Genomic DNA, 57,671 nt, shown 5'->3' with positions numbered 1-57,671 from the left:
CCGCGGTTGGCCCAGGTCCGCATCAGATCGCGGTAGATCGGCGGGTCCGGCGGCCCCGGCGGGGTGGGCGGAACCGATTCTGCCGTGGCAGGGACGAGCAGGCGGCGCTGACGCCCGGTCGCGGTGTACGTGGGGGTCATACCCGGGCAACGCCAGGCAGGGCGGACAGGTCACCGGCCGACGGAATCGGGCGTGCGTTCGCGGGCGTCCGGCTCCCGCACGGGAGTGGGGAGCACCTGAGGTCCCTCTTCGCTTCGCCGGGACGCGCTGAACCCGCACCACGGCGGCCTGCGGCCGTGGTGCGGGGCAGCTGCGGGAATCGAGCGACGGCGCCGGACGGGCCCGCGCTCAGGCGGCCTGGCGCCGAAGGACGGGGACCCTGATGGGGCGCGAGCCCGGGCCGCCGACGTGCGAGAAGGGCTGGGTCCGCCAGTCGAGCCCCTGAGGGAGCGTCAACAGCAGCGCGGTGTCCTGCTCGTGCGGCCGGAACGACTCGTCCGCGGGCCGCGCCTCGGAAGCGAGGCGGCCTGTGCCGGGGCAGACGGTGAGTCCGAACGGATTCCACGGCGAGGCGCACAGCGCGTGCTCCGGCAGGACCTCCTCGTCCGCCAGCAGGGCGATGGGCTGCGCGCAGTCCGGGCAGATCACCCGGTACATCTCGAAGGTGTCGTAGGCGTCGAGTTCGTCCTCGTCGAACGCGTCGGGTTCGACGCCCTCCGGCTCGGGCTCGACGACGGGCTGCTGCCGCTTGGGTGCGGTACGACCAGGGCGCTTAAGACTCTGCATTGGGTTCTCCCCCTCGGGCTGGGCCGTGAAGGCACTGCGGCCTCGACCACAGCAAGCACTTCCCGTCCCCCTTCGGCGGTAATCACGAGAGCATCACGGAGACTGTTCGAGGGCTGTGGCGTTCGTCACATGCCGCTCGCAGGTGCCGGGTGCGCGCGGTTTCCCCGCCCCGATCACCGACGGCCGGTTCCCTCCTCCCTCCCGACACATCACGAACCGGGCATGACCTGGGCTCTCAGGTATCCGAGGAGATCAAGCGCCCTGTAGGTTCTTGCGCCATGGAGGAGCTGGACCGACAGATCGTGCAGCTGCTCGTCAAGGACGGGCGGATGAGCTACACAGACCTGGGCAAGGCCACGGGCCTGTCCACGTCGGCCGTGCATCAGCGCGTGCGCCGGCTGGAGCAGCGTGGCGTTATCCGCGGCTATGCCGCGGTCGTCGACCCGGAGGCCGTCGGACTGCCCATGACCGCCTTCATCTCGGTCAAGCCGTTCGACCCCAGCGCTCCCGACGACATCGCGGACCGGCTGGCCGACGTCCCGGAGATCGAGGCCTGCCACAGCGTCGCGGGCGACGAGAACTACATCCTCAAGGTACGGGTGGCCACACCCCACGAACTGGAGGAACTCCTCGCCCGGGTCCGCTCCCTGGCGGGCGTCTCGACGCGCACCACGGTGGTGCTGTCGACACCGTACGAGGCCAGGCCGCCGAAGATCTGAGCGGGTGGTCGGGCCGCTGCCGGGGCCCTGGAGGGGCGTTCGGCGCGGGCCGGAGTGATCGCCGACGGGCGTCCTCACGGCGCGTTCGGGCGTGTACGGGTGGTGATGTCGGCGCCCTGGCGGGGGCTCGGCCGCTGAAGGCCGGAGCGCGTTCTCGGCACCACCGTTGTCAGCGCTGCAACGCCACGACGACCGGGGAGAGGTCCCCGGGGCACCGCGCAGGACGACCACTCCGGGATCCGGCCAGGACGGTGCGCAGGATGCCGGGGACGCGGGCGGGGCCACTCCCAAGACCGCCACAGCAGCCCCGCACTGGCCCCTCACCGACCTCGACGCCGCGAGCTGACCCGCGGACGCCCGCCGGCGATCACACCCAGGACCGAGACGCCGGACACCCGCCCCCGGCCCGCCAGCGGCGGGCGAGGTGCTGATGGCGCATCGACGTGGGCGCTCCGCGCGGTGCCCCGGGTGCGGTCCGGGCGGGTCGGCGCGCGAAACTGTTGCCCATGAGCGCACGCACCGTCCCGCCGAGAACCGTCCTGCTCCGCCGCGGCGAGGTCCACAGCCCGGCCGACCCGTTCGCGACCGCGATGGTGGTCGAGCACGGCCAGGTCGCCTGGGTGGGCTCCGAGGGCGCCGCCGACGCCTTCGCGGACGGGGTCGACGAGGTGATCGACCTGGATAGCGCGCTGGTCACCCCGGCGTTCACGGACGCGCACGTGCACACGACGGCCACCGGCCTCGCACTGACCGGCCTCGACCTGTCCGCCGCCCCCACCCTGGAGGCGGCCCTCGCCCTCGTAGGGGACTTCGCCGCCGCCCGCCCGCACGACCGCGTCCTGCTCGGCCACGGCTGGGACGCCGCCCGCTGGCCCGGCGGACGGCCCCCCACACGTGCCGAGCTCGACGAGGCCACCGGCGGCCGGCCCCTGTACCTGAGCCGGATCGACGTCCACTCGGCGGTCGTCACCACGGCCCTGCTCGACCTGGTCCCCGGCGACCTCGGCCGCGTGGACGGCCCGCTGACCGGCGACGCCCATCACGCCGTACGCGCCGCCGCCCTGGGCGCGATCACCCCGGCCCAGCGCACCGAGGCGCAGCGCGCCGCCCTCGCGCACGCCGTCTCGCTCGGCATCGGCACGGTCCACGAGTGCGCCGGCCCGGAGATCTCCTCGGAGGACGACCTCACCGGCCTGCTCCGGCTCGCAGCCGAGGAACCCGGCCCCCGGGTGATCGGCTACTGGGCCGAGCAGGCCGAGGAGGGGGTCGCCAAGGCACGCGAGCTGGGCGCGATCGGCGCCGCGGGCGACCTCTTCGCCGACGGCGCCCTCGGCTCGCACACCGCCTGCCTGCACCAGCCGTACGCCGACGCAGGCCACACCGGCACCGCCTACCTGGACGCCGCCGCCGTCGCGGCCCATGTCGTCGCCTGCACCGAGGCGGGCCTGCAGGCGGGCTTCCACGCGATCGGCGACGCCGCCGTGACCGCCGTCGTCGACGGTGTGCGTGCCGCCGCGGAGAAGCTCGGCCTCGCACGGATCCGCGCCGCCCGCCACCGCGTCGAGCACGCCGAGATGCTCACCCCCGACACGATCGAGGCGTTCGCCGACCTCGGCCTGACCGCCTCCGTCCAGCCCGCCTTCGACGCCCTGTGGGGCGGCGACGACGGCATGTACGCCCAGCGCCTGGGCATCGAGCGGGCCCGGACGCTGAACCCCTTCGCGGCCCTCCTGCGCGCCGGCGTGCCGCTCGCCTTCGGCTCGGACAGCCCGGTCACGCCCCTCGACCCGTGGGGCACGGTCCGGGCGGCGGCCTTCCACCGCACGCCGGAGCACCGCGTCTCCGTGCGGGCCGCGTTCACGGCCCACACACGCGGCGGCTGGCGGGCGATCGGCCGCGACGACGCGGGTGTCCTCGTGCCCGGCGCCCCCGCCGACTACGCGGTGTGGCGCACCGGCGAACTCGTCGTCCAGGCCCCGGACGACCGCGTCGCCCGCTGGTCGACCGACCCCCGCTCGGGCACCCCCGGACTGCCCGACCTCACCCCCGGCCATGACCTGCCCGTCTGCCTGCGCACGGTGGTGGGCGGACGGACGGTCTTCGTACGGCCGGGCGAGTGATCTACGGGGGTGGCGCGGCGACGGTCGTGCGCCGTGCGCCCGTCTCGCTACCTGCGCATCCTCCGCCCTGACCTGGCCTTCGAGGGAAGAAGCGCAGGTCAAACGGCTGTTGACAGGCGACAGCACGAGCCCGGTAGGTTCGGCCGCGTCCACCACCGGACGCCCGACCGGGGACCGTCCGAACACTCGTCGCAGCGCCGCTGGGTCAGGGACGGTGTGCCGCACCGGGCACCGCCACTGGGAGCCAGGCTCAGGCCGGCGCAGCGCCGGGGGAAGGTTCCGGCCGGTCGGGAAGGTGTGACCCGGGTGGGGCCCGGACGCTCAGTAGACAACGGCTTTCGGTCGATCCGCAGCCAGCGGGTCCCAGGTCGGCCCGAAGGGCGCCGGGCCCCCATCCGCCGCACCACCTGCCGTCGCGACCGCACCACGCCCCGGCGGTGGAAAGCGCACGCTCTTACCCGCGTCTTGCGGAATCGACACCACCGTACGAACGTCCTGTCGCGTCATCGCAGGCCGGGGACACTATGGTGGACGCCTGCGTACGGACATGAAGGGGCAGCAGTGAACGACGGCGGCGGGACCCTCGCGGCAGGATCCCAGGGGAGGACGTTCGGTCCGCTCGGCACGGCCTTGGTGATCATCCCGACCTACAACGAGGCGCAGAACGTCAAGAGCATCGTCGGCCGGGTGCGCAAGGCCGTCCCCGAGGCCCACGTCCTCGTGGCCGACGACAACAGCCCCGACGGCACCGGCAAGCTCGCCGACGAACTGGCCGTCGAGGACGACCACGTGCACGTGCTGCACCGCACGGGCAAGGAGGGCCTCGGCGCCGCCTACCTCGCCGGTTTCCGCTGGGGCCTGGAGCGCGACTACGGCGTGCTGATCGAGATGGACGCCGACGGCTCCCACCAGCCCGAGGAACTGCCCCGCCTGCTCACCGCCCTCAAGAGCGCCGACCTGGTGCTCGGCTCCCGCTGGGTGCCGGGCGGCCGGGTGGTCAACTGGCCGAAGTCCCGCGAGTTTCTCTCCCGCGGCGGCAGCACCTACTCGCGTCTGCTGCTCGACGTGCCGATCCGCGACGTGACGGGCGGCTACCGAGCCTTCCGCCGCGAAACCCTCGAAGGGCTCGGTCTCGAGGAGGTGGCCTCGCAGGGCTACTGCTTCCAGGTCGACCTGGCCCGGCGCGCCGTGAAGGCCGGCTACCACGTGGTCGAGGTGCCCATCACCTTCGTCGAACGTGAACTCGGCGACTCCAAGATGAGCCGGGACATCGTCGTGGAGGCACTGTGGCGGGTCACCGCGTGGGGCGTGGGGGAGAGGGTCGGCAAGGTCCTCGGCCGCGGCGACAAGCCGTCGAAGCCCCGACCGTAGCCGTACAAGCCCCGACCGTAGCCGTACGCCCGTACCCTGTACGCCCCTGCGTCCGTGCCGAAGTCGGTTGCGCGGGAACGGCCGCGCGGACCGCCGCCCGGAATCGGTTGACCGCGGCCTTATCCCGTGCTGAGCCGGGTCCGGGCACACTGGGAGCATGACGACTGGCGCTCAGACCCCCAGGTATCCGGCCCGGCCCCGGCGCTCCCGGCTGCGCACGTTCCTGCCGCTCGGAGTCGCCGCGTGGCTGGTGCTGGAGATCTGGTTGCTGACGGTCGTCGCCGGGGCGTCGAACGGGCTGGTGGTCTTCCTGCTCCTGGTCGCGGGCTTCGTGCTCGGCTCGGTCGTGATCAAGCGGGCCGGGCGGCGGGCCTTCCGGAACCTCACCGAGACCCTGCAACAGCAGCAGAGCGGCGCGATGCCCGCGCAGGGCCGGTCGAACAGCGAGGGCAACGGCCTGATGATGCTGGGCGGCCTGCTGCTGATGCTCCCGGGTCTCGTCTCGGACGCGGTGGGTCTGCTCCTGCTGCTGCCCCCGGTGCAGAGGGGCGTGAGCCGCCGGGCGGAACGCACTTTCGACCGCAAACTCCGCGAAGCCGGCACGGGAACCCTGGGCGACGCCTTCCGGCAGGCCCGCATGCAGCGCCCCGACGGCAAGGTGGTGCAGGGCGAGGTCATCAGGGACGAGCCGGGCGACGCCCCGCAGGAGCCGCGCCCGCCGCTGACGCGCTGAAGCCCGCCGCTGACGCGCTGGACCCGCACACAAGACCGCGGGCGCCGCACCATCGGTGCGACGCCCGCGATCATCAACGTGCGCTGAGAATCCGCCCAGGCCCCGTCGGACTCACGCCGACTTGCGGCTGTCCCGGGGATGAACCGCGATGTTCATCGCCCCGGAGCGCAGAACCGCCAGACGCTCCTCGAGGACCTCTTCGAGTTCCTCACGGGTGCGCCGCTCCATCAGCATGTCCCAATGCGTACGCGCGGGCTTGGCCTTCTTCTCCTCCGGGCCGTCGCCGTCCACGAGGAGTGCCTGGGCCCCGCAGACCTTGCACTCCCACTCCGGCGGGATCTCCGCCTCGACCGAGAAGGGCATCTCGAAACGGTGCCCCTTCTCGCATGCGTACTCCACGGCCTGGCGCGGGGCCAGGTCGATGCCGCGGTCCGTCTCGTAGCTGGTCACCACGAGGCGCGTGCCGCGAAGAGCTCGCTCACTCATGAATCGTGCCTCCCGGGCTTGTCGCCCACAGGACAGGTGTCGCTGTCGTCGTCATCCGGTCAACGTCCGGTCGGCGGTAAAGATTCCCGTTCCGAGTCACGTTCCGGGTCATGCGTCGCCGTCGTAGCCGCAGCCTTGCTGACCAATGTCGTACCCACCGGCGCCCGGTTTGTCACATCTGCTACCAGATGTGACACAGCGTTTCGGCATCTTTGACGCGCAGTAACGGTACGCCTGGCAGGCCAAACGCGTACACTACCGCCCTTTCGCTCCGAGTGCTAAATCCTTTCGGGTACCGGGTTGCCCGCATCGGCGATCGCCCGCCGGACCGGAACCCGTGCGAGCAGGGCGAACCCGAGGACGAAGAAGCCCACCAGGGAGATGATCGCGTCCCGGTAACTGCCGGTCAGCTGGTAGGTGATCCCGAACAGCAGCGGGCCGAGCCAGCTCATGCCGCGGTCGCTCACCTCGTACGCCGAGAAGTACTCGGCCTCCTTGCCGGGCGGGACGAGATGGGAGAACAGCGACCGGGACAGCGCCTGGCTGCCGCCGAGGACCAGCCCGATCCCGGCGGCGAGGACGAAGAACCACACGGGCGCCCCGGCGGGCAGGAAGTACCCGGCCGCCAGAGTCACCGTCCAGGCGACCAGCGAACCGAGGATCGCGCGCTTCGCGCCGTACCTCCGCGCCAGCCGCCCCAGCGCCAGTGCGCCCGCCACCGCCAGCACCTGCACCAGCAGCACGGCGCCGATGAGCGTCGACTGCCCGAGCCCCAGCTCCTGGGAGCCGTACACCGACGCCTGGGAGATCACCGTCTGGATGCCGTCGTTGTAGACGAGGTACGCGAGCAGGAAGGCGAGCGTCAGCGGGTGGCGGCGCATGTCGCGGACGGTCGCGGCCAGCTGCCGGAAACCCGGCAGGGCCGCCTTCCCGGCGGGGGACCGGCGGTCGTGCAGCCTGCGCAGCGGCACGAGCGCGAAGGCGCCCCACCACAGGCCGGCCGACGCCAGGCAGATGCGGACCGCCGTGCTCTCGGAGACCCCGAAGGCGTCGTGGCCGGTGTAGAGGACCAGGTTCAGCACGAGGACCAGCGAGCCGGCGGCGTAGCCGAACGCCCAGCCGCGGGAGGAGACCGCGTCGCGTTCCTCGGGCCGCGCGATCTGCGGGAGGTAGGAGTTGTAGAGCATCATCGCGACGGACTGCGCGGCGTTCGCGACGACGAGCAGCGCCCCGCCGAGCAGATAGCGGTCGCCGTCGAGGAGGAACATGCCCGTCGTGGCCGCGGCCCCCGTGTAGGCGGCGGCCGCCAGGAGGGGCTTCTTCCGGCCGGTCCGGTCGGCGGCCGCGCCCACCAGCGGCATCACCAGGACGGCGAGGATCACGGACAGGGACACCGAGTAGGCGAAGAAGGAGCCGGCGCGCACCGGGATCCCCAGGGGATGGACGTAGCCGTCCGCGTCCGCCGCCGACTCGGCGACCGAGGTGAGGTAGGGGCCCAGGAAGACGGTGAGCACGCTCGTCGAGTAGACGGAGCAGGCCCAGTCGTAGACGTACCAGCCGCGCTGCTCGCGCCTGCGTCCGGCGGCCTCGTCGGCCGGCGGTGTCCGCACGGTGTCGGTGCCCACCGGTGCCCTCGCTTCCCCGTGAACGCGCGGAGGCGTCCGGCCCGGGGTCTCAGACCCAGACGCCGCGGTCCTCCATGACCTTGCGCAATGTGTCGATGTGATCGGTCATGATGCCATCCACGCCCAGGTCCAGGAGCCGGTGCATGCGGTCGGCCTCGTTGACCGTCCACACGTGGACCTGCAGCCCGCGCGCGTGGGCGGTCCGCACGAAGCGGTGGTCCACCACCTGGATGCCGGACTGCACCTCCGGAACCTGGGCGGCGACGGCCGAGCGGCGCACCGCGGCCGGCAAGCCCCACGAGCGCAGGCGCAGGTTCAGCACACCCCGTGTGCCGTACGACGTCGCCAGGCGCGGCCCGGCCAGTCGCTGAGCGCGCACCACGCGGGCCTCGGAGAACGAGCCGAGGCAGACGCGGTCCCAGGCGTTCGTCCGTTCCAGCAGGTCGAGGAAGGGGAGGAGGGCGGGTTCGGCCTTGACGTCCACGTTCCAGCGGACCTCGGGGAAGGTCTCCAGCAGTTCCTCGAAGAGGGGCACCGGTTCCTCGCCCGCCACGCGCGCGTGCCGTACCTCCTGCCAGGGCAGGTCGGCGATCCGGCCGGCGCCGTCCGTCACCCGGTCCAGGGTCGCGTCGTGGAAGGCGACGAGCCTGCCGTCCCGGGTGGCGTGGATGTCCGTCTCGATGTACCGGTAGCCCGTCTCGACCGCGCGGCGGAACTGTCGCACGGTGTTCTCCAGTCCGTCCGCGGCCCCGCCCCGGTGGGCGAAGGCGATCGGCCCGGGATGGTCGAGGTACGGGTGGCGTGTCGGCGAGGTCACGGACGCAGTATCGCTCCTCGGGGTTGAGCGGTGGCAACGACCGTGCTGCCGCCGGGTGCCGAGGGGAGGGCGAACACCCGCAGGAACAGCTGGGCGAGCGGGCCGATCGACAGCGCGTACAGGAGGGTGCCGACGCCGATGGTGCCACCCAGGGTGAAGCCGGTCGCCACGACCGTCAGCTCGATGCCCGTGCGCACCAGCCGGATCGAGACGCCCGTGAGCTGGTGCAGTCCGGTCATCAGGCCGTCGCGCGGGCCGGGGCCGAAGCGGGCCGCGATGTAGAGGCCGGTCGCCGCACCGTTCAGGACGATCCCCGCCAACATCAGGCTCACGCGGGGCACCCAGCCGTGGACCTCGGGCACCAGGGCCAGCGTCGCGTCCATCGCCATGCCGATGACCAGCACGTTGGAGATCGTGCCGAGGCCCGGCCGCTGGCGCAGCGGGATCCAGGCGAGCAGCACCGCCGCGCCGACGATGGTCAGCACCACGCCGATGGACAGACCCATCCGCTCGGCGAGGCCCTGGTGCAGGACGTTCCACGGCTCCAGACCGAGCCCCGACTGGACGAGCAGCGCCGAACTCGCGCCGTACAGCGCGAGACCGACGTAGAGCTGGGTGAGTCGCCGGGCGAGACGCCCTCGCGTGGACATGATGTGCCCCCCCTGTGGTGGTAGTGGCCTGACGCATGACACCCTGTGGCTTGGAGGAACAAGCCATCTATGGCCAATTGCGGGAAGGTGGACTGATTTCCATGGCGCAGTGGACCTCGGCCGTGGGTGCGGCGCAGCTCGCGCGGCTGCTGAAGTCGCAGCAGGACCGGCCGGCCGGGCCGGGCAGCCGCCGCCCGCCGGCCTATCGCGCGCTCGCCGACGGCATCCGCCTGCTGGTGCTCGAAGGGCGTGTCCCGGTGGCCGCCCGGCTGCCCGCCGAGCGCGAACTGGCCCTGTCGCTGTCCGTCAGCCGCACCACCGTCGCCGCCGCCTACGAGGCGCTGCGCTCCGAGGGGTTCCTGGAGTCACGGCGCGGCGCGGGCAGTTGGACCGCCGTACCGGCCGGCAATCCGCTGCCGGCGCGCGGCCTGGAGCCGCTGCCTCCGGAGGCTCTCGGGTCGATGATCGACCTCGGCTGCGCCGCGCTGCCGGCCCCGGAGCCGTGGCTGACCCGGGCCGTCCAGGGCGCCCTTGAGGAGCTGCCGCCCTACGCGCACACCCACGGCGACTATCCGGCCGGGCTGCCCGCGCTGCGCTCGATGATCGCCGAGCGCTATGCCGCGCGCGGCATCCCGACGATGCCCGAGCAGATCATGGTGACGACCGGTGCGATGGGCGCGATCGACGCGATCTGCCATCTGTTCGCGGGGCGCGGCGAGCGGGTCGCCGTCGAGTCGCCCTCGTACGCCAACATCCTGCAGCTGATGCGGGAGGCCGGGGCGCGGCTCGTGCCCGTGGCCATGGCCGAGGGGCTCTCCGGGTGGGACATGGACCGCTGGCGGCAGGTGCTGCGGGACGCCGCGCCGCGGATCGCGTACGTCGTCGCCGACTTCCACAACCCGACCGGCGCGCTCGCCGACGACGACCAGCGGCGTCGGCTGGTGGACGCGGCGCGCTCGGCGGGCACGGTGCTCGTCGCCGACGAGACGATGAGCGAGCTGTGGCTGGACGAGGACGTGCGGATGCCGCGGCCGGTGTGCTCCTTCGATCCGGCCGGGTCCACGGTGATCACGGTCGGGTCGGCCAGCAAGGCGTTCTGGGCCGGGATGCGCATCGGATGGGTGCGCGCGGCGCCCGATGTGATCCGCAGCCTGGTCGCCGCGCGGGCGTACGCCGACCTGGGGACGCCCGTACTGGAGCAGCTGGCCGTGAACTGGCTCTTCAGTACGGGGGGTTGGGAGCAGGCCGTGGAGGTGCGGCGCGGACAGGCCCGGGAGAACCGGGACGCGCTCGTGACGGCGGTGCGCAGGGAACTGCCCGGGTGGGAGTTCGAGGTGCCTCGGGGCGGACTCACGCTGTGGGTGCGGACCGGGGGTCTGTCGGGGTCGCGGCTCGCGGAGGCGGGGGAGCGGGTCGGGGTGCGGGTGCCGTCCGGGCCGCGGTTCGGGGTCGACGGGGCGTTCGAGGGGTATGTGCGGTTGCCGTTCACCGTGGGGGGCGCGGTGGCCGAGGAGGCGGCGGTGCGGCTCGCCGCGGCGGCGCGGCTGGTGGAGACGGGCGGAGCGGGGGGTACGGAGGCGCCGCGTACGTTCGTCGCGTAGGTGCTCCGGGCTGGGACTGGGGGCGTGGCCCTGCCGGATGAGGTGAGGTGGTCGCGCGGCCTGGGGCCGTGATGCGGCGGGCGCTGCGCTACTGCGGTTCCGCCGCCACCGCCGCCTCGGCCGTCACCGGCTCCGCCCCGGCTGCCGCTGCTGCCTCCGCCGTCACCGGCTCGGCCTGGGCCGCCGCCTCCGCCGGATCCGGGCCCTGCCGTTCCGTGGCCGCGTCCGCCGGAGTCGTGCGGGGCGGGAGCAGTTCCAGCACGGCCTGCCGGTGGATCTCGCCGGTCGCCTCGTCGTAGGGGTTGGGCGTGGCCGGGACCTGGATGCGGTGGACCGGGCCGGTGCCGAGGCGGGCGTAGCCGCGGCCGGGCGGGACGGCGTCGAGGGGCGTGGTGTTCGGGGGCGCGCCCAGGACGGCCTCCAGTTGCTGTGCCGTCACCGGGCCGAGCGCGACACGCGCGCGCGTGTGCTGCCGTACCGGGTCGCTGAGGACATCGAGGCTGTCCAGCTGGTCGGCGATGACCACCGTCACGTTCGCTGGGCGGCCGTGCCGCAGCGGGACCTGGAGCAGGGACTGGGGGTCCTTGTGACCGTCGGCGGCGGCCAGGTGCGTGAACGCGCTCGGGCGGTCCAGGAGGATCCACAGAGGGCGCCTGGTGTCGTCGGGCGGCGGGTGGCCGGCCTGGTGGGCACGGTTGGCGGCGATCAGTCGGCGCTCCGTCTCGTGCGCCGCCCACTCCAGGCTCGTCAGGGCCCCGGCGAGCCCGCACTCGACGGCCAGGACGCCGTCCCGGCCGGTCAGGCAGGCGTACTCGCCGGTGCCCCCGCCGTCGACGACGACGACGTCGCCGTGCTGGAGGGCCTGGAGGGCGATACTGCGCAGCAGCGTGGAGGTGCCGCTGCCCGGCTGGCCGAGGGCGAGCAGGTGGGGCTCGGTGGAGCGGATGCCGGTCCGCCAGACGACCGGCGGCACGTCGCGCTGTTCCTCCCCGTGGGTGAGGGGGAGCGTGCGCTGGACCTGGGTGGGGTCCGTGAAGCCGAGGACGGTCTCGCCGGGAGCGGTGACGTAACGCTGGGCGCAGATGTCGGAGGGCAGGGGCGCCAGCACGGTGACGGTCAGCTGGTTGCTCTCCTCGTCCCAGGCGAAGTGGTACTCGCGGCCGCGCCCGCTCTTCGCCGTGAGGAGGTGCTGGATCCGGGCGCGTGACTCGGCCTCGCCGTCCGGGAAGTACGCCGGGTAGCTGATCACCAGGTGGGCGATCCGGCCGGTGGCGTCGAACTCGTATGCGGGGAAGGCCTTCTCCCACTCGCCGCCGTGCGCGTACAGGGGCGCCGGGTCCTCGGCGGCCGAGAAGTACGGCACCAGGGCCTCGTACAGCGACTTCAGCCGCTGGGTCTGAGAGTCGTCGGGGCCGTCGGGTTCCGACGGGGCGCGGTCGCGGCCCTGCCAGGCTGCCACCGCCATCAGCGTGATGACGGCGAGCAGCGGGCCGTACGGCACGATTGCCACGACGAGCACCACCGAGGCCACCAGGAACAGCAGCGCGCCGCGCTTGTCCTTGGGGGTGTCGGTCCACCTGCGCAGCCCGGCCGAGGCCAGCCGGCGCAGACCTCGGGTGATCATGATCAGCGGGTAGAGGATGTCGGTGGCGCTGTCGGCCGCCGTCCGGGCCAGCTCCCGGCTCCGGGCGAGCTGTGCGCCGCCGTGGCTCAGAATGCGGGGGAGAGGGCGCCGGGCCACTGCTGCCTCCTGAGGGTGCGTACGGACGGGAGGGGGGTCAGGAGGGTCAGAACTTGATGCCGCCGAGGAGGCTCGCCAGGCTCTCGCCGCCCGCCTTGATGCTCGGGGCGATGGCCGTGCTCGCGAGGTAGAAGCCGAACAGGACCGCGATGATGGCGTGGACCGGCTTGAGCCCGTCCTTGCGCAGGAAGATGCAAACGACGATGCCGAGCAGGACCACGCCTGAGATGGAGAGAATCATTTGGGATCTCCTGGTTCGCGGGGACAGTCACCATGAGTACTTCCAGGCTCACAGGATGTATCCATACTATAAAAGGTGCAAATGGGTGGAATTCCGACCTTTTCCCTCGCGTGGCGGAGTGGGACGTTGACCCGGTGGAGCCGACCGCTTGCGCCCGGCCGGGTCTGCGGTGATCTTTACCTCGGGCACATCGGGTCATGTGCCGCGCGAGCCAGTACCCTGGCGATTCACCCGTACGGCTGCACCGCTCGCAGGCGTACCAGCAGTACCCGAGTGTGTAGTGAGAGGCGGTCCGGCCGATGACTGAAGCCCCCGACCCCGAGGTCGTGGAGCTGGCGACCAAGATCTTCGATCTGGCCCGGCGGGGCCGGACCGAGGAACTCGTGGCGTACGTCGACGCGGGCGTTCCGGCCAACCTCACCAACGACCGGGGTGACTCGCTCGTCATGCTCGCCGCCTACCACGGTCACGCCGACACGGTCCGCGCGCTGCTCGCCCGCGGCGCCGAGGCCGACCGCGTCAACGACCGGGGCCAGACCCCCCTCGCGGGAGCGGTGTTCAAGGGGGAGACGGAAGTGGTCAGGGTGTTGCTGGAGGGTGGCGCCGATCCGTCCGCGGGCACGCCCTCGGCCGTCGACACCGCCCGGATGTTCGGCCGGAAGGAACTGCTCGAACTCTTCGGCGAGCACTGAACCGAACGCTCTGACCAGCGACGACACGGAGAACGGGGGAGGCGGTACGGGGCCGCCGAAATTTCGGTCGCGGCAGGTCGAACTGCCGAGTCATCATGACGTCGTGGTTCACGGACGTGATGGCTGGGCAGGTGTTGCCGCACCGCGCGGACCGTGACGCGGTCCGCATGGGCCACCGACGAGAGGCAGAGGAAGATGGTCTACAGCAAGCAGGAAACGGCGGGCGCCCCGACGTGTTGTCACGCGGCCAGGTAATGCACGTCCCCGGTTGCGTCGACGCTTGATGTGAGGCTGTTTCCCATGTTCGATCCGGTCATAGCGCCCAGCGGTACGCTGCTCGGCCTGCTTCAGCGGGGTCGTGGCGACGGCACGCTGCACGCGCTCACCGCACCGCGCGCCGAGGCGCTCGCGGCGCTGAACCACTGTGTGCTGCGCGACCCCCGCCACGACTGGCAGGTGGAGAACCGCTCCCTCTACTACGCCCGCCTGTACCTCGACCTGAACGGCGAACTGGACGCGATCGAGGCCCACCTCTTCGACCCCGAGGACGTCCTCGACACCGACGAGTCACGCACCGGCCTCGCCCTCGCCGTCCTCGGCCACCTGGCCTCGTACGGCAGGCGGGACGCGCTCGAACTGTTGCGCAGGTACGCCGCGCACGGCTCCAACTGGGCCTGGGCCCTGGACGAACTCGCGCTGCGCGACGACGACGCCGGCCTGCGTGCCCTCGCCGCACCCGTCCTGGCGCGTTTCCCGGCCGACCCGGAGGGCGAGGCCGACCTGGCCGCCGCCGTCCGGGACGCCTTCGAGCCCCGGCCGTGGCGGTTGTGGGCCGAGGATCCGCGGGAATCCATCGCCACGCGTGTGCGTGCCGCCCAGGAGACCGGCTGTTTCGACCGCTGGCAGCGGCAGATGCGGTCATCCGGGCCCCGGCCCGGGTGGAGCGTGCGGGCGGTGTTCGAGTGGGCACAGCAGGGCCTCGAACGCGGCGCCGCCCTGCACGTACCGGCCGCCCGCTGCCTCACCGCGGTGGCCGGCCCCGAGGACCGGCCCGAGATCGTCCAGGCGGCCAAGGACGGCGGTGACGGAGCCCGGTGCACCGCCCTGCGCTACCTCGCCGACAGCAACGATCCCGAGGCCCTCGACCTGATCGAGGGCGCCGTGGCCACCGGCTCGACGGTCGTCGCGGACGCCGCCGTCGACGCCTTCGAACGCATGCGTAGTATCGCCGCCGTCGACCGGGCGCGCGGCTGGGCCCGGCGCCCCGACGCGCTCGGCGCCGCCGCCGGACGCGTCCTCGCCTGCCGGGGCGGCGCACAGGACCGCGACCTGGTCCTCGCCGCCCTGCGGGAAGCCGTACGGGGCGAAGGCCCCGACGCACCGACCCTGTGGACCCTCGTCGACGGCACCGGACGGCTCGGGATCGGCTGCGCCGCACCCGTCCTGCGCCATGTCTACCGAGAGACCGCCTCCTCCCACCTGCGCGGCCGGGCCGCCCGCGCCCTCGCCGCCACCGACCCCTCCTTCCCCGCCGGCTTCGCCGTCGAGTGCCTCTGGGACTGTGAGGAGTCCACCCGTGAACTCGCTGCCCGGCACGCCGAGACCGGCGACACCCGCGTCGTGGAGCGCCTGCGCCGGCTCGCCGCCGACCCGGCCGAGGAAGCCGAGGTCCAGACGGCCGTACGCAGCCGGATCGGGCCCGAGGAACCCGCTGTGTGACCCCTGCCCGGAAGGAGACCCGGGCGGCGCCGCGCCCTGCGGGTGAACGGGGAACGACCCGCAGGTCAGGTGCGCATGGCCGAAACCTGACCTGCTCGGGTGCGCCGCGCAACGCTCATGGGACGTTCCTCGTCCGGACAGATCCTCGTTGACGCGGCCACGTCCGGTGCGGCGACAACACCGGTATGCGTGTCGTCATCGTGACCGAATCCTTTCCCCCCGATGTGAACGGCGTGGCCCACTGCGCGCTCCAGACCGCCCGGCACCTCGTAGATCGCGGTCACCTCCCGCTCGTCGTCGCACCCGCCCCGGCTCCCGGCACCAGGCCCGACGGCCTCGCGCCGTGTCCCGTCGTCCACGTCCCCTCCCTCCCTCTCCCCGGCTACCCCCAGGTCCGCGTCGCCCTGCCCAGCCGCCGTCTGACCGCGGCTCTCGTCGGGCACCGCGCCGACGTCGTCCACCTGGCCAGCCCCTTCGTCCTCGGCGTCCGCGGCATGGCGGCCGCCGCCCGGCTCGGCACCCCCGCCGTGGCCGTCTACCAGACCGACCTGGCCGGCTACGCCCGCACCTACATGGGCGCCGGGGAGGCCGCCGCCTGGCGGCGCATCCGCTCCGTGCACGCCGCCGCGGACCTCACCCTTGCCCCCTCCAGCGCCGCCCTGCGGGACCTGGCGGCGCACGGGGTGCCCCGGGTCAAGTTGTGGCCGCGCGGCGTGGACACCGTCCGCTTCCGGCCGGACCACCGCGACGAGGCCCTGCGCCGCCGACTCGCCCCGAACGGCGAGCTGATCGTCGGCTACGTCGGACGCCTCGCCCCCGAGAAGCAGGTCGAGCTGCTGGCCGGAGCGTGCGGTCTGCGGGGCGTGCGGGTCGTGGTCGTCGGCGACGGGCCCAGCAGGCCGGGGCTGGAGCAGACGCTGCCCGGCGCGGTGTTCCTGGGCCGCCGCACCGGCGACGAACTGGCGCGGGTGTTCGCCTCGCTGGACGTCTTCGTGCACACGGGTCCCTTCGAGACGTTCTGCCAGACCGTACAGGAGGCCATGGCCAGCGGCGTGCCCGTCGTCGCACCCGCGGCCGGCGGCCCGCTGGACCTGGTCGCCCACGGGCGGACCGGGCTGCTCGTCCCGCCGCGCGACGCGGACGCCGTACGGGACGCCGTGTGGTCTCTGGCGGCCGACCCTGGGCTCCGGACCGCGTACGGGGCCGCCGCGCGCGCCATGGTCGAGGGGCGCACCTGGGCGGCGGTCGGCGACCAGTTGATCGGGCACTACGCGCAAGTGCTGGCCGCGCGGCAGCGGACGGTGGTGGCGGCATGACCGGCACAACACCGCGCGACGGGACCGGGGAGTCGCTGCGGATCGTGCGGCTCGCGAACTTCGTGGCGCCCGCGTCGGGAGGGCTGCGCACCGCGCTGCGTGAGCTCGGCAAGGGCTTCCGGGCGGCGGGCCACCAGCCCGTCCTCGTCGTCCCCGGTGAGCGCGCCGACGACCGGGAGACCGAGCAGGGACGGGTGATCACCCTGCCCGGGCCGCTGCTGCCCGGCACCGGCGGCTACCGCGTGCTCACCGACCGGCGGCGGGTGGCCCGGCTGCTGGAGAGGCTCGCCCCGGACCGCCTGGAGGTCTCTGACCGGACGACCCTGAGGTGGACCGGCAAGTGGGCGCGGCGGGCCCGCGTCCCGGCGGTGATGGTCTCCCACGAGACCGCCGACGGCGTGCTCAGGACCTGGGGCCTGCCGGAAGGCGCGGCCCGCCGTGCTGCCGACGCCCTCAACGTCCGTACGGCGCACACCTTCTCGCGTGTCGTGTGCACCACGGAGTTCGCCGAGCGGGAGTTCGTGCGGATCGGCGCCCGCAACGTCGTACGGGCCCCGCTGGGCGTCGACCTGGCCGAGCGGCATCCAGCGCTGCGCGATCCCGGGCTGCGGGCCCGGCACGCGCGCGTGGACGAGACGCTGCTCGTGATGTGCTCCCGGCTGTCCGTCGAGAAGCGGCCCGGCACGGCGCTGGACGCCCTGGAGGCGCTGCTGCGGCGCGGGCGGCGTGCGGTGCTCGTGGTGGCCGGGGACGGGCCGCTGCGGGCGCGGCTCGAACAGCGCGCGCGGGACCGCGGCCTGCCGGTCACCTTCCTGGGTCATGTCTGCGACCGGGGGCTGCTCGGCGCGTTGCAGGCGTCCGCCGACGTGTGCCTGGCGCCCGGGCCCGCCGAGACGTTCGGGCTCGCGGCGCTGGAGGCGATGGCCTGCGGCACGCCCGTGGTGGCGAGCGCGTCGTCCGCGCTGCCCGAGGTGATCGGTTCGGCGGGCGCCGTCGCGGCGAACCACGGGGAGTCCTTCGCGGACGCCGTGGACCTGCTGACCGAACGCCCCGAACCGGACCGCAGGGAGGCGGCACGCGCGCGTGCGGAGTGCTTCGGGTGGGGCACGGCCGTCGCGGCGTTCCTCGCGGCGCACGACGCGACCGTCCTGCGGCGTTCGTCCGCGCCCCGGGGCGCGGCATGAGACCCGCCGGCTTCGTCGCCCTCGGCGACTCGCTGACCGAAGGCGTGGGCGACCCGGTCGGCGCCGGGTGGCGCGGCTGGGCCGCTCTGCTCGCCGCCGGGCTCGCCGAGCACCCGGTCCCCTTCACCAACCTCGCCGTGAGCGGGGCGCAGACCCACGAGGTCCTCGAGAGCCAGCTGCCGGCCGCGCTGGCGCTGCGGCCCGGCCTCGTCTCCGTCGTCATCGGCGTCAACGACACCCTGCGCTGCACCTTCGACATCCACGCCGTGGCCGCCCGGCTCGACACGGTGTACTCGGCCTGCTCCGAGCAGGGGGCGGTCCTGCTCACGGCGTGCCTGCCGGACCCGGGCGCGATGCTCGGGCTGCCGGGGGCGCTGGCGCGTCCGCTGGCCCGGCGGCAGTGGGCGGTGAACACGGTGGTCCACGCGCTGTCCGAGCGGTACGGAGCCGTGCACCTGCATGCGTGCGAGGGCGACTGGATCACCGACCGGGCCCTGTGGAGCGCGGACCGGCTGCACCCCGGCGAGCGGGGGCACCGGCAGTTGGCGTCGCGTTTCCACGCCCTGCTGGTGCGGCACGGTCTGGCGACGGGGCCCGCTCCCTCGCCCGAACCGGAGCTCCCCGCGCCCACCAGGGCGGCGAGCCTGTGGTGGCTGGCCACCGCCGGCACCGGCTGGGTGGCCCGCCGGTGCACCGACCTGCTGCCGCAGCTGCTGACCCTCGCCGCCGACGAAATGCGGCACCGCGCGCGGGGCACGAGCGCCCGGCTCGACCTGCGGGCCTCCGCGGCGGTGTCGGCGGCACTGGCCGCGCTGTCGGTGGGGGAGCGGCAGCCGGACCCCGCCTAGCGTCGCCGGCGTGCTTCAGAAGACCTTCCCCGGGGCATCCTCGCCGGTGTCTGCGAGGCCCATGTCAGCGGCGGCGCACCGCCACGAAGCGGACGGGTGTGCCGGGGACGGCCTGGGCGGCGGCCGGGAGGTCGGTGGCGCGGACCACGGCGATCACCGGGTAGCCGCCGGTGGTCGGGTGGTCGGCCAGGAACACCACCGGTCTGCCGTCGGGCGGGACCTGCACCGCGCCGAGCACCATGCCCTCGCTGGGCAGTTCGTCCGTCCGGGCCCGCGGAAGGGCGGGTCCGGACGTACGCAGCCCGATGCGGTTGCCGGCGGGGGAGACGTGGAACGTGCGTGAGGTGAAGGTCCGTAGGGCCTCTGGTGTGAACCAGCCGTCGCGCGGGCCGAGGGTCACGTGCAGGACGAGTTCGGCCGGGGGTGCGGGCTGTGGGGCGACGTCCACGCGCGCGTGCGGCTCCCGGGGGCTGCCCAGCGGCAGGACGGTGCCGTCGGTGAGGGGCGCCGGGCCGAGGCCCGACAGCAGGTCGGTCGAGCGACTGCCGAGCACCGGCTCGACGGTGATGCCTCCGGAGACCGCCATGTAGCTGCGCACACCGGTCACGGCCGGTCCGACGTCCAGCAGCGCCCCGGCCGGAACGCTCACCGGCGCACTCCAGGCGACCGGGCGTCCGTCCACCGTGACCCGGCAGGACGCTCCCGTGACCGCCACGATGACCGCCGAACGGGGCCGTACGGCACAGCCGTCGAGGGTCGTCTCCAGCACCGCCGCCTCCGGCGGGTTGCCGGCCAGCCGGTTGGCGAGTGCCGCCGCGGGCCCGTCCAGGGCGCCGGAGCGCGGCACACCGAGGTGGGCGTGCCCGGGGCGGCCCCGGTCCTGCACGGTGGTCAGGGCCCCGGCCCGGACGACGGCGAGCGCGCGGTCCGTCATGCCGTCTCCGCCTCGACCGGGACGAAGCGCACGCGCGTGCCCGGCGAAAGCAGCGCCGCGGGTACGCGTGCGTGGTCCCACAGCACTGCCTCCGTGGTGCCGATCAGCTGCCAACCGCCCGGCGACGAGCGCGGATACACGCCCGTGTACGGGCCGGCCAGCGCCACCGAGCCGGCCGGGACCGCCGTGCGCGGGGTGGCCCGGCGCGGCACGTCGTAACGCGGCGGCAGGCCCGTGAGATAGCCGAAGCCGGGTGCGAACCCGCAGAAGGCGACGCGGAACTCGGTGCCCGCGTGGATGCGTCCGACCTCGCGGGCGGGCACACCCCAGTGGGCGGCGACGTCGGCCAGGTCCGGGCCGTCGTAGCGGACCGGGATCTCCACCACCTCGCGCGTGCGTGGCGGAGCGGGGGGCACCTCGGTGGCGGTCAGTTCACAGGCCAGGCGGGCCGGGTCGGGGAGGCCGTCGAGCAGGACCGTGCGCGCCGCGGGCACGATCTCGCGGACCGACAGCGTGCCCTCCGCCCGGCGGCGCAGCAGCTCGGCGTGCAGCGCCTGGGCCTCGTCGCCCGAGGAGACCTCGACCAGCAGCGCGTCCTCGCCCACGGGCAGCACCTTCATGCGAAGGCCTCCACCCGGACACCCGAGGCTTCCAGCCGCTCCCGGACGCGGCGGGCCAGGTCCACCGCGCCGGGCGTGTCGCCGTGCAGGCACAGGGACCGCGCGCGTACCTGGATGCGGCGACCCGCGTGGGAGGTGACCTCCCCGGAGCGGGCCAGGTCCAGCGAGCGAGCCACGACGGCCTCCGGATCGGTGATCACGGCTCCCTCCCGGGAGCGCGGCACGAGCGTGCCCTTGTCGGTGTACGCCCGGTCCGCGAACGCCTCCGTGACGACCGGCAGTCCGGCCTTTGCGGCCAGCTCCAGCAGCCGAGAGCCGGGCAGTCCGAGCACGGGCAGGGCGGCGTCCGCGAGGAGCACGCCGTCGACGACCGCGGCGGCCTGCTCCTCGTCGCGCACGACCCGGTTGTAGAGCGCGCCGTGCGGTTTGACGTACGCCACGCGGGCGCCGGCCGCGCGGGCGAAGACCCCCAACGCGCCGATCTGGTAGGCGACTTCGGCCGCCAGCTCGGCGGGCGGCACGTCCATCGCGCGCCGCCCGAACCCGGCCAGGTCCCGGTAGGCGACCTGGGCGCCGATCCGTACCCCCCGCTCGGCCGCCAGCTCGCACACCCGCCGCATGGTGGCCGCGTCCCCGGCGTGGAAGCCGCAGGCCACGTTGGCGCTTGTGACGACGGACAGCAGGCCCTCGTCGTCGGTGAGCCGCCAGCGGCCGAAGCCCTCGCCGAGGTCGGCGTTCAGATCGATCGGGGTCATGGCTCCTGTCAGTCTCCTTCTCAGGCCACGCGGTACTGCTCGTCGCGGGCGTCGGTGAGGAACATCTGCCCGGGTGCGTGGGTGATGGCGAACGGCGGGCGTGAGGCCATCACCGCCGCCTGCGGGGTCACCCCGCAGGCCCAGAACACCGGGATGTCGTCCGGTTCGGCGTCCACGGGGTCGCCGAAGTCGGGGCGGCCGAGGTCGTCGATGCCCAGCCCCGCGGGATCGCCGCAGTGGACGGGCCCGCCGTGCACCGCGGGCAGCAGGCTGCTCTCCCGGATCGCCGCCGACAGGTGCCGCGGCGGCACCGGCCGCATGGACACCACCACGGGCCCGTGCAGCCGCCCCGCCGGGCGGCACTGCCAACTGGTCACGTACATGGGAACGTTCCGGCCCTGCTCGACGTGCCGGATGGGCACGCCCGCCTCGGTCAGCGCCCACTCGAAGGTGAAGCTGCAGCCGATCAGGAACGACACCAGGTCGTCCCGCCAGTGGGCGCGCACGTCCGTCGGCGCGTCGGCCAACTCGCCGTCCCGCCATACCCGGTAGCGCGGCAGGTCGGTGCGCAGGTCCGCGCCGTCCGCGAGCACCGTCGTGAAGGCCCCGGCGTCCGTGACGTCCAGGACGGGGCACGGCTTGGGGTTGCGCTGGCAGAACAGCAGCATGTCGTACGCCCAGTCGGCGGGCACCGAGATCAGGTTGGCCTGGGTGTGGCCGGCCGCGACCCCGGCGGTGGGGCCCGTCAAGCCCGCCCGGAAGCGCGCCCGGGCCGTTTTCGGGCTCCACGCGTGCGCGTGCTCGTCGACGAGGACCACGGGGCGGTCCTCCGTGGCGGTAGGAGGCCTGGGCTGCGTACGGTTCACGTGAGCTCCTTCCCGCGCGTCTCCGGCAGCCCCAGCAGGGCCAGCGCCGCCAGTCCGTAGCCGATCGCGCCGAAGACCAGGGCGCCGCCCACACCCCAGCTGTCGGCCAGGAAGCCGACCGTCGTGGGGAAGACCGCGCCCACCGCGCGCCCGGTGTTGTACGTGAAGCCCTGTCCCGTGCCGCGCACCGCCGTCGGGTACAGCTCGCTCAGGTACGACCCGAAGCCGCTGAAGATCGCCGACATGCAGAACCCGAGCGGGAAACCGAGCACCAGCAGCAGGCTGTTGGCGCCGCTCGGGATGTTCGCGTACGCCAGGATGCACAGCGCCGACAGCAGGGCGAACAGCCAGATGTTGCGCCGACGGCCCAGCCGGTCGGTGAGGTACCCGCCGGTCAGATAGCCGATGAAGGCACCCGAGATCAGGAACGTCAGATAGCCGCCGGTGCCGACCACCGACAGGTCGCGCTCGGTCTTCAGATACGTCGGCACCCAGGTGGCCAGCGTGTAGTAGCCGCCCTGGACGCCGGTGGAGAGCAGCACGGCGAAGACCGTGGTGCGCAGCAGCCCGGGCTTGAAGATCGCCGCGAACGAGCCCTTGTGGGGGCTCCTCTCCCGTGCGGCGACCGCCTCCGGCGCGTCGTGCACACTGCGCCGCACCCACACCACCAGCAGGGCGGGCAGCGCACCGGTCCAGAACATGATGCGCCAGGCCAGGTCGTCGTCCACGAGCGAGAAGACCAGCGTGTACACGATCGCGGCCAGCGCCCATCCCACGGCCCACGAGCTCTGGATCGCGCCGAGGGTGCGGCCCCGGTGCTTGGCGCTCGCGTACTCGGCGACCAGGATCGCGCCGACCGCCCATTCACCGCCGAAGCCGAGGCCCTGCAGGGCGCGGAAGACCAGCAGCGTCTCGTAGTTCGGCGCGAAACCGCAGGCCACCGTGAACACGGCGTATGTGATCACCGTGAGCAGCAGGGCCTTGACACGGCCGATCCGGTCCGCCAGCACGCCCGCCAGGGCGCCGCCGATCGCGGAGACCACCAGCGTGACGGTCGTGAGCAGACCCGTCTGGCCGCTGTCCAGGCCGAAGTACGCGGCCAGCGCGACCATGCTCAGCGGCAGCGTGAAGTAGTCGTACGAGTCCAGGGCATAGCCGCCGAACGCGCCGGCGAAGGCGCGCCGTCCGCGCGGGCCGAGCGCGCGCAGCCAGCCCAACGCCCCGTCGTCGTCGGCGGGTTCGGCCGCGGCGGGGCGTGTGTCGTCGGGGAGGGCCTGGGGTGGAGGGGTCGTGCTCATGTGCACCTCGCAGAGGGAGGACGAAGGGTGCCTGGGGACGAGCAGCGCCGTGCGGAGCCGGCCGGTGCCGCGGTGAGGGCGGCGGCGCCGTGCGTAGCACCGTAGAGGATTGTTCAACGATCCCTCAATACTCATGTTGGTTCGTTCTTGGTATCTGCGATTGAATTCCGGCATGGCAGAGCAGCTGAAGGATCTCGCCGACGACCGTGCGCTCCTCGGGCGCACCAGCACCGCCGAACGGGTCTCGGACATCCTCAGGAGCCGGATCGCCGAGGGGTACTTCCCGCCCGGCACGCGGCTTTCGGAGGACAGCATCGGCGGTGCGCTGGGCGTGTCCCGCAACACGCTGCGGGAGGCCTTTCGGCTGCTCACCCACGAACGCCTGCTCGTCCACGAGCTCAACCGGGGCGTCTTCGTCCGGGTCCTGACCGTCGAGGACGTCGAGGACATCTACCGCACCCGTCGCCTCGTCGAGTGCGCCGTCGTCCGCGGACTCGGCGAGCCGCCGTACGCCCTGGACGCACTCGCCGGTGCCGTGGCGGAGGGACGCCGGGCGGCGCGCGAAGGTGACTGGAAAGCGGTGGGTACGGCCAACATCCACTTCCACCGGGAACTGGTGGCCCTCGCCGCCAGTGAGCGCACCGACGAGCTGATGCGCAGCGTCTTCGCCGAACTGCGTCTCGCCTTCCACGTGGTGGACGAGCCGCGTGCGCTGCACGAGCCGTACATCGCACGAAATGTCGCTATTCTTGAAGCCCTGCAGGCCGGGGAGCGCGACGAGGCCGAGCGGCTGCTCGCGGGCTACCTCGACGACTCGCTGAAGCGGGTCGTGGAGGTGTACCGGCGGCGGGTCGGGGACGACGCGGGCGTCTGAGCCCATCGGTGTGACGACGGTGACGCCGGGCGGCATCTGCGTCGTTTGGGTCGTTGTCAGACCGAGGACCTAGTCTGTGCACCGTGACTTCGCCTGCATCGACGGACAGCGTTCCGCCCCAGCTCAGCGCGGGGCCGCGCCCCGCACCGGGGCCGGCCGCCGACGAGGGACTGGCGCGGCGGCTGCGCGCGCTGGCCTGCACCGCGCCGCTGCACGACCTCGACGCGCGCAAGGCCAACCTCGCGGGCGAGTACTCGGTGTACGGCATGGCGGAGGTCGCCCTCGCGGCCATCGACCTCGTCACCCTGAACATGGACTTCGACACCGGCGCCGACCACGACCAGATCGTCGCCCGCCTCATCCCGCGCATCGCCGCCCAGGCCCCGCAGCGGCCCGCCGCCGAGCACGAGCGGGTGGCGCGCTGGGTCCTGGAGAACCTGATCAACGTCGGCAGCGTCGACCGCGGCTTCCGCGCGGTGTACGGCACGTTCGGGCCGGACGGCACCTATGTGCGCCGCGACTACGACTTCAAACTGATCGAGGAGGTGCCGGGCCCGGGCGGCACCGTCTACCTCCGGACGACGGACGAGGCGGTCAACGTCCTCGTCGGCGCCCTCGACACCGACGTCACCAGCGCGCAGATCGCCGCCGAGGTCAAGCTGGAGGTGCTGATCAGCCGCGGCCGTCTCGCCGACGCGCAGCTCGCGGCCGAACAGGCCCGGTACCGGACCGTTCAGTACTCGGAGACCCTGCGCAGGGCGCTGGAGGCGACCCGGCGCAACGTGCGCGCGGTGGACTGGCTCAACGCCGTGCCCGACATGATCGCCGAGGCCCTCGACCACGTCGCCGACCGGTACCGCCACGAGAACGCGATCCTCACCAACATCCGCAAGGCCCGCGACGAGTCCGAGGAGCCCGAGCACAAGCGGCGCGCGGCCGAGTTGGTGGACATCGTCAAGGACTGCATCCGCCGGCACACCCAATTGCAGTCGCGGCTGCTGGAGGCGGGACCCCTGTTCCGCGCCGAGCAGGACCGGCAGGCCTTCGCCACGCCCGCCCACACGTCGGGGATCGACCTGTACGGCCAGCTCGTCGCGCCTGTCCTGCCGCTGCCCGTGGAGCAGGCGGTCCGGGTCACCGACGCCTTCTTCGCGCGCGGCACCGGGCTGCGCACACCGGTGTCCGTCCGGGTCGGCGACCTCGTCGACCTGCTGCTGACCCCGCCCGTGGAGCGGGAGCACCTGGGCGCCGAGATGCCGGAGCCCGACCTGATCGCCACCCCGGACGACAGCCGGTTCAGCGAGGAGCAGCTGGCGGCCGCGACCGAGCTGCTCGACCTGCCGGCCGACGCCCCGCGCCGCCTGTCGGGGCTGCTGGCCGAGGCCCGCAGACGGGACCCGGAACTGCCGTACCTGGTGGCCTTGTTGGCGATCCACGCGGCCAGTCCGCCGGTCGGCACGGCCTACCGCCAGGGCGAGCAGAAGCTGCTGTTCGCCGTGGACGACGGCACGGAGCTCGACGATCCCGAGTTCGGCGGGGCCGACCTGATCGTGGGGACGGCCCTGCTGGACGCGGCCGGGATGGCGGCCGACAGGACCGAGGCAGCATGAGTCAGCACCAGCGCACCAAGGAGCTTCTACCGTGAGCGAGCACGTCGAGTGGAGTGAGCCGGAGGCCCCCGCCGCGTCGGCGAGCGCCGCCGTCACCCCCGCCGACGCCGCCGACGCCGCGAGGCTCGTCGCCTTCGGGCTGCAGCCCAAGCTCCAGCCGGCCCGTGACCAGGAGTACGCGGACCTGCTGCGCCGGTACCGCGAGGACCCGCAGTTCGCGCGGCTCGCCGACGCCGTGGCGACCGGTCTCGGGCTGATCGTCCTGGAGGTGTCCCCGCGCGCGGGCATGGCGGTGACCGCCGCCGAGGACTCCGTCTTCGCCGTCCGCATGGGGGACTACGCGCGTCGTACGTCCGCCGACTCCGGGGACCGGTTCCTGCACGGACTGGCCCATCTCGCCGTCGCCGCCCTGGCGTTCCCGCGCCCCGAGGACCTGGCCGACGACGGCTACATCGGACGTGTGACCGTCAACGGCGTCGACGCCTTCGTGCGGCAGGCCTGCCACCGGCTGGAGGAACGGGCCGCAGAACAGGGCGAGAACACCGACCCGGCCACCGACGCGCCCGGACTGGAGGCCGCCTGGCGGATCTGGGCCAGACGCAGCGCGACCGGCGCCACCAAGGACGCGCGCCGGCTCGCGGGCTCCACCACCGGCATCGTCGCCAAGGCCGTCGCCTTCCTCACCGACTCCGGCTTCCTGCAACGCACCGGCGACGACAACGGCGGCACGTACCGCACGACGGCCCGCTACCAGTTGCAGGTGCGCGACATGGCCGGCAGCGCCGCCATGGCCGAGCTGCTGGATCTCGGCGTCGTCCCGGTGTCCGACGGCACACCGACCCTGCTGCCCGCCGAGGAGAGCGACGACCTGGAGCTGGTGGCCGACGCCGGGCTGCCGTTCCACTCGCCCTGACCACGCCCGCAACCCTCCGGTCGCGCGAACTTCCCTTTTCTGCCGAAGACTTACGAGAGTCCGCCATGTACGAGCTGTCCCGGGTCCGCCTCTACTCCATCGGTCCCGCCGGTGCGCGCTACGCCGACACCGTGCTGGACCTGCGGGGCGTGGGCGATGTCGTACCCGACCCCGCGCCGACCCAGGCGGAGTTCTTCGAGGAGGAGCCCGTCGGCCCGCCGCGGCGGCCCGCGCCCGCCGGTGTGCTCTTCCTGGAGAACGGCGGCGGCAAGTCGGTGCTGCTGAAGCTGATCTTCTCGGTGATGCTGCCGGGCCACCGCAACACCCTCGGCGGCGCCAGCTCCGGCGTGCTGCGCAAGTTCCTGCTCGCCGACGACTGCGGGCACGTGGCGCTGGAGTGGCAGCACGTGCTGACCGGCGAGTGCGTCGTCGTCGGCAAGGTCAGCGAGTGGCGGGGCCGGCAGGTCTCCAACGACCCGCGCAAGTTCGCCGAGGCCTGGTACTCCTTCCGGCCCGGCCCCGGCCTCAGCCTCGACAACCTCCCTGTCGCCGAGTCCACCGCCGTACGGCCGCCCGTCGAGGGCCAGTCGGGCGCGCGGGGACGGCGCCGCACCATGAAGGGCTTCCGGGACGCCCTCACGGAGGCCGGCAAGACCTACCCGCACCTGGAGGTGCACTGGGAGGAGATCCACGAGCGCTGGACCGAGCACCTCGGCGACCTCGGCCTGGACCCCGAACTCTTCCGCTACCAGCGGGAGATGAACGCCGACGAGGGCGAGGCCGCCGGCCTCTTCGCCGTGAAGAAGGACTCCGACTTCACCGACCTGCTGCTGCGCGCCGTCACTGACACCCGGGACACCGACGGGCTCGCCGACCTGGTCGGCGGCTTCGGCAACAAGCTGGGCCGGCGCGCCGAGCTGATCGCCGAGCGGGACTTCACGGCGGGCTCCGTGGATCTGCTCGGCCGGATCGTCGAGGCCACCGAGGCGCGCACGCGCGCGCGTGACATCCACACCGCCGCCGAGCGCCGTACACGGACCCTGGCCCGCAGGCTGTCCGCGCGCGGCGTCCGGGAGCGCGCCCGGGCCGGCGACCTGGCGCAGCGGGTCACCGCCGCCGCGTACGCCGTCACGCACGCCGAGGCGGCCCGCGAGCGCAGCGCGCTGATCTCGGCCGAACTCGCCTACCGCAACGCCTCCCTGGCACTCGCCGCGGCCGAGAAGGCCGCCGCCGCGCAGAAACGGGAGCTCGCCGACGCACGGACGCTGTACTCCGCCTGGCAGGCCGCCGAGGCCGTGCTGCGCCACCGCGCCGCCGCCGACCGCGTCGCGCGCGTGTCCGCCGCGATCCAGGAGGCCGAGCGGGACGCCGCCCCCGCGCTCGCCGCCCGCGCCAAGGCCGCCGTCGACCTCGTACGCGCCCTGCACGCCGCAGCCGAGAGCGCCGAGAACCTCGCCAACGAGGAGGAGGAGCGCTCCGCCGCCCTTCAGGAGGCGAGCGACTCCGCCTACCGGGAGTCCACCGCCGCCGCCACCCAGGCGCAGCGCGCCCGCAGCGAGATCGGGCATCTGCGGCAGCGCCTCACCGAGGTCGAGCAGGAGACGGCCGAGGCCGTACGGGCCGGCTGGCTCGACGACAGCGCGCCCGACGCCGACCCGGCCCGTGCCGCACTCGCCGCCAGCGACGCCGAGAAGACGGCGGTCGCGGCCTGGGACACGGCACGCGAGGTGGCCCGCAGGGCCACCGAGCACGCGCGCGAGGCGGCCGCCGCCGAGACCCGCGCCGAACTCACCGCCGCCCGCGCGGCCGACGCCGCCACGGCGGCGGAGCGGGCGCACCAGGCGGAGCGCCGCACCGCCGAGGCGCTCGCGGGCGAGGAGCGGCTGGCGGAGCTGCTGAGCCTGGGCTCAGGGACGGGCCCCGGAATTCCGCAGCCCCGCCACGAGACGTCCGGTGAGGCGGCCGAGCTGCCCAGGACCGGTGAGCGCGGGACCGGCGAGCAGGCCCTGACCCCCGAGGAACTGGACCGCTTCGCCGACGACCTGCGCGCCCTGCTCGACGACACCGTCTCCTCCGCCGAGCGGCAGCTGTTCGAGCTCCAGACGGCCGCCGCCGACGACGCCCGCATCCTCGGCGCACTCGGCGACGGCGGACTGCTGCCGCCCGGACCGGACGTGCTGGCCACGGTCGAGTACCTCGGCGAACACGGCATCCCCGCCCTGCCCGGTTGGCGCTATCTCGCCCAGGCCGTCGACCCCGCCGACCACGCACGCGTCCTGGCCGCCCGGCCCGAACTCGTCGACGGCGTGATCATCACCGACCCCGACTCCCACACACGCGCCCGGGAAGCCCTCAGCGACGCCGCGCTGCTGCCCCGCTCCGCCGTCGCCGTCGGCACGGCCGCCGCCCTGCTCGCCCCCACCCCGGCCCCGGACACCGACACCGGGGACGTGTTCCTCGTACCGCCGAACCCGGCCATGCACGACGAGCACGCCGCCGACGAGGAACGGCAGGCGCTGCGCGCGCGGGCCACCGAGCGGGACGAGGAGATCCGCCGGCTCGCCGCCCGGCTCGGCAAGGACCGTGAGCTGGCGGCCCGGCTCGCCTCCTGGCGCGCCGGCTGCCCCGCCGGCCGGCTCGCCGAGCTGGCGCGGACCGCGCAGGAAGCCCGCGCGTTCGCCGAGGAAGCCGAGGCCGAGCTGGCCGAGGCCCGCACCGTACGGGCGGAGGCCGACGAGGCCGCGGCCGAGGCCGTGCGGGTGCGCGACGAGCGGCAGGAGGCCGCGCAGAAGGCCCGGCGTGCCGCCGACGCCCTCGCCGGGCTGGCCTTCCGGCTGCGCGAACGGGCCGGCTGGCAGGCCAAGCTGCGCGAACTGGCCGATGAGGCCGCCGAGCAGGAGGCCCGCGCTCAAACCTGCCTGGAGCGGGCCCGCGCAGCCGACGAGGACCGGCGAGCCACCCAGCGCGCCGCCGACGACGCCCGCCGCACCGCGCGTGCGCTGCGCGCCGAGCGTTCCGAGATCGCGGGCGCCCCCGACGACGTACCGGAGGACGGCTCGCAGGCCCCGAAGGCGTCCCTGCCCGCCCTGCGCGAGGCCTACCGGGCCGCCTCCCAGGTGTACGAGAAGGTCGGCGTCGGCGCCGACCTGCGCGCCGAGCAGGCTCGCGCCGAGAGCGACGAGAGCGCGGCCCGCGCGGAGCTGGACCGGCTGAGCAACAAGGTCCGTACCCGCGCGGAACAGCTCCTGGAATCCCCCGACGGCTCCGACGGGCCCTCCCGGCAGGCCGCCGCCGCACGCGCGGAGGAGCTGGTGCAGCTCCTGGAGACCCGGATGTCGAGCGCGAGCGAGCAGCTCGGGCGGCTGCGCGGCGAGGCCGAGCGGCACGCGCCCGAGGACGGCGAGGCGCACACCGAACTGCCCGAGGAGCTGGTGCCGCGCGACGCCGAGCACGCCCAGTCCCTGCTGCGCACGGCCCAGGCCGAACTCGCCTCCCGCACCGAGGCGCTGACCCAGGCCCGGGAGGCGCACGCCGAGCTGCTCGAAGCCCACCGCGCCGCCGAGGACGCGGCGAGCGGCTTCGACGAGATCGCCGCCATGCTGCGGGACCTGCTGCGCGAGCACGCCCTGGAGGAGGAGCAGGAGGAGCCCGAGCCGTACCCCGGCACCCTGGAGGAGGCCCGCCAGTCGGCCGCCGAGGCCCGCCGGTCGCTGCGCGGCTGCGCCGCCGACCTGTCCGCCGCCGAGGCCGCCGTACGGGAGGCCGGCGACGTCCTCGTCCGGCACGCCAACTCCACGCGTTACGAGCAGGTCCGCACTCCGGCGCGGCAGCAGATCCGCGAACTGCCCGCCTCCGCGCTGCCCGAGCACGCCCAGAAGTGGGCGGACGCCTTCGCGCCCCGACTGCGGGTCCTGACGGACGAGTTGGAGCAGCTGGAGCGCAACCGTGACTCGATCGTGGACCGGCTGCGGGGACTGGTCGAGTCGGCCCTGGCCACCCTGCGGTCGGCCCAGCGGCTCTCCCGGCTGCCGGAGGGCCTCGGCGAGTGGTCCGGGCAGGAGTTCCTGCGCATCCGCTTCGAGGAGCCCGACCAGGCCACGCTCACCGAGCGGCTCGGCGAGGTCGTCGACGAGGCGACCCGCGCGGCCGTCAAGAAGAACTCCGACCTGCGGCGTGACGGCATGTCCCTGCTGCTGCGCGGGGTCGCCGCCGCGCTCCAGCCCAAGGGCGTCGCCGTCGAGATCCTCAAGCCGGACGCCGTGCTGCGCGCCGAGCGCGTCCCCGTCGGCCAGATGGGCGACGTCTTCTCCGGCGGCCAGCTGCTCACCGCGGCCATCGCCCTGTACTGCACGATGGCCGCGCTGCGGAGCAACGACCGGGGCCGCGACAAGCACCGCCACGCCGGCACGCTCTTCCTCGACAACCCCATCGGCCGCGCCAACGCCACGTACCTGCTGGAGCTCCAGCGGGCCGTCGCCGACGCGCTCGGTGTCCAGCTGCTCTACACCACCGGCCTGTTCGACACGACCGCGCTCGCGGAGTTCCCGCTGGTCATCCGGCTGCGCAACGACGCCGACCTCAGGGCTGGGCTGAAGTACATCAGTGTCGAGGAACACCTGCGGCCGGGACTGCCGCAGCAGGCACCGGCCGGTGCAGGGGAATCGGTGCACAGTGAGATCACGGCGACCCGGATGTTCAAGCGGCCCGCGCCGACGACCTGATCAGGAGGCGTCCTCCTTCAGCAGATCCGCGCACTTCTCGCCGATCAGCATCGTCGTGATGCACGGGTCGACCGTGACGAGGTCCGGCATCACCGAGCCGTCCACGACTCGCAGGCCCTCGACCCCTTGACCCGCAGTCGCGCGTCGAGCGGGGCCGAGGGGTCGTCGACCGCGCCCATTTTCACGGTGCAGGACGGGTGGTAGACGGTGTTGTGGGTCTTGTGGATGTAGTCGAGGAGCTCGTCGTCGGTCCGGGCGTCCGGCCCCGGGGCCAGTTCCGCGCCCGCCCAGCCGCTGAGCGTCGGCTGGGACGCGATCCGGCGGGCCAGCCGCAGCCCGTACGTCATCACCCGCACGTCGTGCTCGTGCGTGAAGTACCGCGGGCCCACCTTCGGCTTGTCCCGGTAGTCACGGGTCCGCTGCGGGCACGACGCCAACTCGTGCGCGAGGAGCAGCCGGTGCAGCCGACCGCGCTGTGACAACCCGCGTCCACAGCCCACCGCAGGCCACGGTCCGCCTCCCACCGGGACCGCTCGACCACGGGCTCGGATGCCGCGCGGGTCCTCACGAGTGCGACAGCTGTCCCGCTCCGCCCCGCCGACGTATCCGTTCCTGCGTCCGCTCGGCGGCCCGCGCCTGCCGACGGGCCCGGCGCCGTTCGCGCCGCAGCGCCCGGGCGGTGCTGCTCGGCGCCGACACCACGCCGTTGCGCTGGTTCCAGACCTGGCGCGTCACCCACACGTCGAGCGCTCCCCAGGTGGCCACCACCGTGCTGATCACACTGCTGATCACCATGGGGAAGGCCAGCCACGAACCGGCCATCGTGCACAGGAAGGCCACCATGGCCTGAATCAGTGTCACCGAGACCAGGAGGACCGCCCGTACAGCCGCGGTCCGCACGGGGTCCGGCAACCGGCGACGCCGCGCCGGCTCCTCGACCCACAGGGGCCGGTAGTACGGCTGCGGCTCTCCGCGCACCCCGCCGTCGTCACCGGCCACGGCCGCGTTGTCGCGCGCGCCCGCCCGTGGTGGGGCAGCAGCCGCCTCCCGGTCAGTCGCCGGCCCGTCCTCCCGGACCACCGCCCATATCCCGGAAGCCGGTCCGCTCTCGCGGGTCATGGCCTGTTCTTCCCCCGACGGCACGGTCGAGGCCACCGCCGTCTCCTGACCGGCCGCCGTCCCGCTGCCGGTGACCGCCGCCGGAGCCTGCCGTCCGTCAGCCGCCTCACGCCCGGCCCCGGGACTGTCCCGATCCCGCCCTTCGACTTCTCGCCGCGCCGTCACCTGCGTCGCCGGGCCTTCCCCGGTCCCCTTGCGCCGCTCCGCCGTGCCCATCACCGTGTCACTCCCCACCGCCAGCAGACCGCTCGTCGGCGTCCTGAGACGCGACTCCCCAGTGGCTGCCCGGCTTGCGCTGTTTTACGCCGCCCAGGTGCGGGACGCGGCTCCTGTGGCCGATTCCGCCCCCATTTCCCATAGGCAAGGACGAACGACACGTCACGAAGATTCCCACGGAGGGAAAAATTTCGGCCAACAGACCGGACAGGTTAAGGGGGTTGGTCCGCGCGACCACCACCGCGTTCCGGCGGCAATCTCCCGTAATGGCCGGACAACTCACCCGGCCTCGTGTCCTGTACGGAGGTTCAGCTTCCGGACCGGCCTTCGAGATACTCACGCGTCGGTAGTAGGCTCGCGCCGTTTGCTGACGTACGTGTGTACCCCCTGTCGCTCAGGGGGCTGAGCTGGGGGAGGCCATGCGCTTTCGCGGGAAGTCCATCCGCCGGAAGATCGTGGCGCTGCTTCTCGTGCCGCTGGTGTCCCTGACCGGGATCTGGGCGTTCGCCACGGTACTCACGGGGCGTCAGGCGAGCGACCTGTTCAATGTGTCGTCCGTCGTGGAGAAGATCGCCTACCCCGTCGAGGACACCGTCCGTGTCCTGCAGCAGGAGCGGCGCCAGACCCTCGTGTACCTCGCCGATCCCCGTGCCTCCGACGGGCTCGCCGCGCTCCGGCGCAGCCGGGCCGCCACCGACGAGGCGGTCGCCGGGATCCGCGCGAACGCCGAGGACCCGGACGTGCGCGACGCGATGGGCACGGACACGGACGAACGGCTCACCGCCGTCCTGGACGCCTTCGACGGCATCGACTCCCTGCGCCGCAGTGTGGAGGACGGCACCGTCAACCGCGTCCAGGCCCTCGACCTCTACAACCGGCTGGTCGACCCCTGCTACGTCCTGCTCGCCGACCTCCACGTCGTTGACAACGTCGAGCTGGACAAGCAGTACCGCGCCCTGGTCAACCTCGCCCAGGCCCGCGAGCTGCTCTCCCGTGAGGACGCCCTGCTCGGCTCCGCTCTGATCGTCGGCCGGATCACACGGGGCGAAGCGCGGGACATCTCCGATCTCGTGGCCCAGCGCTCCCAGATGTACGACGTCAGCCTGCCCCTGCTGCCTGCCTCCGAACGCGACCGGTACGAGACCTTCTGGAAGAACGCCTCCTCCGCTCCGCTGCGCGTGGCCGAGGAAGCCGCTGTCTCGTCCGGGTCCGGCACCCCCAGCGGCGTCACCGCCAAGAGCTGGGACAGCGCGGCCGGCAACGTGCTCGAGGAACTGGCCGCCCTCAACGACCAGGCCGCGGACCGCTACCAGGACCGCGTCCATCCGGTCGCGATGAACGTCATCGTCAAGGCTGTCATCGCCGGCGTCCTCGGACTGATCGCCCTCCTTCTCTCCCTCTTCCTGTCCGTGCGCGTCGGACGCACCCTCATCCGAGACCTGCGGCAACTGCGCCTGGAGGCCCATGAGGCGTCCGGCGTCCGGCTGCCCAGCGTGATGCGCCGCCTGTCGGCCGGCGAACAGGTCGACGTCGAGACCGAGGTCCCGCGCCTGGAGTACGACAAGAACGAGATCGGCGAGGTCGGCCAGGCCCTCAACACCCTCCAGCGCGCCGCCGTCGAGGCCGCCGTCAAACAGGCCGAACTGCGCGCCGGTGTCTCGGAGGTCTTCGTCAACCTCGCCCGCCGCAGCCAGGTGCTGCTCCACAAGCAGCTCACCCTGCTCGACGCGATGGAGCGCCGCACCGAGGACACCGAGGAACTCGCCGACCTGTTCCGCCTGGACCACCTGACCACCCGCATGCGCCGGCACGCCGAGGGCCTGGTGATCCTCTCCGGTGCCGCGCCCTCCCGGCAGTGGCGCAAACCCGTCCAGCTCATGGACGTCGTACGCGCCGCCGTGGCCGAGGTGGAGGACTACGAGCGCATCGAGGTCCGCCGTCTGCCGCGTATCGCCGTCACCGGCCCGGCGGTCGCCGACCTCACCCACCTCGTGGCGGAACTCCTGGAGAACGCCACGGTGTTCTCGCCGCCGCACACCGCCGTGCAGGTCCTGGGCGAGCGGGTCGCCAACGGCTTCACCCTGGAGATCCACGACCGCGGACTCGGCATGACGGCCGAGGCGCTGCTGGACGCCAACCTGCGGCTCGCCGAGACACCGGAGTTCGAGCTCACCGACACCGACCGGCTCGGGCTGTTCGTGGTCAGCCGCCTCGCCCAGCGGCAGAACGTCCGGGTCTCCCTGCAGCCTTCTCCGTACGGTGGCACCACCGCCGTCGTCTTCGTCCCCGACGCGCTGCTCACGGACGACGTCCCCGACACCAACGGCATCGGCTTCCGCCTCGACCGGCCGCAGCTCACCAAGGACAGCGAGCCCCGGGAGAGCCGCCGCGCCGCGCTGTCCCAGGTGCCGGTCCAGCTGCCCGGGCTGCCCGCCTCGCTCCTGGACGGTCCGGTCGAGCTGGAGGCCCCCGTCGATCTCGACGCCCTCGACGACTTTCCCGACGCGCTGGACGACGAGGACGGCGAACACGGTGGCCTGTTCCGACCCCGCCGCCCCGGCAGCCGCGTCCCGGACGAGACCGCCGGGCGCCGCCGGGAGCCGCACCAGCAGGTGTCCGACTCCCGCGGCGCACCGGATCCCTCCGGCGCGGAGGACCAGCTGAACGCGCCGGTCCCGCTGCCCCGCCGTCGCACTCCGAAGCTGGTCAGCTCGCACGGCCGCCCGGTCACCGAGCAGCGGACCCGGCGGGAACGGACGGACGAGGAGACCGCGGTGGACGACAGCCGACCGGAAACGGACGCCCCGCTTTCCCTCCCGGCCCGCCGTCGTGGTGCCGAGCCCGCGAGCGGTCGGGGAGCGAACCGGCCGGGACCGGACCCCACCTCCCCGCTTCCGGCCCGCCGCCGTGGCGAGGCGTCCGCCGCAGGCCGCGGCACGAGCGTGCCCGGGCCGGAGCCCGCGGCTCCGCTCCCGGTCCGCCGTCTGGCCGAGGAGCCGCCGGCCGGCCGGGCGCCGGGCCAGTCGGAACCGGACGCCCCGCCCTCCCTGCCCGCGCGCCGTCGTGGCGCTGACCCGGCACGCCGGGTCAGCGACTCCGGCGACCGCGAAGGACCCACCGCCTCCCCGGCGGCGTCCGGCCGCTCCTTCGACGACCGGCCCGAAGGCGCCTTCCCCAGGCGCGCACACACCACAGGTACCACGCCGGGCGGCCCGGAGGACCCCCTCCGGCCGTCCGGGGACGGGCCGGAGGCCGACTCCGGCACCACACCGCTTCCCCGCCGCGTCCGGCAGGCCAACCTGGCCCCGCAGCTGAAGCGCGGCCACGACCGGCGCGCGGACGCCGGGGCCGACCCCGCCGAGCGGGACGCCGAGGAAGTACGCAGCCGTATGGCCTCGCTCCAGCGCGGCTGGCAGCGCGGCCGTGCAGAGAACGCCGAGGGCGACGACGCCCACAGCGGCACAGCACCACGAGGAACGACAAAGGGGGACGGTCGATGACCGCACCGAAGGCGACCGGCCACACCGCTGCCAACAAGGGTGAGCTGAACTGGCTCCTCGACGATCTGGTGGACCGCGTCGCGAGCATCCGCAAGGCCATTGTGCTCTCTGGAGACGGCCTGCCGACGGGAGTGTCCAAGGACCTGACCCGGGAGGACAGCGAGCATCTGGCCGCCGTCGCCTCCGGGTTCCACAGCCTGGCCAAGGGCGTGGGACGCCACTTCGAGGCCGGCAACGTCCGTCAGACGGTCGTCGAGCTCGACGACGCGTTCCTGTTCGTGACGGCCGCCGGCGACGGAAGCTGCCTCGCCGTCCTGTCGGACGCCGACTCGGACGTCGGACAGGTCGCCTACGAGATGACCCTCCTCGTGAAGCGGGTCGGCGTGCATCTGGGCACCGCCCCGCGCACCGATCTGCCCGCGGGCGGGTAGTGGGATGACATGAGCGCAGACGGTCAGGGAAGAAGCCACTGGTTCGACGACGAAGCCGGGCCGGTCGTCCGCCCGTACGCGATGACGCGTGGCCGCACCACGAGTGTGGGCCAGCACCGCCTCGACCTGATCGCGGTGGTCGTCACGGAACCCCACGCGCACGATGCGGAAGCGGACCCGGCCCTGTCCCCGGAGCACGTGGACATCGTCGGACTGTGCCGTCACACCCCGCAGTCGGTCGCCGAACTCGCCGCCGAACTCGACCTGCCGATCGGAGTGGTACGGGTCCTCATCGGGGACCTCGTGGACGCCAAGTACGTCCATGTGAACCGGCCCGTACCCCCTGCCGAACTGCCGGACGAGAGTATTCTTCGCGACGTGATCAACGGCCTGCGAGCGCTGTGAGCAGCGCGGAAGCGGGGTACTGACGTGACAGGCTGGCAGTTCTGGGTCGACCGAGGCGGCACGTTCACCGACATCGTCGCGCGGTGCCCGGACGGCCGGCTGCTCACGCACAAACTGCTGTCGGACAACCCGGCCCGGTACTCCGACGCGGCGGTCGCGGGCGTCCGCGCACTGCTGGACGGTTCCCGCGACCCCGTCGACGCCGTGCGCATGGGCACGACGGTCGCCACCAACGCGCTCCTGGAACGCAAGGGCGAGCGCACCGTACTGGTGATCACCCGGGGCTTCCGCGACGCCCTGCGCATCGCCTACCAGAACCGCCCGAGCATCTTCGCCCGCCGTATCGAGCTGCCCGAGCTGCTGTACGAACGGGTCCTCGAGGTCGACGAGCGCATCGCCGCGGACGGAACCGTCCTGCTCGCCCCCGATTTGGACGCTCTCGCCGGAGGCCTCCGCAGGGCCTACGACGACGGGATCCGCGCCGTCGCCGTGGTCTGCCTGCACAGCCACCTGTACCCGGCTCACGAGCAGGCCGTCGGGGAGCTCGCGGCAGGCGTCGGCTTTCCGCAGATCTCGCTGTCCAGCGAGGTCAGTCCGCTGATGAAGCTCGTCCCACGCGGGGACACCGCCGTGGTCGACGCCTACCTCTCGCCCGTGCTGCGCCGTTACGTCCAGCACGTCGCCGGCGCACTCGACGGCGTACGGCTGATGTTCATGCAGTCCAACGGCGGTCTCACCGAGGCCGGGCAGTTCCGCGGCAAGGACGCCATCCTGTCCGGGCCGGCCGGCGGCATCGTCGGCATGGCCCGTATGTCGCAGCGCGCCGGGTTCGACCGGGTCATCGGCTTCGACATGGGCGGCACCTCCACCGACGTCTCCCACTTCGCCGGTGAGTACGAACGCGTCTTCACCACACAGATCGCCGGCGTCCGGCTGCGCGCCCCCATGCTGGACATCCACACCGTCGCGGCCGGCGGCGGCTCGATCCTCCACTTCGACGGATCCCGCTACCGCGTAGGGCCGGACTCGGCGGGCGCGGACCCGGGGCCCGCCTGCTACCGGGGCGGCGGACCGCTCGCCGTCACGGACGCCAACGTCATGCTCGGCCGCATCCAGCCGGCGCACTTCCCGAAGGTGTTCGGACCGGACGGCGACCAGCCTCTCGACGAGGCACTGGTCCGCGAGCGCTTCACCGCCCTCGCGCGCGAGATCCGCGAGCGGACCGGCGACGACCGCACCCCCGAGCAGGTCGCCGAGGGCTACCTGCAGATCGCGGTCGCCAACATCGCGGGCGCCGTGAAGCGGATCTCCGTGCAGAAGGGCCACGACATCACCCGCTACGCCCTGACCACCTTCGGGGGCGCGGGTGGTCAGCACGCCTGCATGGTCGCCGACTCCCTGGGCATCCGCACCGTTCTCGTGCCGCCCATGGCCGGTGTCCTCTCCGCGCTCGGCATCGGCCTCGCGGACACCACCGCCATGCGGGAACAGTCCGTCGAAACCCCGCTCGAGCCGGCCTCGATGCCCGCCGTGCTCGAGACCGCCGACGACCTGGAAGCGGCGGCCCGCGCCGAACTCCTCGGCGAGGACGTCCCCGAGCACCGCATCACCGTCACCCGCCGTGCCCAGCTCCGCTACGACGGCACCGACACCACCCTCACCGTCGAGCTGACCGAGCCGGACGCGATGCGGGCCGCATTCGAAGCACGTCATCGCGCCACGTACTCCTTCACGCTCGACCGTCCGATCGTCGTCGAAGCCCTCTCCGTCGAAGCCACCGGCATCACCGAACCCCCCGATCTCTCCGCCCTCGCCCCCGGCGAGGGCACCCCCGACACCCCAACCGCCGCCCGGGAATCCGTCCGTCTCCACACGGGCGGCGCCTGGCGCGACGTCCCCCTGCACCGCCGCGAGGACCTGACCCCCGGCGAGGCCGTCACCGGCCCGGCGATCATCACCGAGTCCGGCGCCACCACCGTCGTCGACGACGGCTGGCAGGCCGCGGCCACCGACGGCGGGCATCTGGTCATGGAACGCGTCGCGGTCACGCAGAGTTCCGATGTCGACACGAAAGCCGACCCGGTCCTCCTCGAGGTCTTCAACAACCTCTTCATGTCCATCGCCGAACAAATGGGCGCCCGTCTGGAGTCAACGGCGCAGTCCGTCAACATCAAGGAGCGCCTGGACTTCTCCTGCGCCCTCTTCGACCCGGACGGCAACCTGGTCGCCAACGCCCCGCACATCCCCGTCCACCTGGGCTCGATGGGCACCAGCGTCAAAGAGGTCATCCACCGCCGCGGCACCGGCATGCGCCCCGGCGACACCTACGCCGTCAACGACCCGTACCACGGCGGCACCCACCTGCCCGACGTCACGGTGATCACCCCGGTGTTCGACACGCGGAACACCGACAGTGACCGGAGGGTCCTCTTCTACGTCGCCTCACGCGGCCACCACGCCGAGATCGGCGGCATCCAGCCCGGCTCGATGCCCGCGAACAGCCGCACCATCGACGAAGAGGGCGTCCTGTTCGACAACTGGCTGCTCACCGAGAACGGGCGCTTCCGGGAGGAGGAGACGTACCGCCTGCTCACCGAGGCGCCCCACCCCTCCCGCAACCCGAAGACCAACCTCGCCGATTTGCGCGCCCAGATCGCCGCCAACCAGAAGGGTGTCGACGAGGTCGGCCGGATGATCGACAACTTCGGGCTCGACGTCGTCCAGGCCTACATGAGGCACGTCCAGGACAACGCCGAGGAGGCCGTCCGCCGGGTCGTCGACGCCCTCGACGACGGCGCCTGCGCCTACGAGACCGACTCGGGCGCGATCATCCGGGTACGTGTGCGCGTGGACCGCGTCAACCGCTCCGCCACCATCGACTTCACCGGCACGTCGGCCCAGCTGCCCACCAACTTCAACGCCCCCGTCTCGGTCGTGAACGCGGCCGTCCTGTACGTCTTCCGCACCCTCGTCGACGACGACATCCCGCTCAACGACGGCTGCCTGCGTCCCCTGAAGATCATCGTCCCGCCCGGGTCCTTCCTCGCCCCCGAGCCCCCGGCCGCCGTCGTCGCGGGCAACGTGGAGACCTCGCAAGCCGTCACCGGCGCCCTGTACGCGGCCCTCGGCGTGCACGCCGAGGGCTCGGGAACCATGAACAACGTCACCTTCGGCAACGAACGGCACCAGTACTACGAGACCGTCGCCTCCGGCTCCGGCGCGGGCGACGGCTTTCCCGGCGCCTCCGTCGTCCAGACCCACATGACCAACTCGCGGCTCACCGACCCCGAAGTCCTGGAGTGGCGGCTGCCCGTCCGCCTCGAGGAGTTCGCGGTCCGGCGTGGCAGCGGCGGCGCCGGACGATGGCGAGGCGGCGACGGGGCGGTGCGCCGTATCCGGTTCCTGGAGCCCATGACGGTCTCCACCCTGTCGCAGCACCGCAGAGTGCCGCCCTACGGCATGGCGGGCGGCGCGCCAGGCGCGCTGGGCGCCAACCGGGTGCGGCACGCGGACGGCACGGTCACCGAGCTGGCCGGAAGTGACGCGGTGGACGTCGGCCCCGGCGACGTACTCGTCATCGAAACCCCCGGCGGCGGAGGATACGGCCCCCCGTCGCCCGACCCCCATCAAGCAGGAGAAGAGATCGATGATCTTCGGGCGTTCTGAGCGTGGCAAGCCGCCGGTCGAGCCCGTCACGCTCAAGATCCTGGTGGCCGGCGGCTTCGGGGTGGGCAAAACCACCCTCGTCGGCGCGGTGAGCGAGATCAGACCGCTGCGCACCGAGGAAGTGCTCACCGAGGCCGGGCGTCCGGTCGACGACCTCAGGGGAGTGGAGGGCAAGCACACCACCACGGTGGCCATGGACTTCGGCCGCATCACGCTCCGCGAGGACCTGGTGCTGTACCTGTTCGGCACCCCCGGCCAGGAGCGGTTCTGGTTCATGTGGGACGAGCTCTCCGAAGGCGCCCTCGGTGCCGTCGTGCTCGCCGACACCCGCCGCCTGGAGGACAGCTTCGCCGCCGTCGACTACTTCGAGCGGCGCTCCATACCCTTCGTCGTCGGCGTCAACTGCTTTGAGGGAGCCGCCCGCTACCCGGCCGAGGACATCCGCCAGGCCCTCGACCTCGACCCCGAGGTACCGCTGCTGATGTGCGACGCACGCGACCGTGAGTCGGTCAAGGAGGTCCTCATCGGCGTCGTTCAGCACGCGATGGCGCAGGCGGCCGACCGGCGCCAGGCCGTCACCACCTGAGGCCGAAGCGCGGCCCGTACGCCCTGCCGGGGCGGCTCGCGCGCCTGGCCTGGTGGCCCGAATCGCCGTGGGGGCGGCTCGTGCGCCTGGCGTGGTCGCCGGTACCGCCGTCGACACGGCCCGTACCCCCGCCGACAGGGGTACGGGCCGCAGTCCGGAACGGCACGCCACGCGCGCGTGCCTACTCCTCACCCTCCTCCAGCCAGCCGAAGCTGCGCTCCACGGCCTTGTGCCAGTTGCGGTACTGGCGGTCCCGCACCGACGCGTCCATGGACGGCGTCCACTCGACGTCCTTCTGCCAGTGCGCCTTGAGCTCGTCGGTGTCGTTCCACACGCCCGTCGCGAGCCCGGCCGCGTACGCCGCGCCCAGGCAGGTGGTCTCCGAGACCTTGGGCCGGACCACGGGCACGTCGAGGACGTCGGCCTGGTGCTGCATCAGCAGGTTGTTCTTCGTCATGCCGCCGTCCACCTTCAGGGTCGTGATCCGCACCCCGGAGTCCTGGTACATGGCGTCCACGACCTCACGTGTCTGCCAGCTCGTCGCCTCCAGCACCGCACGCGCCAGGTGCGCCTTGGTGACGTACCGGGTGAGCCCGGTGACGACACCGCGCGCGTCGGACCGCCAGTACGGCGCGAACAGGCCGGAGAACGCGGGCACGATGTACGCGCCGCCGTTGTCCTCCACGCTCGCCGCGAGCGGCTCGATGTCGTCGGCGGTGGCGATGATGCCGAGCTGGTCGCGGAACCACTGCACCAGCGCGCCCGTGATGGCGATCGACCCCTCCAGGCAGTAGACCGGCGCCTCGTCGCCGATCTTGTAGCCCATCGTGGTCAGCAGTCCGCTCTTCGACGGCACGGGCCGGTTGCCGGTGTTCAGCAGCAGGAAGCTGCCCGTGCCGTAGGTGTTCTTCGCCGTGCCCACGTCGTAGCAGGCCTGACCGAACACGGCGGCCTGCTGGTCACCCAGCGCGGAGGCGACGGGCACGCCGGCCAGCTGGCCGACGGCCGTGCCGTACACCTCGGCCGAGGACCTGATCTCGGGCAGCATCGCCTCGGGAATGTTCATCGCCGAGAGGATCGAGGAGTCCCACTGGAGGGTCTCCAGGTTCATCAGCATGGTGCGCCCGGCGTTGGTCACGTCGGTGACGTGCTTCCCGCCGTCCGTGCCGCCGGTGAGGTTCCAGATCAGCCAGGAGTCGATGGTGCCGAAGGCGATCTCGCCGCGTTCGGCGCGCGCCCTGAGGTCGGGCACGTTGTCGAGCAGCCAGGCCGCCTTGGGCCCGGAGAAGTAGGTGGCCAGCGGCAGGCCCGTCTGCTCGCGGAAACGGTCCTGCCCGTGCGAGCCGCCCAGTTGGTTGCACAGGGCCGCGGTGCGCGTGTCCTGCCACACGATCGCGTTGTGCACCGGTTTGCCGGTCGTGCGGTCCCACAGCAGCGTGGTCTCCCGCTGGTTGGTGATGCCGAGCGCGCTGACCTGGTCGGCGCGCAGCCCGGCCTTGGCGATCGCCCCGGCCACCACCGCCTGTGTCTTGGACCAGATCTCGGTGGCGTCGTGCTCGACCCAGCCGGGTTTGGGGAAGATCTGGCGGTGCTCGCGCTGGTCGACGGCGACGATCGCGCCGTCCTGGTTGAAGACGATGCAGCGGCTGGAGGTGGTGCCCTGGTCGATTGCGGCGACGTACTTCTCGGAGTTGTCCGTCATGGCTACCCCTTGCGATGGTCAGAAGGCTGCGTTGTGGATGAGAGCCGCGAGAACTCCGCCGATTCCAGGCCCCACGACCGGTACCCAGGCGTACTCCCGGTCGGACGTGCCCTGGTGCGGGATCGGGAGGAACTGGTGCACGATGCGCGGACCGAGGTCACGTGCCGGGCCGGTCGCGTGCCGGGCGGGTCCACCGAGCGAGAGGCCGATACCGACGACCACGAGGGACCAGCAGGATCGAGATGCCGGAGCCGTGGAGTCCTGCCGCTTCTCCCCGGATCTGTCCGAAGCCGACGCCCTGGCCGGTCCTGTGGCCGCCGACCAGCGCGAGGAGGGGCAGGACTTCGGTCCAGCACCGTGTCGACGGCCGGGCCGAGGGGGACAGCGGGGTCGACGTGTCCGCCTGACAGCGGGGCGGCGGTGTACGCGCCGGCCAGGACACCGAAGCCCCAGCCGAACGTGATGGCGGTCCGACCCGACGCACGGGCCTTGGAGGACCTGAGGGTGACAGCGGCGCACACTCCGGCGCCGAAGAGAATCAGGATCGCCGTACCGAATGATCTCGCCGACGAAGAGGTCTGCGTTGCTCATGGCGGCTCCTTGGCCCTGGCCCGGGATGCCGGCCCGGTCCTCCGTGCGAGGTGCGGTTCCCATGGCGACTTCAGCCGAGGGCAGGGAGTTCCCGCCCGGCGTCCGTGACGAGCGTGCCGTCGAGCCGTATCGCCCGTGGGGGAAGGGCCTTGACGCGGAGGGCCGGCGCGGAGCAGTGCCGGATACGCCGAGTATGTACGGCGATGTCGACTGACACCGGAAGTGTTCACCGGCGCCCAGGGGGCGTCAAGGTTGCCGACGCCAACGGTTGTGAGCGGAGCGACGGCCGCTTTTTTCCTCAGGTTCGCACAGGTGGACGCTCAGCGCCTGTTCAAGCGGTGCGGGGCGCCCGACCGCTCGTGCTCGTGACCGCCGCCGGGATCCGCCGAGCCGCGGCAGCGACGCCTGGGCGTCATGCGGCGTCTGCCTGGGTCGCGCAGTCAGTGCTTGACGTACGGGCAGGAGCTGAGGGCACCGGCCGCATCCGGCGACACGGGCAACGCCCTGTGGGCCCGACGGTACGGACGGAACCGCCCCGAGTCACCGCAGCCGAACGGCGCGTCCGGAGCCGACGCAGACGAACCGCTGCGGGCCTCGCCCGCCCCAGCCGCGCCCCCGGGCGGGAACACCCGCCGCCCCGTTCCCACCCGCCCGCCTGGCCCCTCAGTCACCCGGCCGGCGCCGGCGCCATCCGCGAGCCACGACGAATCTCATGCCCGGGCGCTCCCGCCCGCCCCACCACCCAACTCGCTCCCCGCAGCGCCTTGGCGGCCTTCTTCAGCGGCGCCAGGCAAGCCGCCGCCTGCCGGTGATCGCTCACGCTGCCCGGCACGCACACCACCGTGGCCAGGGACAACGTCACCGGCCGTCCACCCGCCGACCACAGCGCGTCCAGCACGGCGGCGGCCACCGGCTCCAGCTCCTCGGCATCGGTCAGCACCAGGAAGTCGTCCCCGCCGATGTGGCCCACACGTGTGGTTCCGGAGGAGGCCTGCTGCAGGGCCCGCCCGACCGACCGGATCAGCTCGTCCCCCGCGGCGAAACCGGCGCCGTCGTTGACCTGCTTGAAGTGGTCGACGTCCAGCCAGCTCAGCGCGAACGTCCGGCCGGCCGCGATCCGCCGGTCCGCCTCGCTCGTGATCGCGTCCGAGCCGGGCAGCCGCGTCAGCGGATTGAGCCCGACCGCCTCCTGCACCCGGCTCTCGGCCAACGCCCGCACCAGGTCCGCCAGCCGTACGACGCCCACGCAGCGCCCGTGCTCGTCGACGACCGCGACATCGTCCGAGGTGCGGTCCCGGTCGCCGACCGCCAGCACGTCCAGGACCTCCCAGGCGGTGGCGTCGACGCCCACCGTCCTCGGGGGGTCACCGAGTTTGGCGGCGGGCCGGTCGGCGTACAGGGCGTGGCCGTAGCGTCCCGACATGGACAACAGGAAGCGGGACCGGTGCACCGAGCGGTGCGGCACCCCGGCCGTGTCCACGAGCAGCACACCGGAGACGTCCGGTGCCCCCGTCAGCAGGTCCCGCACCTCTCCCGCGGACGCGGTGGCGGGCAGCAGCGCGGCGGGCCGCACGAACTCCCGTACCGACGGGCCGGACCGGGGCGGGACCACCTCGCCGGGGCCACGGGGCGGAACGTACACGTCCGCGGCGGGCAACCGGGCCGGCGGCGCGAACAGCTCGCCCTGTGCCAGCTGCGCACCGGCCGCCAGCGCGGTCGCGCACTGCCCCTCCGTCTCCACGCCCTCGACGCACAGGAGCGCTCCCAGCCCGTCGCAGAGCGTGCGCATCGCCCGGACCGCCGCGGGCCGCGCCAGCAGCGACCCGTCCAGCTTCACCAGGTCGGGGGAGAGATCCGCGAGCAGCCGCAACGGTACGTCCCCGTCCCCGACGCCGTCCGCGCAGATCCGGAAGCCCAGGCCGCGCAGCGCGGTCACCGCCTCCAGCAGCGCGTGTCGCGGTACGTGCGTGTAGGGCGGGCCGATGTCGACCGTCACCTCCCACGGCAGCCGCCCGGCCTCGCGCACGGCGTCGTGCAGCGAGGGCAGTCCGCCCAGGTCGACGAGCGTGCCGGCGAACACGTTGACGTGCAGCGGCAGGAGCGTCCCCCTGCGCACCGCCGCGCGAACCGCCGACACCGCCGTCCGTACGTCGAGCCCGGGATCGCGGCGGGCCTCGGCGAGGACGTCCCCGGTCTCCGGGCGGGCGAGTATCTCCAGCCCCGCGACCCCGCCGGTCGTCAGGTTGACCACCGGTTGAAAGGCGAAGCGGAGACTGTCCGTCCAGGAGTGCACGGGAGCATGATGTCCTCGCCCGCGCACGCCCGAGCCCAGTTCATGCGACGTTCACGCAGGATTCCCGACCCGTCACACAGCGTAGGAATCGGCGTACGAACACCCGTCTCCTCTCACCGCACCACGACCACCGCCGACCCGTGCCCGAAGAGCCCCTGGTTCACGCCGATCGCGGCACACGCCCCCGCGACCTGCCGGTCGCCCGCAGCGCCCCTCAACTGCCAGGTCATCTCGCACACCTGGGCGATCGCCTGTGCCGGAACGGCCTCGCCGAACGAGGCCAGCCCACCGCTCACGTTCACGGGTGTGCGCCCGCCAGGGGCCGTGGCGCCCTCCCGCAGCAGCCGGGCGCCCTCGCCCGGAGCGCACAGCCCCAAATCCTCGTACCACTGCAGCTCCAACGCGGTGGACAGGTCGTAGACCTCCGCCAGGGACAGGTCCTCCGGCCCGACGCCCGCCTCCTCGTAGGCGGCTCGTGCGATCGACTCCCGGAAGGTCTCGCCGGCCGGCTCCACCGCCGCCCACGAGTCCGTCGCGATGTCGGGCAGGTCCAGCACGACGTTCGGGTAGCGCGGTGTCACCGTGGACACCGCCCGGATCCGCACCGGGTCCGCCACCCCGTGCCGGCGCGCGAACTCCCTGCTGGACAGCACCAGCGCCGCCCCGCCGTCCGAGGTGGCGCAGATGTCCAGCAGCCGCAGCGGATCGGCCACCAGGGGTGAGGCGGCGACCTCCTCCGCGGTGACCCTCCTCCGGTAGCGCGCGTACGGGTTCAGCGCCCCCATCGCAGCGTTCTTCACCTTCACCTGTGCGAAGTCCTGCTGCGTGTCGCCGTGCACGGCCATCCGCCGGCGTGCGTACAGCCCGAAGTAGGCCGGATTCGTCGCGCCGAGAACACGGAAACGCAGCCAGTCCGGATCGTCGGGCCGCTCACCCCCGGCAGGCCTGAAGAACCCCTTGGGCGCCGCGTCGGCGCCCACCACGAGCACCACCTCGGCCAGCCCCGAGAGGATCTGCGCCCGCGCGGTGTCGATGGCCTGCGCCCCGGACGCGCACGCCGCGTACACGCTCGTGACCCTGGCGCCCTGCCAGCCGAGTGCTTTCGCGAACGTCGCCCCGGCCACATACCCGGGGTAGCCGCCGCGCACGGTGTCCGCGCCGACGATCGCGCTGACGTCCCGCCAGTCCAGGCCGGCATCGGCGAGGGCCGCCCGCGCGGCCGCCACCCCGTACTCGACGAAACCGCGCCCCCATTTTCCCCAGGGGTGCATGCCGACGCCGAGCACCGCCACCTCCGCTGTCACTGAGTCACCCCCGTCGGCCGCCAGTGCCAGGTCGTCCAGATCGTCTCCGCGTCCTCGTGGAGCACGCCAAGGACGAGCTCCACCTCCATGCCCACCGTCAGGTCGGCGACGGTGACACCGGCAGCGGCTTGTCCCAGCACCACGATCCGCTCGGACTCCAGCTCCACAGCGATCAACGCGTACGGCTCCCACGGAAGGTCCGGGTCGGTCACATAGGGTGACGGAGGCCGGTAGCGGCTGTCCGTGTACGACCACACCCGCCCCCGCCGGGACAGCGCAACCTCCGGCAGCTCGCCTCCGGCGCATCCGGGATTGCGGCACCGCACGTCTTCACGCGGGAAGAAGACCGAGCCGCACGCCGAACAGCGCGTGCCGAGGAGCCTGAAGCCGTCCCCCTCGCCGGCGAACCACCCCGCCACCACAGGTGTGCGTGTACGCGACACACTTCCTCCCGACGTCATACCTGACGGGTCGTCAGAAGTGTGTCATGGCAGACCGGAGATGGGCAGGGCAGAGGCATGACACGACTCTCCACCGCGGTACGCGGACTGGTCACCGCCCTCGCCGCCCTGCTCCTGGCCACCCTCGCCCCCGCCACGGCCGGGGCGGGCACCGAGCCCAAGGCGCCCGAGGACTTCGTGGCGCTGAGAAGGGTGGACCCGACGATCCTCCAGGAGATCCGCTACTTCACCCCACACAACTTCGTCGGCGAGCGCGTCGACGGCTACAAGCAGCCGATGTGCATCCTCACCCGCCCCGCCGCCGAGGCCCTCCACCACGCCCAGACGAAGCTGCTGAGCCAGGGCTACACCCTCAAGGTGTACGACTGCTATCGGCCGCAGCGCGCCGTGGACCACTTCGTGCGCTGGGCGAGGGACCTCGACGACCAGGCCATGAAGGACGAGTTCTATCCGAACGTCGACAAGACCCGGCTCTTCGCGGACGGTTATATCGCGGAGAAATCCGGCCACAGCCGCGGCTCGACCGTGGACCTCACGATCGTGCGGCTTCCGGCCAGGCCCACCCGGCCCTACCATCCCGGAGAGCCCCTCGTGCCCTGCTTCGCGCCCCAGGACGAGCGCTTCCCCGACAACTCCGTCGACATGGGCACGGGCTTCGACTGCTTCGACACCCTCTCCCACACGCTGGACCCGCGCGTCCAGGGCGAACAGCGCGCCAACCGGCTCCTGCTCAAAGGCACCCTGGAAGGCCTCGGCTTCGTGAACCTCGCCGAGGAGTGGTGGCACTACACCTACAAGCCCGAGCCCTACCCGGACACCTACTTCGACTTCCCCGTGTCCTCGGCATCGCTCACCGGCACCGATTGAGTCGCCACCGGAGACGCCGCTTCCGTGATCGGATACAGTCCGCCGCGTGTCCGAAACTCAGCACTCCAGTTCCCATCCCGTGCCGAACTCCCACTGTTCGAGCTGCGGCGCGCCCTATGGAGAGGGCGTCTCCGGCTGGCCCCGTACCTGCCCGGCGTGCGGCACCGTGGCCTACCGCAACCCGCTGCCGGTCGCGGTCGCCCTCCAGCCCGTGTACGACACCAAGGGCACGGCCCTGGTCGTCATCACCCGAACCGTCGCTCCCGCGCGCGGGGGGACCGCCCTGCCCGGCGGCTACGTCAACGACCGTGAGGACTGGCGGACGGCCCTCGTCCGCGAACTCAAGGAGGAGACCGGCATCGACGCCGCGAGCCGCGACGTACGCCTCGTCGACGCGATGAGCTCGCCCGACGGACACCTGCTGCTGTTCGGGCTTCTCCCGGAACGCCCGGCCGAGGGACTGCCGCCCTCCGCCGCCACGGACGAGACGGCGGGCCGGCACCTCCTGCGCAGGCCGGAGGAGCTCGCCTTCCCGCTGCACACCCTGGCCGTGTGGGCCTGGTTCGAGGGCCGGTACGTCTGAGCTCAGCGCTCGTGGAGCCCCCGGACGCGCACCGGGTGAGGCGGCCCGCTCACGCCGTCCTCACCCTCCCGCTCCACGACGACGCGACGGCCGTGCCGGCGGGCGGTGTAGCGCTCGATCTCCGGCTCCCACCCATCGCCCAAGTCCGGCACGACCAGGCCACCACCGGTCCGGCCGGGCTCGGGCGCCCACACCTCCAGTTCCAGCTCGCCGTCCTCCCCGCGAACGGGAAGGACGGCACCCGCGCGCGCGAACACCGGAATCCGCGCCAGGGGAGCGTCGACCAGCACCTGGGCCGGCCCTTCGTGCGCCCGTCCCGTCGCCGTGTCGTACCAGCGTCCCCGGGGGAGCCGCACCACACGCCGGTCGGCCCCCGGATCGAGCACCGGCGCCACTAGCAGGCAGTCGCCCAGCAGGAAGGCGTCCTCGCAGTCACGCAGCGCTCGCTCCTCGGGCGCCGACCACCACAGCGGCCGCACGTAGGGAGCTCCGGTGCGCCGGGCCAGATGCGCCAGCGTCAGGAAGTACGGCAGCAGCCGCCGGCGCTCCAGGAGCGCCAGGCGCGCGTGTTCCAGCACCTGCGGACCGAACTCCCACGGCTCCCTGCGGCTCGCCCGCAGGCTCGCGTGCGTGCGGAACAGCGGCAGGTACGCGCCCAGCTGGAACCACCGCAGATACAGCTCCGGCGACGGGTCCCCGTCGAAGCCGCCGATGTCCGGCCCCGAGTAAGGCACTCCGCACAGCCCGAGCCCCAGGACCAGCGCCAGCGACGCCCGCAGCCCCGGCCAGCTCGTGGCCACGTCACCGGACCACGTCCCGCCGTACCGCTGCATGCCGGCCCACCCGGAGCGCGAGAACACGAACGGGCGCTCCTGGGGCGCCAGTTTCCGGAGCCCTTCGTATCCCGCCCTGGCCATGCAGAGCGCGTACACGTTGTGCGCCTCACGATGGTCACCGCCGCAGCCCTCCAGGGCGTGCCGGGCCGAACGCGGCAGCGTCGACTCCCCGAACGCCGTGAACGAGGTGGGCTCGTTCATGTCGTGCCAGAAACCGGAGAACCCCTGAGCGAGCCGCTCCTGGTACAGGCCGCCCCACCACTCACGCACGCGCGCGTGCGTGAAATCCGGGAAGACCGCGTCCCCGGGCCACGCGACCCCGCGCACGACCCGTCCCGACGCGTCCCGCACGAAGGCGTCCTCGGCCGTGCCGCTGTCGTGCACGGCGTTGCCCGACTCCGCCTTGACCGCGGGATCGACGATCGACACCAGCCGGATCCCGTCCCGCCGCAGTTCCTCGGCGAGCACCGGCAGCTTCGGGAAACGCTCGGTGTCGACGGTGAACACCTGGTGGTCGTCGTAGTGGTCGATGTCCAGGTGCACGGCGTCCAGCGGCAGACCGCGCTCCTGGTAGCCCTCGACGATCCGCCGCACCTCCTGCTCGCTGCCGAAGCCCCACCGCGCGTGATGGTGACCGAGCGCCCACGCGGGCGGCAGGGCGGGCGCACCCGTGAGTGAGGCCCACGTGAGCAGCACGCGCGCGGGGGTGCCCACCATCACCCAGCAGCGCAGCGGACCGCCGTCCATCCGCAGCTCCGCCGTACCGGCCCGGTCGTGCCCCGAACCCGCGCCTTCCTCGCCCTCCCGCAGCGTCACCGTGCCGTCCCACGAGTTGTCGTAGAACATCAGATGCGTGCCCGCGTCGGCCACCACCAGCTGGAGAGGCATCGTGATGTACAGCGGGTCGTCCCCCGGGGCGAAGGCGGCGCCGGGGTCGGTGTTCCACAGCCGGTACGTTCCGTCCCGCAGCCGGGGGCCCGAGGCACGCCCCCCGAGCCCGAAGAACCGCGCGTCCGCGCCCACCTCCGACCGCTGCATCCAGCGCGCCGGACCACCCCCGGCCGCCTCCCACCAGCGCGGCGGTAGATCGCGGCGCAGGGGAACACCTCCCGGCGTGCTCACCTCGACCGCGCCGTGCCGGGAGACGACGACCGTCACCCGCTCGGCCACGACCCGCCACCCGCCGTCCTTGTCCGGCTCCAGCACCGCCCGAGGGTCCGGCTCGGGGCAACGGCCCGCGAGCGCGTACGACGGCTCGGGATCCGCCCCGTCCCAGCCCCAGAAGACGGCCCCGTTCACGGCGACGAGAATCCGCAACTCGGAGCGGCTGAACCGGATGACGCCGCCACCCGGCCCGGGCTCCACCTCCCGCACCTGCCCGGGCACCCGGGCGCGCTCGGCCCCCCGCGCCGGCAGACCGGAGGCGTCGGCGCGCCTTCTGCGCCACGCGGCCCGAACGGTCCGCATCCCCTGCGCCGCCCCCACCGAACCGACCGCCTTCACCGAACGCACCAGGTCACGACCGTCCATGCTGCTCACCCTGCCATTGCCCGCCCCGTGCATGCGTCTCGTTCAACTGCCGTTCACCCGTGCCGGGACCACATCTTCACGACACGGACTATGTGGGGCGCTCCCTGGTGCAGAAGTCGATCACATGGCATCGTCCGTGTCAGCCGCGTCACGCGCACACCCCAGCTCGTGCGCGGAGGACGCACACGACGCGCACAGTCCGGGAGCCGACCATGCCGACCGTCAACCCCCAGCCGCTCTGGCAGCCAGATCCCCAGCGCATCGCACAGGCACAGATCACCAGATTCCACGCCTGGGCCGCCGAACACCACGGCGCCCCCGCCGCTGGCGGCTACACGGCCCTGCACCGATGGTCCGTCGACGAATTGGAGACGTTCTGGAAGGCCGTCACCGAGTGGTTCGACGTCCGCTTCTCGACGCCCTACGCGCGCGTGCTGGGCGACCGTGCCATGCCGGGAGCCCAGTGGTTCCCCGGAGCCACCCTGAACTACGCGGAGCACGCCCTGCGCGCCGCCGCCACCCGGGTGGACGAACCGGCCCTGCTGTACGTCGACGAAACCCACGAGCCCCGTCCCGTCACCTGGGCCGAGCTGCGCCGCCAGGTGGGCTCCCTCGCCGCCGAACTGCGCGCGCTCGGCGTACGCCCCGGAGACCGCGTCAGCGGCTACCTGCCGAACATCCCGCAGGCCGTGGTGGCCCTCCTCGCGACGGCGGCCGTGGGCGGCGTCTGGACCTCTTGCGCGCCCGACTTCGGTGCCCGCAGCGTCCTGGACCGCTTCCAGCAGGTGGAGCCGGTGGTGCTGTTCACCGTCGACGGCTACCGCTACGGCGGCAAGGAGCACGACCGCCGCGACATCGTCGCCGAACTGCGCCGCGAGCTGCCCACCGTACGCGCCGTCGTCCACATCCCCCTCCTGGGCACCGAAGCGCCTGACGGTGCCCTGGAATGGTCGGCCCTCACGGCCGCGGACACGGACCCCGTCTTCGAGCAGGTGCCCTTCGACCACCCGCTGTGGGTGCTGTACTCCTCCGGCACGACCGGCCTGCCCAAGGCCCTCGTCCAGTCACAGGGCGGCATCCTGGTCGAGCATCTCAAGCAGCTCGGCCTGCACTGCGACCTGGGTCCGGACGACCGTTTCTTCTGGTACACGTCGACGGGCTGGATGATGTGGAACTTCCTCGTCTCCGGCCTCCTCACCGGCACGACGGTCGTCCTCTACGACGGCAGCCCCGGCTACCCGGACACCGGCGCCCAGTGGCGAGTCGCCGAACGCACCGGAGCCACCCTCTACGGCACCTCGGCCGCGTACGTCATGGCCTGCCGCAAGGCGGGCGTGCACCCGTCCCGCGACTTCGACCTCTCGGCCGTCCAGTGCGTCGCCACCACCGGCTCACCCCTGCCGCCCGACGGCTTCCGCTGGCTGCACGACGAGGTCCGCGACGACCTGTGGATCGCCTCCGTCAGCGGTGGCACGGACGTGTGCTCCTGCTTCGCGGGAGCCGTACCGACCCTCCCGGTGTACGTCGGCGAGCTCCAGGCCCCCTGCCTGGGCACCGACCTGCAGTCCTGGGACCCGGGCGGCAAGCCCCTGGTCGACGAGGTGGGTGAACTCGTGGTCACCAACCCCATGCCGTCCATGCCGGTCTACTTCTGGAACGACCCGGACGGCAGCCGCTACCACGACAGCTACTTCGACACCTACCCCGGTGTGTGGCGGCACGGCGACTGGATCACCGTCACCTCGCGCGGATCCGTCGTCATCCACGGACGCTCCGACTCCACCCTCAACCGCCAGGGCGTCCGCATGGGGTCCGCCGACATCTACGAGGTCGTCGAGCGCCTCCCCGAGATCAGGGAATCCCTCGTCATCGGCATCGAACAGCCCGACGGCGGCTACTGGATGCCCCTGTTCGTGCACCTGGCCCCGGGCGCGGCCCTCGACGAGGCGCTGCTGAGCCGCATCAAGCGGACCATCCGCGAACAGCTCTCCCCGCGCCACGTCCCCGACGAGATCATCCAAGTCCCCGGAATCCCGCACACCCTGACCGGCAAGCGCATCGAAGTCCCGGTCAAGCGCCTCCTCCAGGGCACCCCTCTGGAAAAGGCGGTCAACCCGGGCTCCATCGACAACCTCGACCTGCTGCATTTCTACGAGGACCTGGCCCGCAAGCGCCCCTGACCGGGCATCCCACAGAGGAGCGATCAGCCGCACAGACGGCCTCGGACTCACCGTGCATGCGGTGAACTCCGAGGCCGGCCGCGCCGCGCCGGCCGGCACCAGCCCCCGGCGGTGGTGACACGCACCCCCGGGCCGGACGACAGGCGGAAACCGCGCCCCCGCGACGACCCAGACCCCCTCGCCCGACTTGACGCGGCCATGCCCGCCCCGCGCCGGCTCCTGATTCCGCTCCCCGGCTGTCTTCGCCCCGGGCGGCACCACCACGGCGCTCTCGGCGACCGCGGCCCAGTCACCCCCCTCCTCCCCCCCACGGGCAGCTGTCTTGGAGCCAAAGGCCTGGCGCAGTCCGCCCTGCGCAGCGTGGGACCACTCGCCGTCACCGCCCCATCGTCACCGACCCCCACGGCTGGCTTCGGCACCGCCATGACGCTGGCCTGCGTAATCCGGCACCGCCAGGCCGGCCACCGCCTCACGCGGACCTCATTGTCAGTGCTGCCCGTTACTGTGAGTGAGCATTGATCGACTGTGCAAGGGGGACACATGGCGCACACAGACCACCACACCATGCGACGCGTTCTGCGCCGCGAGATCGCCGGCACCATCGGCCTGCTGACCGACGAGCACGACTTCCGCGCCATGCGGCGCTACCGCAGCTTCACCTTCGACGACCACGCCACCTACCTCCAGCAGGTCGAGGCCCTCCTCAGGACACGCGCCTCTCAGGGCACCCACACCACGGTCGCCCTCTTCGACCCGGAGGAGTACGCCGAGTACTGCACGGAGGCGGGCATCGACCCCGACCTGCCGTCGAGCCGCGCACGGTTCACGGCGGAACTCGCGGCGACCGGGCCCACCATCCCCTACGACGGCCAGCCCCTGGCCGACCTCCTCCCGGCCCTCGTCGACGAAGCCGTCCGCCGGGCCACCTGGGAGTACGCGACCACACTCCTGTCCCGCCTGGGCGCCTGCCCCACATGTGGTGAGGACATCGGCCGCGCCGCCTTCGTCCGCGCCTCTGACCTCCTCGTCCGCATCCTCGACACGGCGCCACCGGGCAACCGGCACCTGGTCTGCAGCGTTTCCGGACCGCCGGAAACCCTGATCTCCGTCCTGCACGCCGACGACAGCGACGGCATCACCGAACTGGACGAGGCCGAAACCCTCGAATTCACCACCGTCCTGGCCCTCGGTCTCGCCACCGACAGCCCCGGAGGCCTCGTCATGCGCACCAGTGCGCCAGGCACACCCGACCGCATCTACGGCTGGCGACTGCGCGCCCGCTGTCTCGACCCCCTCACCGCGGGAGAGGTCTTCGACGCCTACTGCACCGACGTCGAATCAGGAGACCTCATCTCCCCGGAGTCCAACGTCGACTACTGCGAGCCGCCCGACCTGGGGGGAGGAGATCCGACACCGGGACACCACCACTGAACGCACAGGAGGGGCGCCCCACCGCAGGTGAAGCGCCCCTCCCGACCAGCCGCCGGACGGCTCGGGCCGGACTACTCGCCCGACAGCACCGCCTGAGCGGCCTTGCGCGCGTCCTCGGCGCTGTCCGACGCCCGCGCCGCCGCCGCTGCCCGCTCGCACTGCGCCAGCGTGTGCTTCGCCAGCGTGGCCCGGACATAAGGAATCGATGCCGCACCCATCGAGAGAGAGGTGACGCCCAGACCGGTCAGCACACAGGCCAGCAACGGGTCGGACGCGGCCTCACCGCAGACCCCGCAGCTCTTGCCCTCGGCCTTCGCGGCCTCCGCGGACAGCGCGACCAGGTCGAGCAGCGCGGGCTGCCACGGATCCTGAAGACGGGAGACGGCACCCACCTGGCGGTCGGCGGCGAAGGTGTACTGCGCGAGGTCGTTCGTCCCCAGCGACAGGAACTCCACCTCCTGCAGAATCGAGCGCGCCCGCAGCGCGGCCGACGGAATCTCGACCATCGCACCGAACTTCGCCCGCAGCCCCGCCTCACGGCAGGCGTCCGCGAACGCCCTCGCGTCAGTACGGTCCGCCACCATCGGGGCCATGACCTCGAGGTAGACCGGCAGTCCTTCCGCGGCCTTCGCCAGCGCCGTCAGCTGCGTACGCAGCACTTCGGGGTGGTCGAGCAGGGTCCGCAGGCCACGCACGCCGAGCGCCGGGTTCGGCTCGTCGGCCGGCGTCAGGAAGTCCAGCGGCTTGTCCGCGCCGGCGTCCAGCACCCGCACGACGACACGGCCCTCGGGGAACGCCTCCAGGACCTGCCGGTAGGCCGTGATCTGCTTCTCCTCGGACGGCGCTTTCTTGTTGTCGTCCAGGAACAGGAACTCGGTACGGAACAGACCGACACCCTCGGCCCCCGCCTCGACAGCCGCCGCCACATCCGCCGGACCGCCGATGTTGGCGAGCAGCGGCACCTTGTGGCCGTCCGCGGTGGCACCAGGACCCGTCGACGCGGCCAACGCGGCCTTCCGCTCAGCGGCAGCGGCCCGCAACTGCGCCTTCTTCTCCTCGCTCGGACCGACGAAGATTTCGCCCGTGCTGCCGTCGACCGCGATCATCGTGCCCTCGGCAAGTTCACCGGCACCCGGCAGCGCCACCACGGCCGGCACTCCCAGCGCCCGCGCCAGAATCGCGCTGTGACTCGTGGGCCCGCCCTCCTCGGTGACGAAGCCGAGCACCAGAGCCGGGTCCAGCAACGCCGTGTCGGCGGGCGCGAGGTCACGCGCGACCAGGACGTACGGCTCGTCGCTGTCCGGGACACCCGGCATCGGCACCCCGAGCAGACGGGCGACGATACGATTCCGCACGTCGTCGAGGTCGGCCACCCGACCGGCAAGGTACTCACCGGCACCCGCCAGCAGCTCGCGGTACGCGGCGAAGGCGTCGTACACCGCACGCTCGGCCGTGCTCCCGACGGCGATACGCCGGTCCACATCCGCCATCAGCTCGGGATCCTGCGCCATCATCGCCTGGGCCTCGAGCACGGCCTGGGCTTCGCCCCCGGCCAGATTGCCGCGCGCCATCAAGTCGGCGGCCACCGCCTCCACGGCCTTGCGGGCGCGCCCCTGTTCACGCTCCGCCTCCTCCGCCGGGATCTGCTTGGCCGGCGGCTCGAGCACCGCCGTTCCCATGTGCCGAACCTCGCCGATCGCCACACCGTGGCTCACACCGACGCCTCGCAGCGTTGTCTCCATCTCACCCGTCTCCGATAGAGCGGCGGCCCGCCGCCGCGTTGATTGTCCCTACTCGCCGTCCTACGACGGCTCTGACGTCACTTCCAGAGGAAGAGGCTGTCGCCGGCCTTCACATCGCCGTCGTCACGAAGATCGGAGAGAGCGTCGGCCGTGGCCTCGAGAGCCACGACAGGAGACACCGGGGACTTGCCGGCGGCCTCGACGGCCGCCGGGTTCCAGCGCACGATGGCCTGGCCGCGCGTCACGGTGTCGCCCTTGTTCACAAGCAGCTCGAAGCCGTCGCCATTGAGCTGCACGGTGTCGATACCGAGGTGGGTGAGCACGCCGTGTCCGCTCTCGTCGACGACGACGAAGGCGTGCGGGTGCAGAGAGACGATCACTCCGTCGACGGGCGCGATCGCCTCGGACGGCTCACGTACGGGATCGATCGCGGTGCCCGGGCCGACCATGGCCCCGGAGAAAACCGGATCCGGCACGGCGGCCAGTCCGATGGCGCGTCCTGCGAGCGGGGACGTCACGGTGGTCATGGGAAGCCTCCCAGGGGTGGAGATCTATATGGGCCGTCACTGCCTGTCCCGGACGGCGCACTGCGCAGCAGCGTATGTCATGAGACGTACCGGTTCGCCGGAGAGATGCGAATAGAGGTCTAGACCACATCTCCAAGTGATTTGCACCCGATCCGCGAGCCCGTGTACAGTCGTACTCCTGCTTGGGGTTGAGCGACGCGACCAGGCGTCCTTGCCCGGCAGCAACCCAACTTGCCAGATCCTATCTCGGGATCACCTTCTGCATGCCCGCAGGAGGGTGGTCAGAGAGCCGGGAAAACGCTGGTAGAGTTGAGGACACCGAAGGGAAGCGCCTGGAGGAAAGCCCGAGAGGGTGAGTACGAAGGAAGCGTCCGTTCCTTGAGAACTCAACAGCGTGCCAAAAGTCAACGCCAGATATGTTGATACCCCGTCTCCGGCCATTCGGCTGGGGCGAGGTTCCT

General features: G+C 72.7%; 43 protein-coding genes and 2 pseudogenes. 23 read left to right on the top strand and 22 right to left on the bottom strand.

Going from position 1 to position 57,671, the window contains the following annotated elements; translation table 11 throughout:
• Positions 1–348: 348 nt before the first annotated feature.
• On the bottom strand, positions 349–786 hold the full coding sequence (locus tag ACFPZJ_RS27395) for a hypothetical protein (RefSeq protein ID WP_381026818.1): 438 nt from the start codon (positions 784–786) through the stop codon (positions 349–351).
• A gap of 278 nt (positions 787–1,064) precedes the next feature.
• Between ACFPZJ_RS27395 and ACFPZJ_RS27390 the strand changes: the two genes are divergently transcribed.
• The 4 genes from ACFPZJ_RS27390 (at position 1,065) to fxsA (ending at position 5,729) form a co-directional block, all read left to right on the top strand.
• Positions 1,065–1,505 (top strand): Lrp/AsnC family transcriptional regulator, encoded by a 441-nt coding sequence (locus tag ACFPZJ_RS27390; protein ID WP_190073990.1) that lies wholly within the window; start codon positions 1,065–1,067, stop codon positions 1,503–1,505.
• 506 nt (positions 1,506–2,011) lie between these two features.
• Complete coding sequence (locus ACFPZJ_RS27385) at positions 2,012–3,625, top strand: amidohydrolase (protein ID WP_381026815.1); 1,614 nt, start codon at positions 2,012–2,014, stop codon at positions 3,623–3,625.
• 561 nt (positions 3,626–4,186) lie between these two features.
• Entirely contained in the window at positions 4,187–4,996 is an 810-nt protein-coding gene (locus tag ACFPZJ_RS27380) for a polyprenol monophosphomannose synthase (protein WP_381026812.1), read from the top strand.
• A 157-nt stretch (positions 4,997–5,153) separates the two neighbouring features.
• Positions 5,154–5,729 carry an FxsA family membrane protein gene (gene fxsA, locus ACFPZJ_RS27375; RefSeq protein WP_381026809.1) on the top strand — a complete coding sequence of 192 codons (576 nt, stop codon included), beginning with the start codon at positions 5,154–5,156 and terminating at the stop codon, positions 5,727–5,729.
• A 111-nt stretch (positions 5,730–5,840) separates the two neighbouring features.
• Here the strand turns inward: fxsA and ACFPZJ_RS27370 are convergent, their stop codons facing one another.
• The 4 genes from ACFPZJ_RS27370 to yczE all read right to left on the bottom strand — a co-directional run bounded on the left by ACFPZJ_RS27370 (position 5,841) and on the right by yczE (position 9,307).
• Positions 5,841–6,215, bottom strand: a complete 375-nt coding sequence (locus tag ACFPZJ_RS27370; protein WP_003977404.1) for an RNA polymerase-binding protein RbpA — start codon at positions 6,213–6,215, stop codon at positions 5,841–5,843.
• 278 nt (positions 6,216–6,493) lie between these two features.
• Positions 6,494–7,840: an MFS transporter gene (locus ACFPZJ_RS27365; RefSeq protein ID WP_381026806.1), complete on the bottom strand. Its 1,347-nt coding sequence runs from the start codon at positions 7,838–7,840 to the stop codon at positions 6,494–6,496.
• Positions 7,841–7,889: 49 nt separating this feature from the next.
• Positions 7,890–8,657: a glycerophosphodiester phosphodiesterase family protein gene (locus ACFPZJ_RS27360; RefSeq protein WP_381026804.1), complete on the bottom strand. Its 768-nt coding sequence runs from the start codon at positions 8,655–8,657 to the stop codon at positions 7,890–7,892.
• Positions 8,654–9,307: a membrane protein YczE gene (gene yczE, locus ACFPZJ_RS27355; protein WP_381026801.1), complete on the bottom strand. Its 654-nt coding sequence runs from the start codon at positions 9,305–9,307 to the stop codon at positions 8,654–8,656. The genes ACFPZJ_RS27360 and yczE overlap by 4 nt, the downstream gene beginning before the upstream one ends.
• Before the next feature lie 101 nt (positions 9,308–9,408).
• On the opposite strand from yczE, the gene ACFPZJ_RS27350 reads away from it, so the two are divergent.
• Positions 9,409–10,908, top strand: a complete 1,500-nt coding sequence (locus ACFPZJ_RS27350; RefSeq protein ID WP_381026799.1) for an SCO1417 family PLP biosynthesis transcription factor — start codon at positions 9,409–9,411, stop codon at positions 10,906–10,908.
• A gap of 88 nt (positions 10,909–10,996) precedes the next feature.
• On the opposite strand, the gene ACFPZJ_RS27345 is transcribed toward ACFPZJ_RS27350, so the two are convergent.
• Both ACFPZJ_RS27345 and ACFPZJ_RS27340 read right to left on the bottom strand, forming a co-directional pair.
• The gene (locus tag ACFPZJ_RS27345) at positions 10,997–12,649 is read right to left on the bottom strand and encodes a hypothetical protein (RefSeq protein WP_381026797.1); all 1,653 of its coding nucleotides are present in this window, start codon (positions 12,647–12,649) and stop codon (positions 10,997–10,999) included.
• 46 nt (positions 12,650–12,695) lie between these two features.
• On the bottom strand, positions 12,696–12,890 hold the full coding sequence (locus ACFPZJ_RS27340; protein ID WP_381026795.1) for a hypothetical protein: 195 nt from the start codon (positions 12,888–12,890) through the stop codon (positions 12,696–12,698).
• A 299-nt stretch (positions 12,891–13,189) separates the two neighbouring features.
• Here ACFPZJ_RS27340 and ACFPZJ_RS27335 point away from each other — a divergent pair, with 299 nt between their 5' ends.
• The 5 genes from ACFPZJ_RS27335 (at position 13,190) to ACFPZJ_RS27315 (ending at position 18,649) form a co-directional block, all read left to right on the top strand.
• Entirely contained in the window at positions 13,190–13,582 is a 393-nt protein-coding gene (locus tag ACFPZJ_RS27335) for an ankyrin repeat domain-containing protein (RefSeq protein WP_381026792.1), read from the top strand.
• 300 nt (positions 13,583–13,882) lie between these two features.
• Positions 13,883–15,301: a HEAT repeat domain-containing protein gene (locus tag ACFPZJ_RS27330; protein WP_381026790.1), complete on the top strand. Its 1,419-nt coding sequence runs from the start codon at positions 13,883–13,885 to the stop codon at positions 15,299–15,301.
• Between the two features lie 185 nt (positions 15,302–15,486).
• Positions 15,487–16,617 (top strand): glycosyltransferase family 4 protein, encoded by a 1,131-nt coding sequence (locus ACFPZJ_RS27325; protein ID WP_381026788.1) that lies wholly within the window; start codon positions 15,487–15,489, stop codon positions 16,615–16,617.
• Positions 16,614–17,801 (top strand): glycosyltransferase, encoded by a 1,188-nt coding sequence (locus ACFPZJ_RS27320; protein ID WP_381026785.1) that lies wholly within the window; start codon positions 16,614–16,616, stop codon positions 17,799–17,801. Before ACFPZJ_RS27325 ends, ACFPZJ_RS27320 begins: the two co-directional genes overlap by 4 nt.
• Positions 17,798–18,649: an SGNH/GDSL hydrolase family protein gene (locus ACFPZJ_RS27315; protein WP_381026784.1), complete on the top strand. Its 852-nt coding sequence runs from the start codon at positions 17,798–17,800 to the stop codon at positions 18,647–18,649. Before ACFPZJ_RS27320 ends, ACFPZJ_RS27315 begins: the two co-directional genes overlap by 4 nt.
• A 64-nt stretch (positions 18,650–18,713) precedes the next feature.
• Here ACFPZJ_RS27315 and ACFPZJ_RS27310 read toward each other — a convergent pair whose 3' ends face one another.
• Genes ACFPZJ_RS27310 through ACFPZJ_RS27290 form a run of 5 tightly spaced genes read right to left on the bottom strand, consistent with a single transcriptional unit; the run spans position 18,714 to position 23,122 of the window.
• Complete coding sequence (locus tag ACFPZJ_RS27310) at positions 18,714–19,583, bottom strand: 5-oxoprolinase subunit C family protein (RefSeq protein ID WP_381026781.1); 870 nt, start codon at positions 19,581–19,583, stop codon at positions 18,714–18,716.
• Positions 19,580–20,203 (bottom strand): 5-oxoprolinase subunit B family protein, encoded by a 624-nt coding sequence (locus ACFPZJ_RS27305; protein ID WP_381026779.1) that lies wholly within the window; start codon positions 20,201–20,203, stop codon positions 19,580–19,582. Before ACFPZJ_RS27305 ends, ACFPZJ_RS27310 begins: the two co-directional genes overlap by 4 nt.
• The gene (locus ACFPZJ_RS27300) at positions 20,200–20,958 is read right to left on the bottom strand and encodes a LamB/YcsF family protein (protein WP_381026776.1); all 759 of its coding nucleotides are present in this window, start codon (positions 20,956–20,958) and stop codon (positions 20,200–20,202) included. The genes ACFPZJ_RS27305 and ACFPZJ_RS27300 overlap by 4 nt, the downstream gene beginning before the upstream one ends.
• Positions 20,959–20,978: 20 nt before the next feature.
• Positions 20,979–21,824, bottom strand: coding sequence for a putative hydro-lyase (locus ACFPZJ_RS27295; RefSeq protein ID WP_381026773.1), 846 nt, complete (start codon positions 21,822–21,824; stop codon positions 20,979–20,981).
• Positions 21,821–23,122, bottom strand: a complete 1,302-nt coding sequence (locus ACFPZJ_RS27290) for an MFS transporter (RefSeq protein WP_381026771.1) — start codon at positions 23,120–23,122, stop codon at positions 21,821–21,823. Before ACFPZJ_RS27290 ends, ACFPZJ_RS27295 begins: the two co-directional genes overlap by 4 nt.
• A 172-nt stretch (positions 23,123–23,294) precedes the next feature.
• Between ACFPZJ_RS27290 and ACFPZJ_RS27285 the strand changes: the two genes are divergently transcribed.
• The 4 genes from ACFPZJ_RS27285 (at position 23,295) to ACFPZJ_RS27270 (ending at position 31,240) form a co-directional block, all read left to right on the top strand.
• On the top strand, positions 23,295–23,996 hold the full coding sequence (locus ACFPZJ_RS27285; RefSeq protein WP_381026769.1) for a GntR family transcriptional regulator: 702 nt from the start codon (positions 23,295–23,297) through the stop codon (positions 23,994–23,996).
• 83 nt (positions 23,997–24,079) lie between these two features.
• Positions 24,080–25,606 (top strand): hypothetical protein, encoded by a 1,527-nt coding sequence (locus ACFPZJ_RS27280; protein WP_381026766.1) that lies wholly within the window; start codon positions 24,080–24,082, stop codon positions 25,604–25,606.
• A gap of 31 nt (positions 25,607–25,637) precedes the next feature.
• Positions 25,638–26,519 carry a hypothetical protein gene (locus ACFPZJ_RS27275; protein WP_381026764.1) on the top strand — a complete coding sequence of 294 codons (882 nt, stop codon included), beginning with the start codon at positions 25,638–25,640 and terminating at the stop codon, positions 26,517–26,519.
• 65 nt (positions 26,520–26,584) lie between these two features.
• Positions 26,585–31,240, top strand: a complete 4,656-nt coding sequence (locus ACFPZJ_RS27270; protein WP_381026761.1) for a hypothetical protein — start codon at positions 26,585–26,587, stop codon at positions 31,238–31,240.
• On the opposite strand, the pseudogene ACFPZJ_RS27265 reads toward ACFPZJ_RS27270, so the two are convergent.
• A pseudogene (locus ACFPZJ_RS27265) lies at positions 31,241–31,659 on the bottom strand (GMC oxidoreductase); the annotation flags it as partial.
• 145 nt (positions 31,660–31,804) lie between these two features.
• Positions 31,805–32,395 (bottom strand): hypothetical protein, encoded by a 591-nt coding sequence (locus ACFPZJ_RS27260; protein WP_417801336.1) that lies wholly within the window; start codon positions 32,393–32,395, stop codon positions 31,805–31,807.
• Positions 32,396–32,994: 599 nt separating this feature from the next.
• On the opposite strand from ACFPZJ_RS27260, the gene ACFPZJ_RS27255 reads away from it, so the two are divergent.
• The 5 genes from ACFPZJ_RS27255 to ACFPZJ_RS27235 are packed head-to-tail and all read left to right on the top strand — an operon-like array spanning position 32,995 to position 41,163.
• Complete coding sequence (locus tag ACFPZJ_RS27255; protein ID WP_381026758.1) at positions 32,995–36,075, top strand: sensor histidine kinase; 3,081 nt, start codon at positions 32,995–32,997, stop codon at positions 36,073–36,075.
• Positions 36,072–36,506 carry a roadblock/LC7 domain-containing protein gene (locus ACFPZJ_RS27250; RefSeq protein WP_381026755.1) on the top strand — a complete coding sequence of 145 codons (435 nt, stop codon included), beginning with the start codon at positions 36,072–36,074 and terminating at the stop codon, positions 36,504–36,506. Before ACFPZJ_RS27255 ends, ACFPZJ_RS27250 begins: the two co-directional genes overlap by 4 nt.
• 9 nt (positions 36,507–36,515) lie before the next feature.
• Positions 36,516–36,911 carry a DUF742 domain-containing protein gene (locus ACFPZJ_RS27245; RefSeq protein WP_381026753.1) on the top strand — a complete coding sequence of 132 codons (396 nt, stop codon included), beginning with the start codon at positions 36,516–36,518 and terminating at the stop codon, positions 36,909–36,911.
• A 24-nt stretch (positions 36,912–36,935) separates the two neighbouring features.
• Positions 36,936–40,577 carry a hydantoinase B/oxoprolinase family protein gene (locus tag ACFPZJ_RS27240; RefSeq protein ID WP_381026750.1) on the top strand — a complete coding sequence of 1,214 codons (3,642 nt, stop codon included), beginning with the start codon at positions 36,936–36,938 and terminating at the stop codon, positions 40,575–40,577.
• A complete protein-coding gene (locus ACFPZJ_RS27235) occupies positions 40,558–41,163 on the top strand; it encodes a GTP-binding protein (RefSeq protein WP_381026749.1) in 606 nt (201 codons plus the stop codon). The genes ACFPZJ_RS27240 and ACFPZJ_RS27235 overlap by 20 nt, the downstream gene beginning before the upstream one ends.
• Positions 41,164–41,344: 181 nt before the next feature.
• On the opposite strand, the gene glpK is transcribed toward ACFPZJ_RS27235, so the two are convergent.
• The 5 genes and pseudogenes from glpK to ACFPZJ_RS27210 all read right to left on the bottom strand — a co-directional run bounded on the left by glpK (position 41,345) and on the right by ACFPZJ_RS27210 (position 47,475).
• Positions 41,345–42,865, bottom strand: a complete 1,521-nt coding sequence (glpK, locus tag ACFPZJ_RS27230; RefSeq protein WP_381026746.1) for a glycerol kinase GlpK — start codon at positions 42,863–42,865, stop codon at positions 41,345–41,347.
• Between the two features lie 18 nt (positions 42,866–42,883).
• Positions 42,884–43,456: pseudogene (locus tag ACFPZJ_RS27225) on the bottom strand (aquaporin).
• Positions 43,457–44,123: 667 nt separating this feature from the next.
• A complete protein-coding gene (locus tag ACFPZJ_RS27220) occupies positions 44,124–45,749 on the bottom strand; it encodes an EAL domain-containing protein (protein WP_381026743.1) in 1,626 nt (541 codons plus the stop codon).
• Between the two features lie 113 nt (positions 45,750–45,862).
• Positions 45,863–47,053, bottom strand: a complete 1,191-nt coding sequence (locus tag ACFPZJ_RS27215) for a lipid-transfer protein (RefSeq protein ID WP_381026740.1) — start codon at positions 47,051–47,053, stop codon at positions 45,863–45,865.
• Entirely contained in the window at positions 47,050–47,475 is a 426-nt protein-coding gene (locus ACFPZJ_RS27210) for a Zn-ribbon domain-containing OB-fold protein (RefSeq protein ID WP_381027663.1), read from the bottom strand. Before ACFPZJ_RS27210 ends, ACFPZJ_RS27215 begins: the two co-directional genes overlap by 4 nt.
• 96 nt (positions 47,476–47,571) lie before the next feature.
• On the opposite strand from ACFPZJ_RS27210, the gene ACFPZJ_RS27205 reads away from it, so the two are divergent.
• Both ACFPZJ_RS27205 and ACFPZJ_RS27200 read left to right on the top strand, forming a co-directional pair.
• Entirely contained in the window at positions 47,572–48,381 is an 810-nt protein-coding gene (locus ACFPZJ_RS27205; protein ID WP_381026737.1) for a M15 family metallopeptidase, read from the top strand.
• Positions 48,382–48,427: 46 nt separating this feature from the next.
• Positions 48,428–48,964 (top strand): NUDIX domain-containing protein, encoded by a 537-nt coding sequence (locus ACFPZJ_RS27200; RefSeq protein ID WP_381026735.1) that lies wholly within the window; start codon positions 48,428–48,430, stop codon positions 48,962–48,964.
• 2 nt (positions 48,965–48,966) lie between these two features.
• Here the strand turns inward: ACFPZJ_RS27200 and ACFPZJ_RS27195 are convergent, their stop codons facing one another.
• Positions 48,967–51,330 (bottom strand): glycoside hydrolase family 31 protein, encoded by a 2,364-nt coding sequence (locus ACFPZJ_RS27195; protein ID WP_381026732.1) that lies wholly within the window; start codon positions 51,328–51,330, stop codon positions 48,967–48,969.
• A 212-nt stretch (positions 51,331–51,542) separates the two neighbouring features.
• Here ACFPZJ_RS27195 and ACFPZJ_RS27190 point away from each other — a divergent pair, with 212 nt between their 5' ends.
• Complete coding sequence (locus ACFPZJ_RS27190) at positions 51,543–53,510, top strand: acetoacetate--CoA ligase (protein WP_381026729.1); 1,968 nt, start codon at positions 51,543–51,545, stop codon at positions 53,508–53,510.
• A 540-nt stretch (positions 53,511–54,050) separates the two neighbouring features.
• Positions 54,051–54,941, top strand: a complete 891-nt coding sequence (locus tag ACFPZJ_RS27185; RefSeq protein ID WP_381026727.1) for a hypothetical protein — start codon at positions 54,051–54,053, stop codon at positions 54,939–54,941.
• Between the two features lie 71 nt (positions 54,942–55,012).
• Here the strand turns inward: ACFPZJ_RS27185 and ptsP are convergent, their stop codons facing one another.
• Positions 55,013–56,683 carry a phosphoenolpyruvate--protein phosphotransferase gene (gene ptsP, locus ACFPZJ_RS27180; RefSeq protein ID WP_381026725.1) on the bottom strand — a complete coding sequence of 557 codons (1,671 nt, stop codon included), beginning with the start codon at positions 56,681–56,683 and terminating at the stop codon, positions 55,013–55,015.
• Positions 56,684–56,760: 77 nt separating this feature from the next.
• Positions 56,761–57,210: a PTS sugar transporter subunit IIA gene (locus ACFPZJ_RS27175; RefSeq protein WP_381026723.1), complete on the bottom strand. Its 450-nt coding sequence runs from the start codon at positions 57,208–57,210 to the stop codon at positions 56,761–56,763.
• Positions 57,211–57,671: the final 461 nt, after the last annotated feature.

Origin of the sequence: Streptomyces bullii (assembly GCF_042657145.1) — a bacterium.
In the GTDB taxonomy this organism is placed as follows: Bacteria; Actinomycetota; Actinomycetes; order Streptomycetales; family Streptomycetaceae; genus Streptomyces; species Streptomyces bullii.
Note: the sequence above shows the minus strand (reverse complement) of the source record. Positions and strands in the feature narration are given on the sequence as shown.

Bases quoted from the DNA above. Each gene is read 5' to 3' on its own strand.
- ACFPZJ_RS27395 (WP_381026818.1), bottom strand. From the start codon at position 786: ATGCAGAGTCTTAAGCGCCCTGGTCGTACCGCACCCAAGCGGCAGCAG.
- ACFPZJ_RS27390 (WP_190073990.1), top strand. From the start codon at position 1,065: ATGGAGGAGCTGGACCGACAGATCGTGCAGCTGCTCGTCAAGGACGGG.
- ACFPZJ_RS27385 (WP_381026815.1), top strand. From the start codon at position 2,012: ATGAGCGCACGCACCGTCCCGCCGAGAACCGTCCTGCTCCGCCGCGGC.
- fxsA (WP_381026809.1), top strand. From the start codon at position 5,154: ATGACGACTGGCGCTCAGACCCCCAGGTATCCGGCCCGGCCCCGGCGC.
- ACFPZJ_RS27370 (WP_003977404.1), bottom strand. From the start codon at position 6,215: ATGAGTGAGCGAGCTCTTCGCGGCACGCGCCTCGTGGTGACCAGCTAC.
- yczE (WP_381026801.1), bottom strand. From the start codon at position 9,307: ATGTCCACGCGAGGGCGTCTCGCCCGGCGACTCACCCAGCTCTACGTC.
- ACFPZJ_RS27350 (WP_381026799.1), top strand. From the start codon at position 9,409: ATGGCGCAGTGGACCTCGGCCGTGGGTGCGGCGCAGCTCGCGCGGCTG.
- ACFPZJ_RS27340 (WP_381026795.1), bottom strand. From the start codon at position 12,890: ATGATTCTCTCCATCTCAGGCGTGGTCCTGCTCGGCATCGTCGTTTGC.
- ACFPZJ_RS27335 (WP_381026792.1), top strand. From the start codon at position 13,190: ATGACTGAAGCCCCCGACCCCGAGGTCGTGGAGCTGGCGACCAAGATC.
- ACFPZJ_RS27330 (WP_381026790.1), top strand. From the start codon at position 13,883: ATGTTCGATCCGGTCATAGCGCCCAGCGGTACGCTGCTCGGCCTGCTT.
- ACFPZJ_RS27325 (WP_381026788.1), top strand. From the start codon at position 15,487: ATGCGTGTCGTCATCGTGACCGAATCCTTTCCCCCCGATGTGAACGGC.
- ACFPZJ_RS27320 (WP_381026785.1), top strand. From the start codon at position 16,614: ATGACCGGCACAACACCGCGCGACGGGACCGGGGAGTCGCTGCGGATC.
- ACFPZJ_RS27315 (WP_381026784.1), top strand. From the start codon at position 17,798: ATGAGACCCGCCGGCTTCGTCGCCCTCGGCGACTCGCTGACCGAAGGC.
- ACFPZJ_RS27310 (WP_381026781.1), bottom strand. From the start codon at position 19,583: ATGACGGACCGCGCGCTCGCCGTCGTCCGGGCCGGGGCCCTGACCACC.
- ACFPZJ_RS27305 (WP_381026779.1), bottom strand. From the start codon at position 20,203: ATGAAGGTGCTGCCCGTGGGCGAGGACGCGCTGCTGGTCGAGGTCTCC.
- ACFPZJ_RS27300 (WP_381026776.1), bottom strand. From the start codon at position 20,958: ATGACCCCGATCGATCTGAACGCCGACCTCGGCGAGGGCTTCGGCCGC.
- ACFPZJ_RS27290 (WP_381026771.1), bottom strand. From the start codon at position 23,122: ATGAGCACGACCCCTCCACCCCAGGCCCTCCCCGACGACACACGCCCC.
- ACFPZJ_RS27285 (WP_381026769.1), top strand. From the start codon at position 23,295: ATGGCAGAGCAGCTGAAGGATCTCGCCGACGACCGTGCGCTCCTCGGG.
- ACFPZJ_RS27270 (WP_381026761.1), top strand. From the start codon at position 26,585: ATGTACGAGCTGTCCCGGGTCCGCCTCTACTCCATCGGTCCCGCCGGT.
- ACFPZJ_RS27255 (WP_381026758.1), top strand. From the start codon at position 32,995: ATGCGCTTTCGCGGGAAGTCCATCCGCCGGAAGATCGTGGCGCTGCTT.
- ACFPZJ_RS27250 (WP_381026755.1), top strand. From the start codon at position 36,072: ATGACCGCACCGAAGGCGACCGGCCACACCGCTGCCAACAAGGGTGAG.
- ACFPZJ_RS27245 (WP_381026753.1), top strand. From the start codon at position 36,516: ATGAGCGCAGACGGTCAGGGAAGAAGCCACTGGTTCGACGACGAAGCC.
- ACFPZJ_RS27235 (WP_381026749.1), top strand. From the start codon at position 40,558: ATGATCTTCGGGCGTTCTGAGCGTGGCAAGCCGCCGGTCGAGCCCGTC.
- glpK (WP_381026746.1), bottom strand. From the start codon at position 42,865: ATGACGGACAACTCCGAGAAGTACGTCGCCGCAATCGACCAGGGCACC.
- ACFPZJ_RS27205 (WP_381026737.1), top strand. From the start codon at position 47,572: ATGACACGACTCTCCACCGCGGTACGCGGACTGGTCACCGCCCTCGCC.
- ACFPZJ_RS27195 (WP_381026732.1), bottom strand. From the start codon at position 51,330: ATGGACGGTCGTGACCTGGTGCGTTCGGTGAAGGCGGTCGGTTCGGTG.
- ACFPZJ_RS27190 (WP_381026729.1), top strand. From the start codon at position 51,543: ATGCCGACCGTCAACCCCCAGCCGCTCTGGCAGCCAGATCCCCAGCGC.
- ACFPZJ_RS27185 (WP_381026727.1), top strand. From the start codon at position 54,051: ATGGCGCACACAGACCACCACACCATGCGACGCGTTCTGCGCCGCGAG.
- ptsP (WP_381026725.1), bottom strand. From the start codon at position 56,683: ATGGAGACAACGCTGCGAGGCGTCGGTGTGAGCCACGGTGTGGCGATC.
- ACFPZJ_RS27175 (WP_381026723.1), bottom strand. From the start codon at position 57,210: ATGACCACCGTGACGTCCCCGCTCGCAGGACGCGCCATCGGACTGGCC.